The organism is Mycobacterium gordonae (assembly GCF_002101675.1).
Lineage (GTDB): Bacteria > Actinomycetota > Actinomycetes > Mycobacteriales > Mycobacteriaceae > Mycobacterium > Mycobacterium gordonae.
Map to the genome: position 1 here is coordinate 1 of NZ_LQOY01000146.1, position 55,443 is coordinate 55,443.

General features: G+C 66.3%; 46 protein-coding genes, 1 tRNA gene and 4 pseudogenes. 31 read left to right on the forward strand and 20 right to left on the reverse strand.

All coding sequences use genetic code 11. The features are described from left to right. Positions 1 to 273: pseudogene (locus AWC08_RS37630) on the forward strand (hypothetical protein); the annotation flags it as partial. Next, positions 242 to 799 carry a hypothetical protein gene (locus tag AWC08_RS36660; RefSeq protein ID WP_156803065.1) on the forward strand — a complete coding sequence of 186 codons (558 nt, stop codon included), beginning with the start codon at positions 242 to 244 and terminating at the stop codon, positions 797 to 799. The pseudogene AWC08_RS37630 and the gene AWC08_RS36660, both read left to right, overlap by 32 nt. 134 nt (positions 800 to 933) lie before the next feature. Here AWC08_RS36660 and AWC08_RS20220 read toward each other — a convergent pair. The 8 genes and pseudogenes from AWC08_RS20220 to mfd form a co-directional block, all read right to left on the reverse strand. Beyond that, a pseudogene (locus AWC08_RS20220) lies at positions 934 to 1,246 on the reverse strand (hypothetical protein); the annotation flags it as partial. A 216-nt stretch (positions 1,247 to 1,462) separates the two neighbouring features. Next, positions 1,463 to 2,413: a Ppx/GppA phosphatase family protein gene (locus AWC08_RS20225; protein ID WP_069433216.1), complete on the reverse strand. Its 951-nt coding sequence runs from the start codon at positions 2,411 to 2,413 to the stop codon at positions 1,463 to 1,465. Beyond that, on the reverse strand, positions 2,404 to 2,895 hold the full coding sequence (locus tag AWC08_RS20230; protein WP_065137640.1) for a DUF501 domain-containing protein: 492 nt from the start codon (positions 2,893 to 2,895) through the stop codon (positions 2,404 to 2,406). The genes AWC08_RS20225 and AWC08_RS20230 overlap by 10 nt, the downstream gene beginning before the upstream one ends. Then, positions 2,888 to 3,562 (reverse strand): FtsB family cell division protein, encoded by a 675-nt coding sequence (locus tag AWC08_RS20235; RefSeq protein WP_244906518.1) that lies wholly within the window; start codon positions 3,560 to 3,562, stop codon positions 2,888 to 2,890. The genes AWC08_RS20230 and AWC08_RS20235 overlap by 8 nt, the downstream gene beginning before the upstream one ends. A gap of 1 nt (position 3,563) precedes the next feature. Next, positions 3,564 to 4,853 carry a phosphopyruvate hydratase gene (gene eno, locus AWC08_RS20240; protein WP_069433238.1) on the reverse strand — a complete coding sequence of 430 codons (1,290 nt, stop codon included), beginning with the start codon at positions 4,851 to 4,853 and terminating at the stop codon, positions 3,564 to 3,566. 52 nt (positions 4,854 to 4,905) lie between these two features. Further along, the gene (locus AWC08_RS20245) at positions 4,906 to 5,637 is read right to left on the reverse strand and encodes a lytic transglycosylase domain-containing protein (protein ID WP_065137643.1); all 732 of its coding nucleotides are present in this window, start codon (positions 5,635 to 5,637) and stop codon (positions 4,906 to 4,908) included. A 186-nt stretch (positions 5,638 to 5,823) separates the two neighbouring features. Further along, on the reverse strand, positions 5,824 to 6,873 hold the full coding sequence (locus AWC08_RS20250) for a nucleoside triphosphate pyrophosphohydrolase (RefSeq protein ID WP_069433217.1): 1,050 nt from the start codon (positions 6,871 to 6,873) through the stop codon (positions 5,824 to 5,826). After that, positions 6,873 to 10,517: a transcription-repair coupling factor gene (mfd, locus tag AWC08_RS20255; protein WP_069433239.1), complete on the reverse strand. Its 3,645-nt coding sequence runs from the start codon at positions 10,515 to 10,517 to the stop codon at positions 6,873 to 6,875. Before mfd ends, AWC08_RS20250 begins: the two co-directional genes overlap by 1 nt. Positions 10,518 to 10,618: 101 nt before the next feature. On the opposite strand from mfd, the pseudogene AWC08_RS20260 reads away from it, so the two are divergent. Continuing rightward, positions 10,619 to 11,380 (forward strand): annotated as a pseudogene (locus tag AWC08_RS20260) (type III PLP-dependent enzyme domain-containing protein); the annotation flags it as partial. A 14-nt stretch (positions 11,381 to 11,394) separates the two neighbouring features. Here AWC08_RS20260 and AWC08_RS20265 read toward each other — a convergent pair. Next, the gene (locus AWC08_RS20265) at positions 11,395 to 11,673 is read right to left on the reverse strand and encodes a hypothetical protein (RefSeq protein WP_069433219.1); all 279 of its coding nucleotides are present in this window, start codon (positions 11,671 to 11,673) and stop codon (positions 11,395 to 11,397) included. Positions 11,674 to 11,763: 90 nt separating this feature from the next. Next, positions 11,764 to 12,357 (reverse strand): TetR/AcrR family transcriptional regulator, encoded by a 594-nt coding sequence (locus AWC08_RS20270; RefSeq protein WP_065135958.1) that lies wholly within the window; start codon positions 12,355 to 12,357, stop codon positions 11,764 to 11,766. 342 nt (positions 12,358 to 12,699) lie between these two features. Between AWC08_RS20270 and AWC08_RS20275 the strand changes: the two genes are divergently transcribed. From AWC08_RS20275 to AWC08_RS20295, 5 genes are all read left to right on the forward strand, one after another. Further along, a tRNA-Gln gene (locus tag AWC08_RS20275) sits at positions 12,700 to 12,771 on the forward strand. 116 nt (positions 12,772 to 12,887) lie between these two features. Next, the gene (glmU, locus tag AWC08_RS20280; protein WP_069433220.1) at positions 12,888 to 14,351 is read left to right on the forward strand and encodes a bifunctional UDP-N-acetylglucosamine diphosphorylase/glucosamine-1-phosphate N-acetyltransferase GlmU; all 1,464 of its coding nucleotides are present in this window, start codon (positions 12,888 to 12,890) and stop codon (positions 14,349 to 14,351) included. A 73-nt stretch (positions 14,352 to 14,424) separates the two neighbouring features. Continuing rightward, positions 14,425 to 15,405 (forward strand): ribose-phosphate diphosphokinase, encoded by a 981-nt coding sequence (locus AWC08_RS20285; protein ID WP_065132161.1) that lies wholly within the window; start codon positions 14,425 to 14,427, stop codon positions 15,403 to 15,405. Continuing rightward, positions 15,406 to 15,750 (forward strand): arsenate reductase (glutaredoxin), encoded by a 345-nt coding sequence (gene arsC, locus AWC08_RS20290; RefSeq protein WP_065132162.1) that lies wholly within the window; start codon positions 15,406 to 15,408, stop codon positions 15,748 to 15,750. It begins immediately after the preceding gene. Next, on the forward strand, positions 15,747 to 16,403 hold the full coding sequence (locus AWC08_RS20295) for an LpqN/LpqT family lipoprotein (RefSeq protein ID WP_065132163.1): 657 nt from the start codon (positions 15,747 to 15,749) through the stop codon (positions 16,401 to 16,403). The genes arsC and AWC08_RS20295 overlap by 4 nt, the downstream gene beginning before the upstream one ends. A gap of 108 nt (positions 16,404 to 16,511) precedes the next feature. On the opposite strand, the pseudogene AWC08_RS20300 reads toward AWC08_RS20295, so the two are convergent. Beyond that, a pseudogene (locus AWC08_RS20300) lies at positions 16,512 to 19,784 on the reverse strand (helix-turn-helix transcriptional regulator). Positions 19,785 to 19,897: 113 nt separating this feature from the next. After that, entirely contained in the window at positions 19,898 to 23,212 is a 3,315-nt protein-coding gene (locus AWC08_RS20305; RefSeq protein ID WP_069433221.1) for a LuxR family transcriptional regulator, read from the reverse strand. Between the two features lie 138 nt (positions 23,213 to 23,350). Between AWC08_RS20305 and AWC08_RS20310 the strand changes: the two genes are divergently transcribed. The 5 genes from AWC08_RS20310 (at position 23,351) to AWC08_RS20330 (ending at position 27,876) form a co-directional block, all read left to right on the forward strand. Next, positions 23,351 to 24,562, forward strand: coding sequence for a cytochrome P450 (locus AWC08_RS20310; protein ID WP_069433240.1), 1,212 nt, complete (start codon positions 23,351 to 23,353; stop codon positions 24,560 to 24,562). A 5-nt stretch (positions 24,563 to 24,567) separates the two neighbouring features. Beyond that, positions 24,568 to 25,437, forward strand: coding sequence for an oxidoreductase (locus tag AWC08_RS20315; protein ID WP_069433222.1), 870 nt, complete (start codon positions 24,568 to 24,570; stop codon positions 25,435 to 25,437). A gap of 191 nt (positions 25,438 to 25,628) precedes the next feature. Further along, positions 25,629 to 26,285 carry a 50S ribosomal protein L25/general stress protein Ctc gene (locus AWC08_RS20320; protein WP_065133392.1) on the forward strand — a complete coding sequence of 219 codons (657 nt, stop codon included), beginning with the start codon at positions 25,629 to 25,631 and terminating at the stop codon, positions 26,283 to 26,285. A 6-nt stretch (positions 26,286 to 26,291) separates the two neighbouring features. After that, on the forward strand, positions 26,292 to 26,867 hold the full coding sequence (gene pth, locus AWC08_RS20325; RefSeq protein ID WP_069433223.1) for an aminoacyl-tRNA hydrolase: 576 nt from the start codon (positions 26,292 to 26,294) through the stop codon (positions 26,865 to 26,867). 34 nt (positions 26,868 to 26,901) lie between these two features. Beyond that, a complete protein-coding gene (locus AWC08_RS20330) occupies positions 26,902 to 27,876 on the forward strand; it encodes a hypothetical protein (protein ID WP_069433224.1) in 975 nt (324 codons plus the stop codon). Between the two features lie 5 nt (positions 27,877 to 27,881). Here AWC08_RS20330 and AWC08_RS20335 read toward each other — a convergent pair whose 3' ends face one another. Continuing rightward, the gene (locus tag AWC08_RS20335; protein ID WP_232007801.1) at positions 27,882 to 28,787 is read right to left on the reverse strand and encodes a DUF302 domain-containing protein; all 906 of its coding nucleotides are present in this window, start codon (positions 28,785 to 28,787) and stop codon (positions 27,882 to 27,884) included. A 105-nt stretch (positions 28,788 to 28,892) separates the two neighbouring features. On the opposite strand from AWC08_RS20335, the gene AWC08_RS39865 reads away from it, so the two are divergent. The 4 genes from AWC08_RS39865 to AWC08_RS20350 all read left to right on the forward strand — a co-directional run bounded on the left by AWC08_RS39865 (position 28,893) and on the right by AWC08_RS20350 (position 31,818). Beyond that, a complete protein-coding gene (locus AWC08_RS39865; protein WP_232007802.1) occupies positions 28,893 to 29,177 on the forward strand; it encodes a hypothetical protein in 285 nt (94 codons plus the stop codon). A gap of 96 nt (positions 29,178 to 29,273) precedes the next feature. Beyond that, the gene (locus AWC08_RS20340) at positions 29,274 to 29,603 is read left to right on the forward strand and encodes a hypothetical protein (RefSeq protein ID WP_065133388.1); all 330 of its coding nucleotides are present in this window, start codon (positions 29,274 to 29,276) and stop codon (positions 29,601 to 29,603) included. 15 nt (positions 29,604 to 29,618) lie between these two features. Continuing rightward, the gene (locus tag AWC08_RS20345; protein WP_069433226.1) at positions 29,619 to 31,427 is read left to right on the forward strand and encodes a TNT domain-containing protein; all 1,809 of its coding nucleotides are present in this window, start codon (positions 29,619 to 29,621) and stop codon (positions 31,425 to 31,427) included. A gap of 58 nt (positions 31,428 to 31,485) precedes the next feature. Then, a complete protein-coding gene (locus AWC08_RS20350; RefSeq protein WP_065133397.1) occupies positions 31,486 to 31,818 on the forward strand; it encodes a hypothetical protein in 333 nt (110 codons plus the stop codon). A gap of 145 nt (positions 31,819 to 31,963) precedes the next feature. Here AWC08_RS20350 and AWC08_RS20355 read toward each other — a convergent pair whose 3' ends face one another. The 5 genes from AWC08_RS20355 to AWC08_RS20380 all read right to left on the reverse strand — a co-directional run bounded on the left by AWC08_RS20355 (position 31,964) and on the right by AWC08_RS20380 (position 37,985). Beyond that, entirely contained in the window at positions 31,964 to 33,598 is a 1,635-nt protein-coding gene (locus AWC08_RS20355) for a fatty acyl-AMP ligase (protein ID WP_065133386.1), read from the reverse strand. 248 nt (positions 33,599 to 33,846) lie between these two features. After that, the gene (locus AWC08_RS20365) at positions 33,847 to 34,809 is read right to left on the reverse strand and encodes a 4-(cytidine 5'-diphospho)-2-C-methyl-D-erythritol kinase (RefSeq protein WP_069433227.1); all 963 of its coding nucleotides are present in this window, start codon (positions 34,807 to 34,809) and stop codon (positions 33,847 to 33,849) included. 67 nt (positions 34,810 to 34,876) lie between these two features. Continuing rightward, positions 34,877 to 35,821 carry a 16S rRNA (adenine(1518)-N(6)/adenine(1519)-N(6))-dimethyltransferase RsmA gene (rsmA, locus tag AWC08_RS20370; protein ID WP_069433228.1) on the reverse strand — a complete coding sequence of 315 codons (945 nt, stop codon included), beginning with the start codon at positions 35,819 to 35,821 and terminating at the stop codon, positions 34,877 to 34,879. Then, the gene (locus AWC08_RS20375; protein ID WP_069433229.1) at positions 35,785 to 36,912 is read right to left on the reverse strand and encodes a resuscitation-promoting factor; all 1,128 of its coding nucleotides are present in this window, start codon (positions 36,910 to 36,912) and stop codon (positions 35,785 to 35,787) included. The genes rsmA and AWC08_RS20375 overlap by 37 nt, the downstream gene beginning before the upstream one ends. Before the next feature lie 218 nt (positions 36,913 to 37,130). After that, on the reverse strand, positions 37,131 to 37,985 hold the full coding sequence (locus AWC08_RS20380) for a TatD family hydrolase (RefSeq protein ID WP_174900784.1): 855 nt from the start codon (positions 37,983 to 37,985) through the stop codon (positions 37,131 to 37,133). Between the two features lie 50 nt (positions 37,986 to 38,035). Here AWC08_RS20380 and metG point away from each other — a divergent pair, with 50 nt between their 5' ends. The 3 genes from metG (at position 38,036) to AWC08_RS20395 (ending at position 40,935) form a co-directional block, all read left to right on the forward strand. Continuing rightward, entirely contained in the window at positions 38,036 to 39,598 is a 1,563-nt protein-coding gene (gene metG / locus AWC08_RS20385; protein ID WP_069433230.1) for a methionine--tRNA ligase, read from the forward strand. A gap of 313 nt (positions 39,599 to 39,911) precedes the next feature. Then, the gene (locus AWC08_RS20390; RefSeq protein WP_065133381.1) at positions 39,912 to 40,277 is read left to right on the forward strand and encodes a PAS domain S-box protein; all 366 of its coding nucleotides are present in this window, start codon (positions 39,912 to 39,914) and stop codon (positions 40,275 to 40,277) included. A 94-nt stretch (positions 40,278 to 40,371) separates the two neighbouring features. After that, positions 40,372 to 40,935 (forward strand): serine acetyltransferase, encoded by a 564-nt coding sequence (locus AWC08_RS20395; protein ID WP_232007804.1) that lies wholly within the window; start codon positions 40,372 to 40,374, stop codon positions 40,933 to 40,935. Positions 40,936 to 40,940: 5 nt separating this feature from the next. Here the strand turns inward: AWC08_RS20395 and AWC08_RS20400 are convergent, their stop codons facing one another. Further along, complete coding sequence (locus tag AWC08_RS20400) at positions 40,941 to 41,642, reverse strand: TetR/AcrR family transcriptional regulator (RefSeq protein ID WP_065133380.1); 702 nt, start codon at positions 41,640 to 41,642, stop codon at positions 40,941 to 40,943. A gap of 140 nt (positions 41,643 to 41,782) precedes the next feature. Further along, positions 41,783 to 42,460 (reverse strand): TetR/AcrR family transcriptional regulator, encoded by a 678-nt coding sequence (locus tag AWC08_RS20405; RefSeq protein ID WP_069433231.1) that lies wholly within the window; start codon positions 42,458 to 42,460, stop codon positions 41,783 to 41,785. Between the two features lie 409 nt (positions 42,461 to 42,869). Between AWC08_RS20405 and AWC08_RS20410 the strand changes: the two genes are divergently transcribed. From AWC08_RS20410 to AWC08_RS20460, 11 genes are all read left to right on the forward strand, one after another. Beyond that, complete coding sequence (locus AWC08_RS20410) at positions 42,870 to 43,169, forward strand: PE family protein (RefSeq protein WP_069433232.1); 300 nt, start codon at positions 42,870 to 42,872, stop codon at positions 43,167 to 43,169. A gap of 17 nt (positions 43,170 to 43,186) precedes the next feature. Further along, the gene (locus AWC08_RS20415; RefSeq protein ID WP_065132394.1) at positions 43,187 to 44,335 is read left to right on the forward strand and encodes a PPE family protein; all 1,149 of its coding nucleotides are present in this window, start codon (positions 43,187 to 43,189) and stop codon (positions 44,333 to 44,335) included. Between the two features lie 230 nt (positions 44,336 to 44,565). Continuing rightward, positions 44,566 to 45,366 carry a glycosyltransferase family protein gene (locus AWC08_RS20420; protein WP_065132395.1) on the forward strand — a complete coding sequence of 267 codons (801 nt, stop codon included), beginning with the start codon at positions 44,566 to 44,568 and terminating at the stop codon, positions 45,364 to 45,366. Further along, entirely contained in the window at positions 45,363 to 46,019 is a 657-nt protein-coding gene (locus AWC08_RS20425) for a PIG-L deacetylase family protein (RefSeq protein ID WP_069433233.1), read from the forward strand. The genes AWC08_RS20420 and AWC08_RS20425 overlap by 4 nt, the downstream gene beginning before the upstream one ends. 7 nt (positions 46,020 to 46,026) lie before the next feature. Then, positions 46,027 to 46,872, forward strand: coding sequence for a WecB/TagA/CpsF family glycosyltransferase (locus AWC08_RS20430; RefSeq protein ID WP_232007805.1), 846 nt, complete (start codon positions 46,027 to 46,029; stop codon positions 46,870 to 46,872). Next, positions 46,869 to 48,389 (forward strand): sugar transferase, encoded by a 1,521-nt coding sequence (locus tag AWC08_RS20435; protein WP_082986109.1) that lies wholly within the window; start codon positions 46,869 to 46,871, stop codon positions 48,387 to 48,389. The genes AWC08_RS20430 and AWC08_RS20435 overlap by 4 nt, the downstream gene beginning before the upstream one ends. A 17-nt stretch (positions 48,390 to 48,406) precedes the next feature. Continuing rightward, positions 48,407 to 49,873, forward strand: coding sequence for a flippase (locus AWC08_RS20440; RefSeq protein ID WP_372513531.1), 1,467 nt, complete (start codon positions 48,407 to 48,409; stop codon positions 49,871 to 49,873). Further along, entirely contained in the window at positions 49,870 to 51,831 is a 1,962-nt protein-coding gene (locus AWC08_RS20445; RefSeq protein ID WP_069433234.1) for a glycosyltransferase, read from the forward strand. The genes AWC08_RS20440 and AWC08_RS20445 overlap by 4 nt, the downstream gene beginning before the upstream one ends. Positions 51,832 to 51,889: 58 nt before the next feature. Beyond that, entirely contained in the window at positions 51,890 to 53,143 is a 1,254-nt protein-coding gene (locus AWC08_RS20450; protein WP_069433235.1) for a class I SAM-dependent methyltransferase, read from the forward strand. Then, complete coding sequence (locus tag AWC08_RS20455) at positions 53,140 to 54,243, forward strand: transferase (protein WP_069433236.1); 1,104 nt, start codon at positions 53,140 to 53,142, stop codon at positions 54,241 to 54,243. The genes AWC08_RS20450 and AWC08_RS20455 overlap by 4 nt, the downstream gene beginning before the upstream one ends. 11 nt (positions 54,244 to 54,254) lie before the next feature. Next, positions 54,255 to 55,325, forward strand: coding sequence for a glycosyltransferase family 4 protein (locus AWC08_RS20460; RefSeq protein ID WP_069433242.1), 1,071 nt, complete (start codon positions 54,255 to 54,257; stop codon positions 55,323 to 55,325). The last annotated feature ends 118 nt before the right edge of the window (positions 55,326 to 55,443 follow it).

Sequence of the window (55,443 nt, forward strand, 5' to 3'; positions counted from 1 at the left end):
GCCGGTGGGCAGTTCTTATTGGCCGCTACTGGGCACTTTCATGTCCGCCAGTGGGCAGTTTTTCATGTCCGCCGACATACGGCGTGCGTGCGGGGTTGCGGGGTGGGTCTGGGTTATCGCCTGAGGATGGAGTTGACGTTGAACCAGCGCATGGCTGTGACGAGGGTGATCGCGGTCCGCTACAGGTGTGCGGGCAAGACCGAGAAGGGCAAGATCCTTGATGAGTTGAATCAACGCGGCGATGCCATTTCCGATCCGTGGCATCGACTCTGATAACGGCTCTGAGTTCATCAACTTCCACCTGCTCAGCTGGTGTGACAAACACCAGATCACCTTCACCCGCTCCCGAGTGCGCAACAAGAACTACGGCTGCCACGTCGAGCAGAAGAACTGGTCCAGCGTGCGCACCCTGGTCGGCTACCACCGCTACGACACACCGGCAGAAGTCGCACTGCTCAACAAGATCTGGGCGTTGCACTCACAGCTGAGCAACTACTTCTACCCCCCAACAAAAACTCGTTCACAAAGTCCGCGCCGGCACAAAAATCACCAAGAACACGACACCGCAACCACCCTGCACCGTCGTGCACACGCCCACCCCAACCTGCCCACCACGGCCAAAGCCGACCTATCCCGCACCGACCTCGCCATCAACCCCGCCGCCTTGCAACGCCAAACCCAAGCCCTACTCAGCGAACTACTCACCCTGACCATCACCAAGGCCGGACCCCAACCCAGCAACTCTCGTGGGCATCTGGCATATGAGGCAACGACTACCTTCGCGGGCATAACGACATGAGGCAACAGGCGGCTATCTGTTTGCCCGCCTCATAGCGACAAATCCCCGCACACTCGTCCTTTAAGCTCGCCACACTCACCTGGCTCTCGCGCGTCATATCTCCCACTCCAGCCCCTGGCGAAGTCGGTTTTCTGTTTGCCCGCCTTTGCGCGACAACCAAGCCTTATCGCGCAAAGCCAAAACTCTTTGGTGGATGCGGTATTCGGTTGCGCGCGGCATGCCCCCCGGCCCGTACTTGCCCCGACCGAGCCGGCGCACCCTGCCTCGCGCGATTTCCCACCGCAGCGCATCCGAGATGGCTTTTGATGCTCTGCCCTTCACGCAGAAACCGTGCCACTCCAATGCATCGATCATGTCGGCGATCGTCGCGGGTCCGTGCAGCGCCAGCTGCCAGGTGAGCACGTACCGCAGTTCGATTCCACTCAGACACACGGCGGGGGCCACGATTGCACCGTCGCATGCCGAACTGCCATGCGCACTTCACCGTGGTCGGCACTGGCACGTTTGTCGCTACGAGGCGGGCAAACAGATAGCCGACATTTCCGGAGACCAATGGGGGCTCGTGTGACGCGAGCCCCAAACGGCGGCACTGTGCACGTTTGTCGCTACGAGGCGGGCAAACAGATAGCCGACTTTTCCAGAGACTGCTGGGGCACCTGTGACTCAGGCAATCGACAGCACGATGCCGTCCAGGATGTCGTGCTCACTGACGACCAACTCCGAAATGCCGGCGCGCGAACACAATTCCCGCGCCAACTCCTGGACCACGATCGCTCCGCCTCCGATGACGTCGACGCGGCCCTCATGCATGGGCCCCAGCGCGGCCCGCTCCCCCCTGGTCATGCCGATCAGCCGGTCACACACCTCCACCAGCTCGTCAAGCGGCACCCGCGAAAGATGAATCAAAGCAGCGTCATAGCGGGTCAAACCATGCGCCAGCGCCGACAGCGTCGTCATCGTCCCCGCCAGCCCGACCCAGGTGCGCGCCCCGGCCACCGGCACCGTGCGCAACGCGACGTCCAACCGCTCACGCACGACGGCGCGCGCTGCCGCCACCTCCTCGGGCGAAGGCGGGTCCGAGTGCAGACACCGCTCGGTCAAGCGCACACACCCGATATCGGCCGAGTAACCCGCCACGATCTCATCGGCGGCCTTGCCAAGCACGATCTCCGTCGACCCCCCGCCCAGGTCGACCACGACGAAAGGCGCACCCGCACCATCCAACTCGCCGACCGCACCACGGAAAGACAGCGCAGCCTCCTCGTCGCCGGTGATCACCTCGGCAACCGAGCCAGGGATCACCGCCCCCAGCACGTCGGCCGTCATCGCAAAGAACAGATCACGATTGGCCGCATCCCGCGTCGCCGAGGTGGCAACCATCCGCACCCGCTGGACATCGTGCAGGCGAAGCAGGTCGGCGTAATCAACCAGCGCCGCCCGCGTCCGGGCTATCGCCTCGGGCGCGAACTCCCCTATCGCGTCGACACCCTGACCCAACCGAACGATTCGCATCTCCCGATGCACGTCGCACAACCGCTCCCCCTCGACGTCGGCAATCAGCAACCGAATCGAATTGGTACCGCAATCGATACCCGCGAGTCGCGTCAAAGCCATTGCCTCCCAATCAAACTAGCCGCCGCACCGGGCTCGGCGGCCAACAGCGCAAGCGCCTCGTCGCCGAAGGGATTGACTCCGGGCCCCTTGGCCAGCGAATGCGCGATCAGCACATGCAAGCATTTGACTCGGTCCGGCATGCCACCGCCGGAGAACGTGGTGCCCAGCGGTTCGATAGCGTCTCGCTCGGCGAGATAAGACTGGTGCGCCCGGCGATACCAGGCGGCTAAATCCGGCTCGCGGCCCAACCTTTCGGTCATGTCGCGCATCAGCCCCGTCGTCTCCAACCGGCTTGCCGCCGCGGTCAGCACCGGGTGCGTCAGATAGTACAACGTCGGAAATGGCGTTCCATCAGGCAATTTCGGCGCTGTCTTCACCACACCCGGTTCACCGTCCAGGCACCGGTAGGCGATTTCGAGCACACCACGGGGCTCGCGACCCAGCTGCCGCGCCACGGCCTCCAGGTCAGCGGGATCAACCACCGGGGCCCGGCGGGCTGGGCGGTGCCTGCTCGGGCGCCTGCCCGGCCGAGGGTGGCAGATGCGGCGCGTCGGCGATGGTGTGCCACAGCGACGTGTACCAAGGCTCGTTCCTGGCCGCGCCACCCACCTCCGCGCCCGGCTGCGGAGCCGCCGCCGCACCCGGCGGAAGCTGAACCTGGAATGGAATATCTCCGGGCTTGACGAATCCGAGACGTTCACGCGCCTGCGCCGCGACGTACGCCGGGTCAGCCAGCTGTCCCTTACGTTGCTCCAGCTCAGCGATCTGGCGGCGCAACGCGGCCTCGGTCGCACTCAATTGCGCCATCTCGGTGCGCTGCGCGAAATACGTGCGCACCGGCCCAGCGATCGTCAGCGTCAGAACGCACACCACCGCCGCGAGGATCGCGGCGCGCCGCGCGGTAAACCCCAGCCGCTGATCCGACCGCTGCTCGACGGATTCGGTGAAAGACCGCTTGATGGGCTCCACCACATGCTCATGCAACGAGCCGGTGGACCGGCTCCCGTCGGGCGCCGTCTGCGCGGGTTTGGAAACCGGCTTGGCGAACGGCTTCGACGAACCCGTGGAGCGACGCGCCGGAGCCGAATCACCCGGCTTCCCCGGCCGGGAGGCCGGGGATCGCCGCTTCGGATCGGGCTTTGGGGACAAGCTACTTCGGGTCCACCGCGTACCGTGGGAACGCCAGGTCACCGGCGTAGCGGGCCGCATCACCCAGCGCCTCTTCGATCCGCAGCAACTGGTTGTACTTGGCGACACGCTCACTGCGTGCCGGGGCGCCCGTCTTGATCTGGCCGCTGCCGACCGCCACCGCGAGGTCGGCGATGGTGGTGTCCTCCGTCTCCCCGCTGCGGTGACTCATCATCGTCCGATATCCGCTGTGGTGCGCCAGGGCGACCGCATCCAGCGTCTCGGTCAGCGTGCCGATCTGATTTACCTTGACCAGCAACGCATTTGCCACACCACGCTCGATACCCTCTTCCAGGCGCTCGGGATTGGTGACGAACAGATCGTCGCCCACAATCTGCACCCGGTCACCGATACCGGCCGTGAGAGCGGCCCAGCCGTCCCAATCGTCTTCGGACAGCGGGTCTTCGATGGACACCAGCGGATACGCGTTGAGCAACCCGGCGTAGAACTCCGTCATCTCTTCGGCGGTGCGGGTCGAGCCCTCGAAGCTGTATCCGGTGCCTTCGGTGTAGAACTCGGTGGCAGCGACATCGAGCGCCAGCGCGACGTCGACACCAGGCTTGAAGCCAGCCGACTCGATGGCCCGGCTGATCAGATCGAGTGCCGCGGTGGTGCCGGCCACGTCCGGAGCGAAGCCGCCCTCGTCGCCCAGCCCGGTGGACAGCCCCTCCTTCTTCAGCACGGACTTCAGCGCGTGGTACACCTCGGCACCCCAGCGCAGCGACTCGCTGAAACTGGGGGCCCCGATAGGCGCCACCATGAACTCCTGTACGTCGACGCCGGTGTCGGCGTGTGCGCCGCCGTTGACGATGTTCATCATCGGCACCGGCAGGATGTGAGCGTTCGGACCGCCGATGTAGCGGAACAGCGGCAACGCCGCCGAGTCGGCCGCCGCCTTGGCGACGGCCAGTGAGATGCCCAGAATGGCGTTGGCCCCCAGGCGGGACTTGTCGGGTGTGCCGTCAAGGTCCACCAGCGCCTGGTCGACCAAGCGCTGGTCGTCGGCGTTAAGCCCGATCACCGCCGGTCCGATCTCGTCCAGCACCGCTTGGACGGCCTTCTTGACGCCTTTGCCGCCATACCGGTCACCGCCGTCGCGCAGCTCGACCGCCTCATGCTCGCCGGTCGATGCGCCCGACGGCACCGCGGCGCGGGCGAATGTTCCGTCGATCAGCGCGACCTCGACCTCGACGGTCGGGTTGCCGCGGGAGTCAAGGATCTCGCGGGCTCCGACCTGCTCGATAATCGGCACTGGGTTCTCCTTTGCGCTCTGGCTCTGTTGCGGCCCCCGGCGGTACATCTTTCTACAGCGGATGACCCGCCGCATAGGCGGTCGCCCAGTCCCGCACCGCCCGCGCGTACACCCCGGAGTTGTTGTAGGCCCGCAACGCGTTGATCCAGCCGCGCGGGGTCGAGAGATCCTTTCCGCGCCAACACAAATAACCAGCCGCCGAGAGGGCGGCGTCGTCGATGTTGTCCGGGCTGGCCGTGCCGTCGTTGTTGGCGTCCACCCCGTACAGCCGCCAAGTCTCGGAGATGAACTGCATCGGCCCCATTGCGCGCTCCACACCGTTGTCGCCGTCGAGCAGGTCACCGCCGTTGTCCACGATGCGCAGGTTGCCGCCGCTGCCGTCGAGGCGGACACCCCGGATCGGGGGTCTGACGTCGCCATTGGGCGCTACCGTCGCGCCGCGGTAGGTGCCGTTGTGGCTCTCCACCTGCCCGATGCCCGCCAGCGTCGTCCAGGCGATGTGGCACTTCGGGTTTTCCACCTCGGCAACCCGCGCGGCGTAGGCGTAGGCCTCCAGCGCGACGACCGGCATCTCCAACGCCGGAGCACGGGCCTCGGCCCATTCCCGCAACTGGTCGGCGGGACGACCGATCGCGTGCGTATCCACCGGCGGCACCGGATCCCCCGCCGGCGGCGGCACTCCCTCCGGGATAAACAGACTGAGCTGCCACGTACAACTTGACGCCAACAGCATCGCGGTCGCCCCTATCACGGCGACCGCGCGCAACCAGCGTCTCGGCGACACAACTCTCCCTGTCGATCTCCCTATCGGGGCCCCTAACCCGTTTCGGCCCCCAACATCGTCCCACGGGTTGCCTGAGTGCCTGGCTTGCCGAGCCGCACAGCACACAAACTTACGCAGCGCATCGGTGTGCGAACTCGTTGTTTGTGGAGCTTCTCTGAGTTCTCGCAAACCTGGCCGAAAACGGTGTCAGCGCCGTCCCTTGCGCTTTTTAGGTCGCGATTCCTTGGGCGCTTCGGCCGGGTCGCTGGCGAGCTCCGCTTCCTGCTCGAGCTCGGGCTCGGGCTCTTTCACGTCCGACTCGGACGGCCAGTGTGCCCGCCACTCCTCCTCGGTCACGAAGCCCAACGGCGTCATGTCGAGTTCTTCGGCGATACTGTCGCCGCGGCGTGCGGCGGCAATCGCCTTCTCGACCGCGCGCACCGATTCGACGAAATCCAATACGGCTGCGCGCAGCGTGTTTTCCGCGTCGACATCCGCCGACAGCGTGATGGTGGTGAGCTCGGCGGGAATGAACTCGGCGGGCAGGCCGGCCTGCCGCACGCGCTGAATCACTTTCTGCGCCAGCGCCAGTGCGGGTTGCCCGGTGTGGACGTCGTCCAACACCGAATTCCTGGACTTCTGCGACCGCTCGGAGGCCTTGGCCTCTTCCCACTGAGACAGCTGATCCTGCAGCGAAATCGACTCGCCGGCAAGCACTCCCGGTACGCGATTGCCGAGTTTGCGCATCAGCGTGTCGGCGACGTCGTCGATGGTGAACGGCAGCAGCGCCGCATCCTCGGCGATGCGGGAGTGAAAGAGCACCTGCAGCAACAGGTCACCGAGTTCTTCGCGCACCGAGTCGACGTTGCCGCTGTGCACCGCATCCAACAGCTCGTAGGTCTCCTCCAGCAGGTATCTGCGCAGCGAGTCGTGGGTTTGCTCGCTTTCCCACGGCCCTGCGGTACGGAGTTTGTCCATCATGGCGACCGCGTCGATCAAACGCTCGCCGCGTTGACGTTCCGGCGCCGCGATCAGCCGGGCGCCGGCCGCCAACCGCGCGGTGACGGCCGGATGGTTCGGATCCGACGACAACAGCACCGGCGCGTCCTCACCGGTGTACGCCGGGTGCGCGTCAGGCAGTGACCACGGCACCGCGATCGGCATCTCCTCGGTGTACTGGACGGGGCCGGAAAGCAACTCGATGGCCTCCACCGGAACCAGCGCCGGCCGGCGGGGGTCGACCAGGACGACAATCATCAGGCTTGCCGCTCCTTCGCCGAGTTCGTCATATCAACATCTTGCTGCGGTTTCCCGGCCAGCGCAGTCACCAAATCCGCAACCATCTGGACCAGTTCGACATCGCGGATGAGCCCGGCGCCGATACCGCCCGCACGCGGGATGGGAACCTGCACCGTAGACGTCGTAGCACGGTAACGGCCACCCGGGTACATCCGCGCCAGGCGGACCTGTGCGGAATCCGGCAATGTCAAGGGTGACAGCCGCACCACCGCCGTTGAAGTCGCCGACACGGCACTGACCTCGGTGATGCCGGAGGCCTTGCACAGCAACCGCAGCCGCGCGACCGCCACCAGCCGTTCGGCGGGCTCGGGCAACGGGCCGTATCGGTCGATCAGCTCGTCAATCACGGCCGCGATGTCGCTGTCGGAAGTGGCCGAGGCCAGACGGCGGTAGCCCTCCAGTCGGAGCCGGTCGCTGGCGATGTACTCCGGCGGCAGGTGCGCATCGACCGGCAGGTCGATGCGCACATCCTTGGACTCCTCGGGCGTCGTCACGGTCTGCCCGTCGGCGGCGGCCCGGTACGCCTCGACGGCCTCACCCACCAGCCGGACGTACAGGTCGAACCCGACCCCGGCGACGTGCCCGGACTGCTCGACGCCGAGCACGTTGCCCGCGCCCCGGATCTCGAGGTCCTTGAGCGCCACCGCCATGCCGGCGCCCAACTCGTTGTTCTGCGCGATCGTGGCCAGCCGGTCGTAGGCGGTCTCGGTCAATGGCGTGTGCTGCGGGTAGAGGAAGTAGGCATAGCCGCGCTCGCGGCTGCGGCCTACCCGGCCGCGCAGCTGGTGCAGCTGGGAGAGGCCGAAGGTGTCGGCGCGTTCGACGATCAGGGTGTTGGCGTTGGAGATGTCCAGCCCGGTCTCCACGATCGTGGTGCACACCAGGATGTCGTACTCGCGGTTCCAGAAGCCCTGCACCGTGCGCTCCAGCCGCTCCTCGGGCATCTGACCATGGGCGACCACGACGCGGGCCTCGGGCACCAGCTCGCGGACGTGGGCCGCGGCCCGGTCGATCGAGCTGACCCGGTTGTGCACGTAGAACGCCTGCCCGTCGCGCAGCAGCTCCCGTCGCAGGGCGGCGGCGATCTGCTTGTCGTCATGCGGGCCGACATAAGTCAGCACCGGGTAGCGCTCCTCGGGAGGGGTCAGGATCGTCGACATCTCGCGGATGCCGGCCAGGCTCATCTCCAAGGTGCGCGGGATCGGGGTGGCGCTCATGGTCAGCACGTCGACGTGGCTGCGCAGCGCCTTGATGTGTTCCTTGTGCTCGACCCCGAAGCGCTGTTCCTCGTCGACGATCACCAGACCGAGGTCCTTCCAGCGCACCCCGGTCTGCAGCAGCCGGTGGGTGCCGATCACCACGTCGACCGATCCGTCGGCCATGCCCTCGATCACCTTGCGCGATTCGGCAGGATCGGTGAAGCGGGACAGACCTTTGACCGTCACCGGGAAGCCGGCCATCCGGTCGGTGAAGGTCTGCAGATGCTGGTCGGCCAGCAGCGTGGTCGGTACCAGCACCGCGACCTGCTTGCCGTCCTGGACCGCCTTGAACGCGGCCCGCACCGCGATCTCCGTCTTGCCGTAGCCGACGTCACCGCAGATCACCCGGTCCATCGGGATCGGTTTCTCCATGTCGGATTTGACCTCGGTGATCGCGGTGAGCTGGTCGATCGTCTCGGTGAAGCCGAACGCGTCCTCCATCTCGGCCTGCCAGGGCGTGTCCGGCGCGAACGCGTGTCCGGGGCTGGCCTGGCGCTTGGCGTACAGCGCCACCAGCTCGCCGGCGATCTCACGCACGGCGCGACGGGCCTTGGTCTTGGTGTTGGTCCAGTCGCTGCCGCCGAGTTTGCTCAGCGCGGGCGCCTGTCCACCGACGTAGCGGGACAGCTGGTCCAGGGAGTCCATCGGGACATAGAGCTTGTCGGACCCACCGCCCCTCTTGGACGAGGCGTATTCCAGCACCAGGTATTCGCGACGGGCGCCGCCGACCGTGCGTTCCACCATTTCGACGAACCGGCCGATGCCGTGCTGGTCGTGGACCACCAGGTCGCCGGCGGTCAGCGCCAGCGGGTCGACGGTGTTGCGCCGCTTGGCCGCCAGCCGCTTGCCCTCGGTGGCGGTGGCGCGGCTGCCGGTCAGGTCGGCTTCGGTGATGACGACCAGGTTGGCGCCCTGGACCACGACGCCGTCGTGCAGCGGACCGCGCAGTACGCCGACGACCCCGGGCTTGGGCGTCTGGCCCGGCTCGAGCATGCCCGCGGGTATGTCGGCCTCGGCCAGCCGCTCCACCATGCGGTGCGCGGTCCCGGTGCCCGGTGCCACCATCGCCGCGTATCCACTGGTCGCGACGTGCGCGCGCAGCATCGCGAAGATGCCGTCGATGTCGTGCTGATGTCCGCGGGCGGACGGCGCGGACCGGATGTCGAGCTCGATCGCCGACTCGTCGGAAAGCTGGCTCAGCGTCCACCACGGGTGACCGCGGCGGCGGGCCGCGTCCTGCACCTCGTCGAGTTCGGCGAAACCCGACCCGCCGAGCTGCTCGACGTCCACCGGCGCATCGGTGCCCAGTGCCGCAACCGACCACGACGCTTCCAGGAACTCCCGGCCCGTCTTGATCAGGTCGGCGGCGCGGGTGCGGACCTTTTCCGGGTCGCAGACCAGCACCGGCGTTCCCTCGGCCAGCTGATCGGTCAGCAGCGCATGATCGTCAGGGCGCAGCACCGGCAGCAGCGCTTCCATGCCGTCGACCGGAATGCCCTCGGCGAGTTTGGCCAGCATGTCGATGATGCTGCCGGTGACCGTGTTCTCGGACGCGGGATGCTGGCCGGCGAGATCGGCCGCACGGGCCCGCACGTCGTCGGTGAGCAGCAGTTCGCGACATGCGACGGCGACCAGCCTGTCGACGTCGAGCTCGGGAATCGAGCGCTGGTCGGCGACCGAGAACATCCGCATCTCGGTGATCTCGTCGCCCCAGAACTCGATGCGGACCGGGTGTTCGGCGGTCGGGGCGAAAACGTCCAGGATGCCGCCGCGCACGGCGAACTCCCCACGCCGTCCGACCATGTCAACCCGGGTATAGGCGAGATCGACGAGCCGTTGGGCGACGTCCTCGAAGGGCGTCTCATCACCGACACTCAGCGTCAGCGGTTCCTGGCGGCCCAGTTGCGGCGCCATGGGCTGCAGCAGGGAACGAACCGCGGTCACCACCACCCGCAATGGTGGGCCCAGCCGGGCGTCATCGGGATGGGCAAGGCGGCGCAGCACCATCATCCGGGTGCCGACGGTGTCGATCCCCGGTGAGAGCCGCTCATGCGGCAGCGTCTCCCAGGACGGGAAGACAGCGACCGCATCGCCCAACACGCCGCGCAGTTCGGCGGCCAGGTCGTCGGCTTCCCGACCGGTAGCGGTGACCACCAGCAGCGCGCCCTGCCGGGCCAGCGCGCTGGCCACGAAAAGACGCGCGCCGGCCGGTCCGACCAGCGGCAATTGTTCGGGTCGATCGGAGGCGCGCTCGATGAGCTGTTGGAACGTCGGCGCGGTCAGCGCCAATTCGACGAGCCCCGCGATCGGGGTATCTGGGCTCGCAGTCCCCGGTGCGGTCATGGTGAGCACCATTCTAGGGCGCAGCAATTCGTCAATATTGGGCCCGGCTCCGTCAAAGAAACGTAAGGAAAACGCCATTCCGGCCGGTAAAGGCGCAGTTTGGAGGCATGACACTGCTGCACATGCTGCCATCGGCCGGCCGGGCAGCCCCCATTTGTGACGAAGCTGACTTCCGCCATCGTGCCCGCCGCGACCACAAAGCATTGCGGCACGTCGAGATGGTCTACGCGGGAAAGTCGCTAGCAGCCCGGGCGGTGGCCCGCTGGGTGCGTGAGCACGGGCTCGGCGTCGACGTCTGCTCGTCGGACGAGCTGGCGGTCGCCTTGTCCGGCGGCATCGACCCGGCCCGCGTCATCATGCATGCCAGCGCGATGTCGCTTGACGAGCTAGGCGGCGCGGTAGCCGCCGGGGTGGGCCGCATCGTTGTCGACGACCCGCTGGAAGTCGGCTACCTGGCCAATCTGGTCCGCCGACAACGCGTACTCATCCAGGTGATCCCGGATGTCGACATCCACGGGCATTGCGGCGCCGGAATCAGTGACCAGAAGTTCGGGTTCACCGTGGGTGGCGATCACGCCGCCCACGCTGTGCGGTGGGTTCTCGCGCATCGCACTCTCGAGCTGGTCGGGCTGCACTGCCGGATCAGCTCGGAGGTCATCGACCCGGCCGAGTACGGCGAGGCGATTCGGCGGGTGATCGCCGTGATGGCCGACGTCCGCAACCACCACGGCGTCATCCTCACCGAACTCAGCCTCGGCGGCGTCAGCTGCCGTGACGCCCGGAAACTGGCCGCGGTGATCGAGGACGCCCTCGACGACGGGTGCGCGGCCGAGCATTTCCCCCGGCCCGCCGTCGTCGTCGAGGTACCGGCAGGTGACTACCAGGGCATCGTGGCCCAGGAGTAGAAGGCTCCCGTGCCCACGTCGTGGACCCCATAGGAGTCCCAGTAGTAGTCGTGGCAGACGTTGCCGTCCCAGGGCACCGGCCGTCCCGCCGGGTTGGGGTCACCGGGACACCAGGTGGTGCAGGCCTGCAAACGCGGGCAATCGCCTTGCTCGGCGTGAGCGGGCGGCGAGAGGGTCAAGCCCACGGAAACCAGCAGGGTTATCGCGAGGCCGGTCAGAGCGTTGGACAGCGTGGGAAACAGAGAACGCATTATCAGCCTTTCCTTCGGGTTCACTGGTGCACAAGTGCACACGGCTCCGGCTGCTACCGATCACAACAGCAGACGCTTGCGAAGTTCTTGCTACTCGTCCTGCAGTTGCGGGTCGGCCTCCAGATGGGTGAGGCCATTCCACATCAAATTGACCAGGTGCGCCGCCACAACTTCCTTTTTGGGTTCCCGCGTATCCAGCCACCACTGGGCCGTCATGGACACCGAGCCGACCAGCGCCTGGGCGTACAGCGGCGCCAAATCAGGATCCAGTCCGCGGCGGGCGAAGTCACCGGCGAGGATGGAGCTGACCTGGCTGACGGCGTCGTTGAGCAGGCTGGAATAGGTGCCGGAGCTGATCGCGGCGGGCGAGTCGCGGATCATGATGCGGAAGCCGTCGGTGCGTTCCTCGACGTAGGTGAGCAACGCCAGCGCGACCCGCTCGACCCGCACCCGGGAGCGGTTGTTGGTCAGCGACGACGTGATGCCGTCCAGCAGCGCCGACATCTCCCGGTCGACCACGACGGCGTAAAGGCCTTCCTTGCCGCCGAAATGCTCGTAGACGACGGGCTTGGACACGTTGGCGCGCTGGGCTATCTCCTCGATGGAGGTGCCCTCGTATCCGCGTTCGGCGAACAGCGACCTGGCGATGCCGATGAGCTGGCGCCGGCGCTCGCTGCCTGTCATCCGGGCGCGCGGCGCCCGTACTTCCTTGTACGGGCCTTTTTCCGGTTCAGCCACGTGCTCAGGGTATCGGGGTATCGCGCGTTGACCGCTCGAGTGTGCGCTGACGGTTTCGGGTGTGCGTACACGGCGGTGAAACCGCGATTCCGCCGCCGTGGCTGCACTGTCAGAGCAGTGGACGCACACTCGCGCGGCCGGCATCGTCGGCAGACTGAAGCTGAATCGTCCGCCTCCTCCTCCGGCCGCAAGCGGCCGGCATCGTCGGCAGACTAAAGCTGAATCGTCCGCCTCCTCCTCCGGCCGCAAGCGGCCGGCATCGTCGGCAGACTAAAGTCTCAGGAGCGATCCGTCGTGGTGTAATCGGCAGCACCTCTGATTTTGGTTCAGATAGTTCAGGTTCGAGTCCTGGCGACGGAGCTTTGCTTCTGCCCCTTCTCACCGCTTTTTGCCGTGAGCGTGCCCCAAATGCCACTCTTGACGGCGTGTCGGCGTGCAAACGCGCACGCTCGCCGGGCGAGACTTGAGGAGAGTTGATGAGTTTTCGTGGTGACACCGCGGTTCTGGTCCTGGCGGCCGGGCCCGGCACCCGGATGCGGTCTGACACCCCCAAAGTGCTGCACGCCCTCGGCGGGCGCAGCATGCTGTCGCACTCCCTGCACGCGATGACCAAGCTCGCACCTCAGCATCTGGTCGTCGTGCTGGGCCACGATCACCAGCGCATTTCGCCGCTGGTCGCCGAACTGGCCGACAGTCTGGGCCGCACCATCGACGTCGCGTTGCAGGACAAACCGCAGGGCACCGGCCACGCGGTGCTGTGCGGCCTGTCCGCCCTGCCCGAGGACTACGCCGGCATCGTCGTCGTAGCCGCAGGCGACACCCCCTTGCTGGACGCCGACACCCTGGCCGACCTGATCGATACACACCGATCAGCCGGGGCTGCCGTCACCGTGCTCACCACCACACTGGACGATCCACACGGCTATGGCCGCATCCTGCGCACCCAGGACAACGAGGTTATGGCGATCGTCGAGCAGACCGACGCGACGCCCTCACAGCGCAGCATCCGCGAGGTCAACACCGGGGTCTACGCCTTCGACATCGCAGCCTTGCGGTCCGCACTGGGCCGGCTGAGTTCCAACAACGCCCAGCAGGAGCTCTACCTCACCGACGTCATCGCGATCCTGCGCCGCGACGGCCACACCGTCAGCGCCCGGCACATCGACGACAGCGCGGTGGTCGCCGGCGTCAACAACCGCGTCCAGCTCGCCGAGCTGGGCGCCGAGCTCAACCGGCGGATCGTGGCCGCCCACCAATTGGCCGGCATCACCGTGATCGACCCGGCGACCACCTGGATAGACGTGGACGTGACGATCGGCCGCGACACCGTCATCCACCCGGGCACCCAATTGCTCGGACGCACCCAGATCGGCGCTCACTGCAGCGTCGGGCCCGACTCCACGCTGACCGACGTCACCATCGGCAACAACGCCACCGTGTGCCGCACCCACGGCAGCTCGGCGACCATCGGAGCCGACGCCACGGTCGGGCCCTTCACCTTCCTGCGCCCGGGGACCGTGCTGGGCGCCGAGGGGAAGCTGGGCGCGTTCGTCGAGACCAAGAACGCCACTATCGGCACCGGCACCAAGGTGCCCCACCTGACCTACGTGGGCGACGCCGACATCGGCGAACACAGCAACATCGGCGCGTCCAGCGTGTTCGTCAACTACGACGGCACCACCAAGAGCCGCACCACCATCGGGTCGCACGTCCGCACCGGCTCGGACACCATGTTCGTCGCCCCGGTGACCGTCGGCGACGGCGCCTACACCGGAGCCGGGACCGTGGTGCGTGAGGACGTCCCCCCCGGTGCGCTGGCGGTGTCGGCCGGTCCCCAGCGCAACATCGAGAACTGGGTCCAGCGCAAGCGGCCCGGGACGGCGGCGGCCGAGGCCGCCGAGCGGGCCGCCCGCAGCACCGAAGCCGGTGAGACACCGTGATTTCGTTTCCCGGCAACCCGGCTACGATGGGGCGTTCCTTTTCTTTCGATCCCGACACGGCGAGGGCAGCCCGGTGAGCCACGACTGGACCGATAACCGCAAAAATCTGATGCTCTTCAGCGGCCGGGCCCACCCGGAGCTTGCCGAGCAGGTCGCCAAAGAGCTCGACGTGCACGTCACCGCGCAGACGGCCCGGGATTTCGCCAACGGTGAGATCTTCGTGCGCTTCCAGGAGTCCGTCCGCGGCTGCGACGCGTTCGTGCTGCAGTCCTGCCCGATGCCGGTCAATCAGTGGCTCATGGAGCAGCTGATCATGATCGACGCGCTCAAGCGGGGCAGCGCCAAGCGGATCACCGCGGTCATGCCGTTCTACCCGTACGCCCGCCAGGACAAAAAGCACCGAGGCCGCGAACCGATCTCCGCACGGCTGGTCGCCGATCTGCTCAAGACGGCCGGAGCCGACCGGATCGTTACGGTCGACCTGCACACCGATCAGATCCAGGGGTTCTTCGACGGGCCGGTGGACCACATGCGGGGGCAGAACCTGCTGACCGGCTACATTCGGGACAACTATCCCGACGGCAACATGGTCGTGGTGTCCCCCGACTCCGGCCGGGTGCGCATCGCCGAGAAGTGGGCCGACGCGCTCGGCGGCGTACCGCTGGCCTTCATCCACAAGACACGAGACCCCCGGGTGCCCAACCAGGTGGTGTCCAACCGGGTGGTCGGCGAGGTGGCCGGGCGCACCTGCGTGCTGATCGACGACATGATCGACACCGGTGGAACGATCGCCGGTGCGGTGAAGCTGTTGCACAACGACGGCGCCAAGGATGTGATCATCGCGGCCACCCACGGTGTGCTGTCCGACCCGGCGGCCGAGCGCCTGGCCGGTTGCGGTGCGCGCGAGGTGATCGTGACCAACACCTTGCCCATCGGTGAGGAGAAGCGTTTCCCGCAACTGACCGTGCTGTCCATTGCACCGCTGCTGGCCAGCACCATCCGTGCGGTCTTCGAAAACGGTTCGGTCACAGGACTGTTCGACGGGGACGCCTAGATGGGTGAGGCCGTCATCTATCACAACCCCAAATGCAGCACATCGCGTAAGACGCTGGAGCTGTTGCGGGACAATGGCTTTGAGCCCGAAGTGGTGCAGTACCTGAAGACGCCGCCCTCCCGGGACGAGTTGGTGCGGATGATCCGCGACGCGGGCATCGAGGTTCGCGCCGCGGTACGCAAACGCGAATCGCTGTATACCGAACTCAATCTCGCCGACGCCGGCGATGACGAGCTGCTGGATGCCATGGCCGAACATCCGATTCTGATCGAGCGGCCGTTTGTGGTCACCGCGAAAGGCACCCGGCTGGCCCGCCCGATCGATGCCGTGCGCGAGATTCTGTGACTGTCAAGCAGATCCAGGCAAGTTTGGCGGCGGTCGGGGTGGCCCTGCTGACCGTCGCCTGTGGCCCGAAAACAGCTGACTACCAGTCGATCTGGACCACTCCGTCGTCGGCGACCAGCGCTTCACCGAAACCCACCGAACCTCCGGTGCCGCTGTCGAAATATCTGGAAGGCGAAGGCGTTCAAGGTGATCCGGTGTTGCCGAGCGACCTGACCGACCTGGTGGTCTCGATCCCGACACCGCCGGGGTGGAAACCGCGCGCCGTCGACTCGAAAACCAGCCCGAAAGCGGTGATGATCTCCAAGGGCGACAGCTATCCCGCGGCGATGCTGGTGGTCTTCAAGCTGCGCGGGGAATTCAATCCCACCGAGGCGATCAAGCACGCCAACGCTGACCTCCCGGACAGTTTCCACCAACTCGACGCCTCGACCGCCGACTACAACGGCTTCCCCTCGTCGATGGTCCAGGGCACCTATGAGCTCAAGGGCGCACGGATGCGCAGCTGGAACCGGGTGGTAATGCCCACCGGACCGGCGCCGGCCAACCAGCGATACCTCGTGCAGCTGATCATCACCAGCCTCGCCGAACAGGCCGTCGCGGAGAGCAACGACGTCGAGGCGATCATTCGCGGGTTCGTCGTCGCCAAGAAGTAGCCCCCCTTGCGGCGGTTGGCTGCGCCAGCCGCCCGGCGAGATTGCCGCCATGGTCGTGATCAGGGCCTTGGATTCACAGCCCTCACGGCAATTTCGACATCCCGAAGTCTAGGAGCTGTGCCGGCGGCCGGACTCTTGGACAAGCTGCACGCGGGAGGATATCCCGAGTTTGGCGTAGACGTGCGTGAGGTGAGTCTGCACAGTACGAGGCGAAATGAACAGGCGTGCGCCAATTTCTTTGTTGCCCAACCCTTCGCCTACCAGACGGACCACGTCAAGTTCCATCGGCGTCAGCGAACGCCAGCCAACCGCGGGTCGTTTGCGCTCACCGCGGCCGCGTTGGGCATAGGCGATCGCTTCTTCGATGGGCAAAGCGGACCCTTCCGCCCACATGGCGTCGAAATCGTTATTTCCCAATGCTTCTCGCAGTCTTTCGACTGCGGCGTCGTAGCCGGCTTGATATACCGGATACCGGACGTGTCCCAGATGCTGACGGAATGCGTCCGCCGCGCCCAACAGGCGCGCCGCATAAGGATGATTGCCACTGTCCACGGCGAGTCGGGCCAGGCATTCCAGGGTGTCGGCCACCCGAACGTAACCCTGATTACCCGCGGCGATCGTCAGCGCTTCCTGAGCATCGCGTTCTGCCTGCTCCGGTTCGTCTTGAGCGATCGCCACCAGCGCGCGTGCCGTCAGCGCGACCGTTCGGTGGCAGCCCGGGACCATACCGACGGCTTCATCCGCCCAGCGGCGAGCCGCGGTCAAGTCACCGCAGGCCAGCGCGGCCTCCGCCATCGGAGCGATCGCCCTGGTGATGGCTTCGGTTGGGGGCGTGACGGATTGCCAACCCGTCTCACACGCCCGCCGTGCGGCCGGCGCATCGCCGGCTGCCAGGGCTGCGTGCGCAAACGTCGCATGAATCGTCCACCCGTAGTATCCGCCGATCGTCTCCACGGTCATGCGTGCCGATTCCGCCATCGCGTGGGCTTCGGCCGCCTGTCCCCGGTGGGCGAGCACCATGCCATACGCGATCTGACCGAGCAGCCCGGTGGACGGGTTGACGACGGTCAGCTCGTCAGCGAATGGGCTGAGAACGTCGCATGCCTCGGCCAGCCTGCCGAGCGTCCACAAACCCAGGCCCAGCCACGTTCGGCCCATTTGTGAGATCACCCGATCGCCGAGCTCGTCGGCGAGGCGCAGACCTTCCGCGGCAGCGTCGCATGTCCCAATCGGATCGCCAGTGAAATGGCCATACGCAGCCATATAGGTGAACACCTGACACAAGCTCTGCCGATCATCGGCGGCACGGGCCAGTTCGACCGCTTCGGTGAAGTAGGGTTCGGCCGCTGCGCCTTCATAGATGGCGACGATCCCGCACGCGATTGCGGTTCGGCAAATCAATGCTTGATCCCCAAGTTCACGAGCAATCGTGAGAGCCTCGGCGGTCCAGTTCAGGCCCGGCGGTAGAGCTACCCAGCTAGAGAGGATGGCGTGGTCGGCGACCGCGCGTGCCCACATTGCCGGATCGATCTCGGCCTGGTCCGCGCAGGTCAAGATGGCGTCGAATCCGGCGAGTCCTTCCCGGACCCGGCCGCGCCTTATCCAGAACCGGATCAACGAGGACACCAGGGAGAGGGCAGCCTCGAAGTCGGAGTTCTCCCGGCTCCACTGAAATGCTGCCCGTAAGTTGTCGATCTCCGCCTCGGCCTCCGCTGACAGTTGCTCATCCCAGGGTCGGGCCGTTGAGTCCAGACGGGCCGCCGTCGCGGTGAAATAGTCGCGATGGCGGGTACGCACCTGGTCCGCCTCGCCGGATTAGCCCAGCTTTTCCAGCGCGTATTGACGTACCGTCTCCAACAACCGGTACCGCATTCCGCCGCCAATGCCGGAGCTCGTTTCCCTGCTGTCGTCGAATGCAACGACGAGAGACTTGTCCACCAGCAGACTCAACAGATCCAACAGCTGATAGCGCTCGACCTCATTCTCGGCGCCCACAGCCTGGGCAGCGTCCAGATCGAATCCTCCTATGAATGCGGCGAGCCGCCGAAACAAGACCCGCTCCGGCTCGGTGAGCAATGCGTGCGACCAATCCACCGACGCATGCAGCGTCTGCTGGCGACGTACCGCGGTGCGCGCACCACCGGTCAGCAGGCGGAAGCGGTCGTGCAAGCTGTCTAAAATCTGGCGCAGCGACAACGCCCTGACCCGTGCCGCGGCAAGCTCAATCGCCAAGGGCATGCCATCCAGCCGCTCGCAGATTTCGGCGATCAGCTCGGTGTTGCCTTGTCCCACAGCGAAATCGGGCCGCGCGCGGCGAGCACGATCAATAAACAGTTCGATAGCCTCGTCAGCAAGATTCAACGAGGGCACGCGCCAGCTCAGTTCACCGGGCACCGCGAGGGGCTCACGACTGGTCGCCAGAATCGTCAACCGGAGGCAGGCCCCGAGCAGTTCGATAATCATGGTCCCGCAGGCATCGAGCAGGTGCTCGCAATTGTCCACCAGCAGCAGAATTTTTCTGTCTCCGAAGAACCGCAGCAGCGTGTCCATGACCGACAGTCCCGGCTGGTCGGACAATCCCAGAGTTCGTGCGACCGTGACTGGCGCCACGGCGGGATTGGTGATTGGCGCCAGGTCCACGTACCAGACCCCATCGCTGAACTCGGTAGCCAGCTGTGCCCCAAGCTCCACGGCAAGGCGCGTCTTGCCCGCTCCCCCTGCTCCGGTCAACGTCACCAGCCGATTAGCGCTGACGAGTTCGCTAAGTTCCGCCACCTGTGCGTGCCGTCCAACGAAACTCGTCAACTGAACCGGAAGGTGCGGCGCGACAACGGTGCGCACCCGCAGCGGCGGAAACTGCTTGCGCAAGTCCGGGTGACACAACTGCACCAGCCGCTCCGGCCGCGGCACACCGCGCAAGGGATAGCTGCCCAGATCCGAAACCCAGACCCCATCCGGCAGCCGGTCTATCACCAGCGACTCGGTCACCCCCGACAGCACCGTCTGACCACCGTGCGCCAAATCCCGGATACGGGCGGTCCGGTTGATCGTCGGGCCCGCATAGTTACCCTCGTCGCGCAGCTGGATCTCTCCGGTATGCAACCCAATTCGAATTCGGATCGGCGCCAACGGCGCCCGCTGCAACGCCAGCGCACAGCACACCGCATCCGACGCGCGGGCGAAGGCGGCCACGAAACTGTCACCCTCACCCTGCTCGACCGGACGCACCCCACCGTGAGCAGTTACGGCGTCGCCGACCGTCCGGTTCAACAACGCCAGCGCGGCGGTCATCTGCTCAGGCTGGGTCTCCCACAGGCGTGTCGAATCCTCGACGTCTGCCAGTAGCAACGTCACCGTCCCAGTCGGTAGCAGCTCGCTCAAACCCAAGTCGCTCCAGTTCAGCGCAGGCATCTCCACGTGTTGGCTCATGGTAGCCAGCCTCGCAGCACGTACCGGGCATAACATCCGCCAGAGCGCGCAATTCCCGGCGGGGTTCAGGCGCGTCGGCTGGCTTCTTGGACCAATTGCACCCGCGACGCCAGACCCAACTTGGCGTAGACGTGGGTCAGGTGCGTCTGCACGGTCCGCGGCGAGATGAACAATCGTGCGCCGATGTCCTTGTTGCCCAGGCCTTCCGCAACCAGTTGCACCACGTCGAGCTCCATCGGAGTCAGCGCGCCCCAGCCCGTCGCGGGGCGCTTGCGTTCGCCGCGCCCCCGCTGGGCGTACGCGATCGCCTCTTCGATGGACAGTGCCTCCCCTTCGGCCCACGCACCCTCGAATGCGCTGTCGCCCAGCGCGTCACGGACTTCGGCGACGACGGCGTCGTAGCCGGCTTGATACATCGGAAAGCGGGTGTACCCGTTGCGCTGTCGAATTCCTTGCGCCGCGCCCAACAGACGAGTCGCATACGCGACGTTGCCCTCGCCGGACGCGAGGCGGGCCAGGCATTCCAGGGTGTCGGGCACCCTCATGTACCCCTGCGTCCGGACGGCTACCGTCAACGCGTCGTGGACGTCGCGCTCGGCCTGTTCGGGCTCGCTCTGGGCAAGTGCGATGAAAGCGCGCACGGTCAACGCGGTGATTTTGAAAGTACCCGGAACCAGAGGCACCGTCTCGTCGGCCCAGCGCCGTGCCGCGACCAGGTCACCGCATCCCAGCAGCGCCTCGGACAACGGGGCGACGCTGCGGGTGAATGCTTCCCGGTCTGGAACGCTGTGCCGCAAGGCTTCCTGGGCCGCCCGCTTGGCCGCCTCCGCGTCACCCTCGACAAGGGCAACGTGAGCGAATGCCCCGTTCACCGTGTCTTCGGTCATTCCACCCACACTGTCCGACGCGGCCAGTGCGGCGTGCGCGGCGGCGCGTGCGGCGGCCACTTGCCCCCGGAACGCAAGTGTCCCGCTGAGGCACACTTGCCCGAAGACTGTGGCGGACGGGTCGCCAGCCGCTTCGGCCTCTTCGACCAGCGAGCGAAGAATCTCGTTGGCCTGAAACAGCTTTCCGTGGAACCACAGGCCGCAACCCAGCCAAGCTCGATTGTTCCGGGAGAAGAATCCATCCCCCAGGGCGTCGGCGAGATCACGTCCCGCTTCTGCTGCCGCGATTGCCGCCAATGGTTCTCCGGCGACAACGGCAGCGGTGGCCTGGTAGCTGAAAAGCGGCAAGAGGCTCCATTCTTCGCCTGCGGCGCGAGCCAAGTCGATCGATTCGGTGAAGTAGGCCTGTGCGACCTCGGCGTTGTAGAAAGTCGCAATCCCGCACGCACCGAGCGCCCGGGCGATCAGCGCACGATCATCGAGTTGGCGCGCCACCTCAAGTGCCTCGTGCGCCAGGTCGGTGTGGCCGTAGGCACCAGCCCAACCGGCGATCGTGCACTGGTCGGCGACGGCGCGCACCCAGACACCCGGTGCGATCTCCTCGGGCCGCCGCTCGGTCAGGACTGCGTCGAACGCCGCCAGCGCTTCGCGGAAGATTCCGGTGCGCAGCCAGAACTCCTGCAATGAGGAAGCCAGGCGCAATGCCGATTCTCGGTCAGAGCTGTCCAGGCTCCATGCGAATGCCGCTCGCAGATTGTCACTTTCGGCTTGCGCCCAGACGAGCAGTCGGTCCACACCGGCCAGACCCTGCGATGCCAACTGTGCTGCCGTCGCGGTGTAGTAGTCCCGGTGCCGGGTGCGCGCCTTTTCGGCCTCGCCTGACTCACCGAGCTTTTCCTGCGCGTACTGGCGCACCGTCTCCAGCATCGAGTAGCGCATTCCGTGGTCGGTGTCGGCATCGACAGCCACCACCAGGGACTTGTCCACCAGCAGGGTGAGCTGGTCCAGGAGTTGGTAGCCCTCCATCTCGCTGCTGGCACCGATCGCCTGGGCGGCCTCGAGATCGAATCCCCCTGCGAACACGGCGAGCCGGCGAAACAACACCCGTTCCGGCTCCGTCAGCAGCGCATGGGACCAGTCCACCGATGCCCGCAGCGTCTGCTGTCGTCGCACCGCGGTGCGCGCACCGCCGGTCAGCAACCGGAACCGGTCATGCAGGCTGTTGCCGATCTGCTGGAGCGACAGCGCCCGGATGCGTGCCGCGGCAAGCTCAATCGCCAGGGGCACGCCGTCGAGCCGTTCGCAGATATCTCGCACCAGCGCCGTATTGTTCTCATGGACAACGAAATCCGCACGAGCCTGACGAGCGCGGTCGGCAAACAGCTCGATGGCCTCGTCGGCAAGCGATAGCGACGGTACGCGCCAGGTCAGCTCGCCCGGCACCCCGAGCGGCTCACGGCTGGTGGTAAGAATCGTCAATTGCGGGCAGAGCCCGAGCAATTCGACCACCAAGGCTCCGCACGCATCGAGAAGGTGCTCGCAGTTGTCCAGCACCAGCAAGATGGATTTCTCTCCGAGGAACCGCACCAGCAGCTCCGTCGTGGAGCGCCCCGGTTGATCGGGCAGCCCGAGGGTGCGCGCGACAGTCAGCGACGCGACGGCGGGGTTGGTGATCGGGGCCAGGTCCACATACCAGATGCCGTCCGGAAATTCGGCACTCAGCAGCGAGGAGACCTCGACGGCCAGGCGAGTCTTGCCGACACCCCCGGCACCGGTCAGGGTCATCAGCCTGTTGCTGATCACCGACTGCCGCATTTCCGACACCTGCGTCTGGCGCCCGACAAAACTGGTCAGCTGCGCCGGAAGGTTGTGTGATGTCGCGACATTGCGCACCCGCAGCGGCGGGAACTCGTTGCGCAAGTCCGGATGGCACATCTGCATCACCCGCTCGGGGCGAGGCACACCGCGCAACGGAAAGCTGCCCAAATCGGTCAGCCACACGCCCTCGGGCAACCGATCGGCCACCAATGCTTCGGTCACCCCCGACATCACCGTCTGACCACCGTGCGCCAGGTCGCGGATACGGGCCGTGCGGTTGATCGTCGGGCCCGCGTAATTGCTTTCGTCGCGCAGCTGTATCTCACCGGTATGCAACCCGACCCGAATCCGGATCGGCGCCAGCGGCGCCCGCTGCAATGCCAGAGCACAGGCCACGGCATCGGAGGCGCGGGCGAACGCGGCCACGAAGCTGTCACCCTCGCCCTGCTCGACCGGACGCGCCCCGTTACAGGCGGCGACAGCGTCGTCCACTGTCCGATTCAACAGCCCCAGCGCCGCGGACATCTCCTCGGGCCGGGTCTCCCACAAGGCAGTCGAACCCTCGACGTCGGCCAGCAGCAACGTCACCGTCCCTGTCGGCAGCAATTCGCTCACACTCGACTCATCCCAGGTCAGTGGCGGCATTTCCGTGTGTTGGCTCATGGTAGCCAGCATCGCGCCCGCGATTCCCGCAATACATCCGCCAGAGCGCGCAGATGTCAGCGCGGATGATGCGGAATTGCGCTATGAACCGGTCAGAACTACGCGCTGCGGCGGATGGAATGCGCCGTCAATCGCCGGATAGTCGACGCCATGACGATCACGACCGCACCCGAGTGCCCCACCATCGCATACGCCCACCTCACCGATCCGGGCGAAGCGCACCGTGTCATCGCCAACGCCCGCGCCCAAGCACCGATTGCGCTCGGCCCCTACGGACCGGAGGTGCTGAGTAATGAACTGGTGCGAACTGTGTTGCGCGACAATCGGTTCACCACCGCCGAAGGCTTGGGGCTCGGCGCATTCGGTGTCACCTCCGGTCCGCTGTGGGACCGGGCGGTCAACAACATCCTTGGCATGGACGGGGTTGAGCACCACCGACTGCGCCGACTTGTGTCGAAAGCATTCTCACCGCGGGCTGCCGACCGCTTTCGTTGCCTGACCGTCGACGTGATCACCCAACTGGTTGAGCGCGTCACCGGCGTCGGGCACTGCGATGTCGTCACCGATATCGCCAAGGGATATCCGACGGCAATCATCTGCGCGCTGCTGGGCGCACCCGTCGAGGACTGGCATCTGTTCTCCGACTGGACCGAAGACATCAAGAAACTGTTCGAGCCCACCGCTGCTGCTGACGCCCCGGTGATCCTCGCGGCGTGGAACGAGCTGGACGCCTACCTCGAGGATCTGATCATCCGCCGGCGCGCGTCGCTCAGCGACGACCTGATCTCCGATCTCATCCGGGCCGAAGACGACGGAGACCGGCTGACCCACGACGAGCTGCTCATGCTGTGTGCCACCCTGCTCGGCGCCGGCACGGACACCACCCGCAACCAGTTGGCCGCGGCAGTGCAATCACTGGCCGGGCACCCGGACCAATGGGCGCTGCTGGCCCGACGACCAGAACGTGCGCCGGATGCCGTTCACGAGCTGATGCGTTATCTGCCAATCATTTTCGGCGTCGTCCGCCAAGCCGGCGAAGACGTCGAGCTGGCCGGAGTCCGCCTTCCGGCCGGCACGATCGTCTTCGCCAACGTCGCCTCCGCCAACCGCGACCCCGCGGTGTACGACGACCCCGAGCGGCTCGACATCACCAGGGCAGCAGCGGCGCCGATCCTCAACTTCGGCGGCGGCGTGCACTACTGCCTCGGCGCACACCTCGCCCGGCTGGAGCTGACGGAAGCGCTGAAAGTGATCACCGCCCGGATGCCGAACCCACGCCTGGCCGGCCCTGCACCGTGGCGGCCGATGACGGGAATCACCGGACCCCTCAGCGTCCCCTTGGAGTTCGACATCGCAGACTAGGAATCATGACCAACTGGACAGCGGCTGACCTTCCCTCGTTCGCCGGACGCACCGTCGTCATCACCGGCGCCAACAGCGGACTCGGCGAGGTGACTGCGCGCGAGCTGGCCGGCCACGGCGCCAAGATCATCATGGCCGTGCGCGATACGGCCAAGGGCGAGAAAGCCGCAGCCAACATTCGCGGGCTGGTAGAGGTCAGGGCGCTCGACCTGCAGGACCTGTCGTCGGTGCGGTTGTTCGCCGAAGGCGTCGACGGCGCCGACGTCCTGATCAACAACGCCGGCATCATGGCCGCCCCCTATGCGCTGACCAAAGACGGCTTCGAGAGCCAGATCGGCACCAACCACCTGGGGCACTTCGCGCTGACCAACCTATTGCTGCCCAAACTCAGCGACCGGGTGGTGACGGTGTCTTCGATGGCGCACTGGCCGGGGCGGATCGATCTGGCCGACCTGAATTACCAGAACCGGCGCTACTCGCCGTGGCTGGCCTACAGCCAGTCCAAGCTGGCCAACCTGCTGTTCACGACCGAACTCCAGCGGCGTCTCGACAAGGCCGGGTCACCGCTGCGCGCCCTGGCCGCTCACCCCGGCTACTCGCACACCAACCTCCAGGGCGCCTCCGGGCGCAAGCTCAGTGACGCGATCATGTCGACGGCCACCCGCATCATGGCCACCGACGCCGACTTCGGCGCACGCCAGACGCTGTACGCCGCATCCCAGGACGTACCCGGCAACTCGTTCATCGGCCCGCGATTCGGCTACGCCGGCCGAACCCAGCCCGTCGGGCGCAGCCGCGCCGCCCAGGACGGGGAAACCGCCGCCGCGCTCTGGGACCTGTCCGAGCAGCTCACCGGCACCAAATTTCCGCTCTGACCCTGGGCCGAGCAGACGCAAAATCCCCCTGGAACGCGCGTTCCAGGGGGATTTTGCGTCTGCTCGCGCGGGTGGGATAACCTGACCAAGCGTCACGGCGAGGGTGGCTGGCCAGCAGACCAGCACCGTTATCGACGGAGACCGGCATTCTGTCGCGATCCCTGGCCGTGCCTTACACACAGGAGCGACACATGGCTAAAGCTACCGTCAATCAACTCGCCGTCACGGTGCGTAGCGAGACCGGAAAGGGCGCGTCCCGCCGGGCCCGCCGCGCAGGCAAGATTCCGGCCGTGCTCTACGGCCACGGCAGTGACCCCCAGCACCTCGAGTTGCCCGGGCATGACTTCGCGGCCGTGCTGCGGCACTCGGGCACCAACGCGGTGCTGACCCTGGACATCGCCGGCAAGGAGCAGCTCGCGCTGACCAAGGCGATCGAAATCCACCCGATCAAGCGCACCATCCAGCACGCCGACCTGATCATCGTGCGTCGCGGCGAGAAGGTGACCGTCGAGGTCAACGTCGTCGTCGAGGGCGAGGCGGGTCCCGACACCCTGGTCACCCAGGACGCCAACACCATCGAGATCGAGGCCGAGGCGCTGTCGATTCCCGAGCAGCTCACCATCTCGATCGAGGGCGCGGAAGCCGGCACCCAGTTCACCGCCGGACAGATCGAGCTGCCCCGCGGCGTCAACCTGATTTCCGACCCCGAACTGCTCGTGGTCAACGTGGTGCAGGCGCCGACGGCCGAGGACCTCGCCGAGGAGGGCGCGGGCGAGGAAGGCGAAGCCGCGGCCGAAGAGGGCGAAGCCGGCGAGGAGGCCGCCGAGGCCTCCGACGAGTCGGAGTAAGGCAACGTGGCCGAGCCCCTTCTGGTGGTCGGCCTGGGCAATCCGGGCGAGAACTACGCCCGGACCCGGCACAACGTCGGGTTCATGGTTGCCGACGTCCTCGGCGCCCGGCTGGGTGGGAAATTCAAGGCGCACAAGCGTTCCGGCGCCGAGATCACCACCGGCCGGTTGGCGGGACGCCCGGTGGTGCTGGCCAAACCACGCTGCTACATGAACGAGTCCGGGCGCCAGGTGGGGCCGCTGGCCAAGTTCTATTCGGTGCTACCGGCCGACATCATCGTGCTCCACGACGAGCTCGACCTCGAATTCGGCCGTATCCGGCTCAAACTCGGCGGCGGCGAAGGCGGTCACAACGGGTTGCGCTCGGTGGCTGCCGCTCTGGGCACCAAGGATTTCCAGCGCGTCCGTATCGGAATCGGCCGCCCTCCGGGACGCAAGGACCCGGCGGCGTTCGTGCTGGAGCCCTTCAACGCCGCCGAGCGCGCCGAGGTCCCGACCATCTGCGAGCAGGCGGCCGACGCCGCCGAAATGCTGATCGAACTTGGGCTCGAGCCCGCCCAGAACCGTGTTCACGCGTGGTAGGCGGGCCAGCGCACGCTCGGTAATGTCGGTTTGGATGCGCAGAGCGAGAAACAAGCTGTGGATCGCGTATCCATTGCTGGCAACCGCGGTGCTGTCGTCGACGACGGGGTGCGAGCCGGCGCCGAACCCGCCGCAACCCCGGCTCGCCGATCTGTGCTCGGCGCTGCCGGTCGCCGATGTGCAGACCACTTACCGTCGTCTCACACCCACGCTGCAGGTGACGAAGCGCCTAGACGTCTCGAAGCTGCACCCGGCAGGTATGGCGGCGTGTCATTACGCCCCGAAGGACGACCTCGGTGGTGTGGTGCTGAGCGTTCCGATCGGCGGACCGGTTCCCGAAGTCGCCAATCTCATCGGCGGCCGCCGGGCGCGGAACAGCCAGGACGTCGCCGTCGACTCGGACAAGGCCTTCTTCGTACGTGCGGAGACCGAGTCGGCGATCGCCGTGGATCACGGTTCGATGCAGTTCGTGCTCACCTGGACTCCGCTGCTGGGCGCGCCCAATGAGATGGTCACGCAGCAACAACTCGTCCTGCTGGCCAGGACCGTCGCCACCAAGTTGCCAACCGATTTCGTTCCCCCGCAACAGGATATCGCTCGTGAGTGTGCCGGCGTACGGGTCGCCGAACACATCGTCGGCGGCAAGGTGGTGATGGCGCGCGGCAGCGCCAGCAGCGAGACACTGAATTGCCACTATCTGGGACCAACCGGGATTCTCCAAGCCAGTGCCCTCAGAGAGGCGGACCGATTCGTCGACGACCAGATTCGCATCATGCGGACGAGTTCGCGCAACCTGGTCGACCCGCCAGTCGCCGAGGACGTCACCCTGATGGCGCTCAGCACCAGCAGCATGTACATCGAGGGCGGCCTGGTCGACTGCTGCACACTGCAATTCCAGCACCGAGCGGTCAACGACACCATCGACTACAGCAGCGAATTCGATTCGGCCCAAAGGGAATTCGTCGCCAGTTTCATCGCCGCGGCGCGCGACTGGTCACGCCGGCGGTAGGACCGTCAGGGCTTGCCCGCCGCGGTGTCGACGATCGCGCGGATCGCATCGGAAATCTGGCTTCCGGCATCAGTGAGAGCCGGATCGACCGCGGTGAACTCCGGTGCCGGGTCGAAGTAGCTGATCAGCGCCGGACCACCGCGGTCGTTGGACCACACGGTGACCCGCACCGGCACCACCGCGCCGATCGCCTGACTCGTGCCGAACAGCGTCTTGCCGATCCGCGGGTCGCCGATGAAGAAGCTGTGCGCGCGCTGCGATTGCACCCCCACGGCCTGCAATCTCGTTTCCTCGTTCAAGTCACCGAGGATGACCATGCCGTGTTTGTCGGCGGCATCGTGCAGAGCGCCGATCGTCGCTTCAAACTCGCCGCCGGCGCTGACGGTGATGAACCGGGTGTCGACGGCGGTTGCCGTCATCGGACCGCCGGCGGCAGCTTCGGCGATGGTGCGGATCTGCTGCGAAATCTGTTGCCCGCCCTCACCGAGGGCGGGATCTACGGCGGTGAACTGCGCTGCTGGGTCGAAGTAACCGATGTGGGCCGGACCGTCCCCGTCCACCCAGACATGCATGCGTACCGGAACCACCGCGCCGATCGCCTTGGTGGCATCGAAGAACTTCTTGCCAAGCCCCGGGTTACCGACGAAGAAGCTGCTGGCGCCGGGCAGTCGCAGGCCGTTCGCCGCCAACTCCGCGTCCTCGTTGACCTCCCCGACGATCATCATCGCGTGGTCGGCGGCCGCCTTGTTCAACGCGTCGACCGTGGCCTCGAACCCTTTGGCGGCGGTGTAGTTGACGAACTTGGTCGAAACGTTGCGTGACCCGTCTGCGGGTGCGGCGGACGTCGGTGCGCCAGCGGGTCCCATGCTGCGACCGTCGTGGCAACCGACCAGCGTCAGGGCGACAGACACGGTGACCAAGACTTGCGCCACAACCGCTCGCGATGCCAACAACATCGGCGCCACTCCCTCGGGTTCCGACGGGCCCAGCCTGCCCCTCGAGACTAAAAACGTACCTTGACGGTCGAGGAAGGCGACGAGGTGTGGGTCTATTTCCAAGGCCCTCATCGCTTTGACAACGGCGTATGCGCAAAGGGCATCGTCGAGGACATTGATCTCGGCATGTCGGAAGTCACACGCCGGTCGCTCCACACGCCACCGCGGCTCCGGGATGGTCTTGTCGATCAGTCGGTTCCGGCTGAACAAGTCCCCTGGGGTGGTGGGTCCCTGGTCTTGACCGGGACGGCGACGGCATCACCTGCGAGTAGAGGGGAAACCCACCACTTCATCCGCACGGGCTGAGCCGCTGGCTGGGAGGACAATCGGCGCGCATTTGCTTGCTTTGTGCTGGATAGACTTGAGCGCCTAGATAGGTGATTTCGCTGGTGAGGTGTAGGTATGACGGAGCAGATCCTGCAGGCCGACTTGGAGGCGTTGGGGCGGTTGAAGCCACAGTTGCAGACCCTGGTGTGGGAGGTGACCCAGGGGTTGCCGCATGAGATCCCCAGCGGGGGGACAGTGGATGCCGGGGCGGTGCCGTCGTTAGCGGCTGCCCAAGAGATGTCGACCCGAACCTTGCCAGTCGTCAAGGCAACAGTGGCGGCTCGGTTCACCAAGCTCGCCGACATGATCGACCTGGCCCGCCAAGGGTTCATCGCCACCGACGATCAACTTTTTACGGCGGTCAACACAGTTCCGACCCTGCAGCGACCATCGCCCAGCGCGTAAAAAGCTCTCCCGTCGATGCCGACCAAGTCGCAGGTCCTGCACGCTGATCCGCACAAGGTGCTCGACCTGATCGGCGGCTGGAAGACCACAGTCGCGACCTTGGAACAGCAGGCCGAAACCTACCTCGCTTACGTGAAGCGCCCCGGCGGTTCGTATTGGGAAGGCCGGACCGCCGAAGCGGCCCAGCAGCGTTCACGTCAGGATCTTGAAGCGATCACTCATGTGCGCGATGCCGTGGATGCCGCCGCCCAGACGATTGCCAACACCGTCAGCTCGAAGCTGATGCCGCCACTGGCGAACGCCAAGCAGATCATCGAAAACGCCGAGTCCCACGCGGGCGTGACGGTTAACGAAGACCTCTCGATCACCTACACCGCGCCCGAGGGCACCAGCAAGGAAACCGCCGACCAGAATGCCAAGACCGTCGCGGCTGCTGAGGCCGAACTCAAAGCCGAGGCGGCGACGTGGTGGGCCGCCGAGAACGAGGTGGCTAGCCAGATCCGGGACGCACAAGCCACCATCGGCAAGGACCTTAACTTCGCGGCTGCGCTGTACGACCCCCGCAGAGCGATGCCGACTTCCGGTCCTGCCGGACAACTACCCGGGCCCGCGCAAGCCGTGCTTCCGCCGCTGCCGAGCCAGCCCCAAACGGCGGTCGCACCGTCTGGGCTCGGCGAGTTACTGGGCGCCGAACCAGGCAGCGGACCACCGACGTGGCAGGACATGCTGCTCCCCACCGGAGCACCTGGGGCGGGCGGCAAGCCGGACGCACCTCGTCAGCCCGGCAGCCTGCCAGACCTGCTCACTCAACTGTCAAGGCCCGGAGCGCCTGCCACCCGCGTACCAATCCCGCCGCAGGACGTTGAGGCCTTCAAGACGATGGCCCGCGAGACACTGCGGGCACAGGGTGTGCCGCCAGCGCAAATCGAGCAGCAACTTGACGCAGCAGTTGCCCGGGCGCAGGCACTAGGGTTCGGTCACGACAACCTGGCTCCCCAACCGCATTCACGCGGGCCAGTACCGCCGGCCCCTGGCTTCGCCGAAGGATTCGGCGACCGCTGGCGAGCTACGGAGAAAATGATCCACAACCTGCTCGGCGTTGGCGAGCGCGGCGACCCGGGAATCCTTGAGTCTTGGGCGGGACTGGCAAAAGGCCTCGCCGAACAGTTTAGTGATCCCCTCGGGATGCCCGCTGCCGCAATCCGAGATGAAGTCACCGGACTCCTGAACTCACCGAGTCCAGCCTATTACGCAGGAGGCCACGCGGCTGACGCAGCAATGACTGCACCGAGTCTTCTCTTTGGTGGCGAAGGGGCTGCCGTGCGGGCCGGACTCCCCGCAGAAATTCTCACCGAGGGCGGTGCACCTCTTGCTGTGTTGCGAGGCTGGGATCCGGCAGGGGGGTTGTCGTGGCACGACTTTGAGGCCCGATTTGGGACGCCCGAGTCGCGGATCTGGCCTGGGAATGACGGATTTCCACCGGGCTATGTGCCACAGCCTGCTCATCTGCCTGGAGGGACGATCATCGACCGATTCGGCTCTGAATACGGGCGCTACCTCGCGCCCGATGGCACCCCTTTCGGGGATCGTGCCTTGATGCCAGAGTCGGTCGGAGGCGACTACAACCGATACATGGTGACCGGCAAGCCGCTGCCTCCTGGCTGGCAAATCGTAGAAGGCCCGGTGGCACCTTGGTTTGGCCAGACGCCGACGCCAGGCACCACCCAATACATGATTGTGGGGCCGGACGGCGTTCGGGTAAACGTAAAGGAACTGCTAGACAGGGGAATCCTTGATGACTACGGACCACCTCTTGGGCGATAAATCTAACGAGCTGCAACTCGAAATAAACCGGCTGTCAGACGAACTGGGAGTCCGTCCGCTGCAGGTGGGACTCAGAACCAATGATGGACTCAACATCTACGTCGCCCACGACGGTTCATATCATTTCACTTTCTACGAGCGAGGAAAACTCGGCTTCGACCAGGCGGGGAGCCTGGATGACCTGCTCTATTGGTACTGCGAAAGCGTTGTCACCCGTCAAGCTGCTAAACGTGTGGGCGATCGCGCCGAACGCTTCAAATACGAGTATCAAGTCTTGAGTCAGTTCGATACTGGCTGGGCGAAACGGCGAGTGCGTGAACTCGCCGCTCTCTTCCGCAATGGGCAGCCAGAGGACATCTCGTTACTGCCCGACATTGGCGAGGCGCTGTAACTCCCCTGATGCTCCGGTGAACGTTGATTCCCGAGTCCGCGGGACCTAGCCTGCCAAGGCTGAATCCCCAAGTACCCCGCGAATAGGAGGAAGCCCTGCGCGGCCCAGCAGACGCAGAAGCGCCCTATATGGCACGAAGCGCCGGTTAGGTGACCAGGGTGACGGAAGTTGACCGGCGCAGCTTGCCCGACGGCGTCTTCGGAATGGTTCCCGGGCCCAGCACGACGACGTTGCGCGGCCGCACGTCGACCTCCTTGACGACCTCATGGGCGACCTGGTGCTCGATGCGGCGCACCTCGGCGGGGTCCTCGAACGCGTTCGACTCGACCGCGACGGCGAACGACTCGCGGGAATGGCCGGCGTCCAGGCGCACGGCCACCGCACAGCCCGGACGGACGCCGTCGACGCGTCCGGCGGCCCGCTCGATGTCGGTCGGGTAGATGTTGCGGCCGGCCATGATGATGACGTCCTTGACCCGGCCGCACACCACGACATGACCCTCGTCGGTGAGGTAACCGAGGTCGCCGGTGTCATACCAGCCGTGCTCGTCTTGGGCGGGGATGAAGCCGCCCATGGTGATGTAGCCAGGGGTGAGCGACTCACCGCGCAGTTCGATGACCCCGACACCGCGGGCGGCCATCACGTTGCCGTTCTCGTCGACCACGCGCGCCTCGAGGTCCTTCAGCAGCGGTCCCAAGGTGGCCAGCCGACGGGTATTGCCCTTGGTGGCGGGGACGGCCCGGCGCAAGGCGGCCATCAGATCGGCGTCGACCTCGTCGACGACCAGACCGGAGTTGCACTTGGAGAAGGACACGGCCAGCGTGGTCTCGGCCATCCCGTAGGCGGGCAGGATCGCCGACGACCGCAGGCCGAACGGCTTGCCCGCGTCCAATAGGTCCTCCACGTCGGCGGGTTCGACCGGCTCCGCGCCGGACAGCGCGAAGCGCAGCGTCGACAGGTCGAAGTCGCCCGGCTTGGCGTTGCGGCGCAACCGCTTCGCCAGCAGCGCGTAGGCGAAGTTGGGCGCCGCGGTCATCGTGCCCTTGTACTTGTCGATCAGCTTGGCCCACAGCAGCGTGTCGCGCAGGAAGTCCATCGGCGTGACCTTGACCAGCTCGGCGCCGAAGTACATCGGGATGGTGAGGAATCCGACCATGCCCATGTCGTGGAAGCAGGGCAGCCAGCTGACCATGACGTCCTTGTCGACGTCGTATTCGGCGCCGATGAACATCGCCTCGGCGTTGGAGTAGATGTTGCGGTGGGTGATCTGGACAGCCTTCGGCGACCCGGTGGATCCGGACGTCAGCTGCATCAGAGCCAGCGCGTCCTCGCCGACCTCGACCGGGTCGACGGGCTCGGAGGCCAGCAGGTCGGCGACGGTGAGAACCTTGATGCCCTTCTCCTGCAGTACCGGGATGGCCACCGTGAACGGCTCCGAGACGATGACGGCCTTGGCCTCGATCATGCCGATGACGGTCATCGTGTCTTCGGCCCACACGGCCAGGTCGGTGCGCGGGGTGGGCTGGTGCAGCATCGTCAGGCTGGCCCCGCGCATCCACAGGCCCTGGGCTGTCGGGGCGATCTCCACCGGGAAGCCGGCCAGCACGCCGACGGCGTCGCCGAGGCCGACGCCCGCGGCGGCGAGGCCGCCCGCGATGCGCCGGGCGCGTTCGTGGACCTCGCCCCAGGTGTGACGGACGGGTTCGTGGGGTTCACCGGTGACCATGCCCGTCGTCGCCGTGCGGGCATTGCGGAACATCTTCTCGGTAAACCTGCTCACGCATACCTCCTCGGTACTGGCGCTGTCCCCAAGGTCCGAGCTTCATGGTGCACTCGCCAGATCACGCTCAGAGGCAGGCGCGCGCACACGTTGGACAGCGTTTAGGTCTCGATTTGGTAGAGAGCTGCGGCCCAGCGTTGGGCTGCCGGTACTCGCCACCGCGGCTTATCTTAAGCAACTCTTAAGTAACTGCCAAACGGTAACGGCATATGAGTGCGATGTCACAACGCAGTTAACTCACCGACTAATCAGTCGCCGGGCGTCGCGGGAGCCGGCACCACGCGGGCGCCCGGCACCGGCCCGCTGGCGACGCGGACCGTGCGGCACACCCCCGCCCCGGACAGCTGGGTGCCGACGTCGACGGCGGAGTCCGCCGAGTCACACAGGAATGCGCACGTCGGGCCGGAGCCGGACACGATACCGGCCAGCGCGCCGGCCTCCACGCCCGCGCGCAGGGCCCGCCGGAGCGCCGGGTCCAGGCTGACGGCAGCAGCCTGCATCTCGTTACCCAGGAGCGGCGCAAGCTGCTGGGGGTCGCCAGCCGCCAGGGCGGCCAACACCGGACCGGGCTCGCCGAGGCGGGGCGGGTCCCCCACCTCGCGCAGCCGGTCCAGTTCCCCATACACCGCCGGGGTCAGCAGTCCGCTCTCAGCAAAGGCCAGGACCCAATGGAAGGTGTTGCGGGACAACACCGTGGCCAGTTCCTCGCCCCGCCCGGTGCCCAGCGCGGTGCCGCCGTGCAGGGCAAACGGCACATCGCTGCCCAGCTGGGCGGCCAACATCCGCAGGTCACGGCGCGGCAGGTTGAGTTCCCACAGCTCATTCATCGCCACCAGGACGGCGGCCGCATCGGCGCTACCGCCCGCCATGCCGCCGGCCAGGGGGATCGACTTGTCGATCAGAATCGACACGTCGGGGGCCCGTCCCACATGGTCGGCCATCAACTCGGCCGCCCGCCAGGCCAGGTTGCGCTCGTCGGTGGGCAACACGTCAGCGCCCTCACCGACGTGCTCGAGCGAGAGCACATCGGCGTTGCGGACCGTCACCTCGTCGAACAGCGAAACGGCATGGAACACCGTCGTCAGCTCGTGGTAGCCGTCCTCGCGGCGGTCGCCCACGGCCAGGTAGAGGTTGACCTTCCCCGGCACCCGAACGGTGGTCGACCCGGTGGGCACCCACAGCTCGGCGGTATTGCCGTCAGATGCGGACACCGCAGCAGACTATCGCTGCCATCGGCGAACCACACGCAGCGGCACCAGGAGTGCAGTCATCCGTGGTTCAGCCGGTGGACGCCGGAGCGGGATCCGGCGGCGCACCGGCATCGAGGTCCCCGTCGCCGGACCGCTGCAACAACCGCACAAAGTCCTCGACGGACAACGTCTCGCCGCGGCGGGCCGGGTCGATGCTGGCCGCCAGCAGCCGCCGGGCCGACTCGTTGCCCGATCCGGCCCATTCCACGAACGCGTTGCGTGACGTCTTACGCCGCTGCGCGAAGGCGATGTCGACCAGCTCGAAGACTCTCTTGCGGAAGGCTTCGTCGGTGGGCCAAGGCGATGTCTCGTAGCGGTCGATGCGCACCAGCCCGGAGTAGACACGCGGAATGGGCCAGAACACCGTGGGCGGCACCGTGCCGCACCGTCGTACCCGGCCGTAGAAGTTGACCTTGACACTCGGCACGCCGTATTCCTTACCGCCCGGCTCCGCGGCGAGCCGTTCGGCGACCTCGGCCTGCACCATCACCGTCACGGTGCGGATGGACGGAAATTCGGCGAGCAGGTGCAGCAGCGCGGGGACGGCGACGTTGTAGGGCAGATTGGCCACCACGGCGGTCGGTTCGGCCGCCAGGTCCTCGCGGCTCAGCGTCAGCACGTCGCGATGCAGCACGGTGAGCCGCTGGCCTTCGCTGCTGGAATGCTCGGCGACCGTTTGCGGCAAGCGGGCGGCCAGCACCGGATCGATCTCGACGGCGGCCACCGTCGCACCGCGGTCGAGCAGTGCGAGCGTCAGCGAACCCAGTCCCGGACCGACTTCGAGAACCACGTCGGACTTGCCGATGCCGGACGCCGTGACGATCCGCCGCACCGTATTGGCATCGTGGACGAAGTTCTGTCCGAATGCCTTGCGCGGCCGAAAATCAAGCTCCTTGGCCAACCGCCGGATCTCGGTGCGCCCGAGCAGCCGGATCGTCAGCGGGCACCCACTCGTCCACTGCACACTGGCCAGGCACCCCAGCCCTGGCGCTGCCGGGTCACGTCGGCGATCGCGATCTGCTCTTCGCGGGTGGCCAAGTCGGCGCGGGGGGCATAGCGCAGCCCGCCGTTGGCTTCCCAGGTGCCCTGGTCGAACTGCACGCCGCCGAAGAACCCGTTACCGGTGTTGATGGCCCAGTTCCCGCCGGCCTCGCAGCCCGCCAGCGAATCCCAGATGGTGCCGTCACTGACGGGCGGCACCTCGGTGCCAGGCTTGGCGCCGACTCGCACCACCGCTTCGCGAGCCGGCGTCACCACCACGTTGGCGATGGGCAGGCGACCGGTCTCGACGCCGTTGATCTCGGCTACCGAGAACGTCACGTCTTGGGTGCCGGGGGCTCCCGGATCTTCGACGACCTCGCGACTCATGTTCATCTCGGGGTCCTCGATGCGCCGCGCCGGCGGGGGAAGCGGCATCCGCTCGGTGACCCGTTCGATCCGGTTACGGGTGACGTGGATCTGCATGCCGTCGGCGATCGGTGTCGTCGGGGCGGGGATCACCTGGTCGCTGTCCTGCAGCGGGGCACCCGCGGCGTCCAGCAATCCGGCCACGTTCGGCGCCGGCAGGTGCACCGTGCGCACCACGCCGCCGTCGTCGATCTGGACCGTCTTGGCGCTGACGACGGGCAGGGCCATCCCCGACAGCGGAACGCGGCTCGCGCGCGACGCGGCGGCGGGCGCGGTGTCGGTCATGGCCAGCTGGGCCAGCGCCTCATCCACGGTGGCCGCCGTGGTCCACACCTGCCGCGAATTCTGGCCGTCGAGCGTGATCTCCAACGGCCGGCTGCGGCGCAGCACGATCGTGGCCGCGTCGTCGACCGAGACGTCACGGGCCGGGTACAGGTCGTCGCGCTCTTCGACGGAGAACCCGTTCTCTCTGACGATATCGATCACCTTGGACCTCATGGTCTGCACTCGTATCGAGGTGCCATCGACAGTCAGCGTGACGGTCTTGGATGCGGACACGGCGTATCCGCCGGCGAATGTCAGTACCAGCAGCAAGGCGCCAACCAGCAGGCGCAATGTGGGCGATTCAGTTCGATGAAGTTTAGTGAGCAGTTTCAATGTCAAATCCCAGTCAATCTCTACGTATCCCGAGTTCGTTCCGACCTACCACGACACTTACGCAGCAACACCGCAGCAAAAGTTCCAAGACGAGCAACCGACCATATTCAGCTGAAATAACAAATGGGCCCATAGGCCCACCCGTTCGATCACAAGACGGTAATGAACCGACCAGTGCAGAGCAACTCCTGCGCGGGGATGTTGTTGCGGTTCGGACGCTAACGGGCGCCCGACCGGTCCAGCCGGTACGCCCGGCGAGCGTTGCTCGTCGTAATCTCCGCCAACTCCTCCGGCCGGCGATTCACCAGTTCAGCGAGGGCTCGCACGGTGTAGGGCAGACAGTACGATTCGTTCGCTGCGCCCCGATACGGATGGGGAGTGAGGAATGGCGCGTCGGTTTCCACCAATATCTGATCCACTGGTATCAGCGGAACGGCTTCGCGCAGGTCGCGGGCGTTACGAAAGCTGACCGTCCCCGACAGGCTCAGCAACCATCCCTTAGCCGAACAAATGCGAGCCATCTCACTGCCGGATGAGAAGCAGTGAAAGATCACAGTCTCGGGCGCGCCCTCGGCACGCAGCACGTCGAGCACCTCGCTGTCGGCGTCGCGGTTGTGGATCATCAACGGCTTGCCGGTCCGCTTGGCCAGGTCGATGTGCCAGGCGAACGCCTCGCGTTGAACGTCCGGCCGGGCGCAGCCGTCGAGCCGGCCCGGCCAGTACATGTCCATGCCCGTCTCGCCGACGGCCACGACACGAGGGTGAGCGGTCAACCGCTCGATCTCGGCGCGGGCGTCCTCGCTCAGCGCGTCGGTGCGCGTCGGATGCAACGCCACCGCCCCGTACACCCGCGGGTCCCAATCGACCGCCCGCGCCACCCAGCGCGCCGACTCCAGGTCGTCGGCGATGGTTACCACGGCCGTGACGCCGACGGCTGACGCGCGGTCCAGGAGTGCGCGCACTCCGGTCGCGTCGGAGACACCGCAGGCGTCGAGGTGGGTGTGCGCGTCGATCAACGGCGACAGCGGCTCCGGGGCGGGCGGTGCTTCTCGTCTGGCGCTCACGCGCCCCACGATATGTGCACACACCAGCAAGCGGCCGACCCGATTAGGGTGGAGCCCCGATGAACCAACAGCAGCCGTATTACGTCACCACCGCGATCGCCTACCCCAACGGCGCGCCGCACATGGGTCACGCGTACGAATACATCGCAACCGACGCCATCGCCCGATTCAAGCGCCTCGACGGTTTCGACGTGCGTTTCCTGACCGGGACCGACGAGCACGGACTCAAGGTCGCCCAGGCCGCGGCGGCCGCCGGGGTGCCGACCGCGCAACTCGCGCGCAGCAACTCCGACGTGTTCCAGCGCATGCAGGAGAAGCTCAACATCTCCTTCGACCGGTTCATCCGCACCACCGACCCCGACCATCACGTGTCCTCGAAGGAAATCTGGCGTCGCATGGAGGCGGCCGGCGATATCTATTTGGACAACTACGCGGGCTGGTACTCGGTGCGCGACGAGCGGTTCTTCGTCGAATCCGAGACCCAACTGTTGCAGGACGGCACCCGGATCGCGGTCGAGACCGGCACCCCGGTGACGTGGACCGAGGAGCAGACCTATTTCTTCCGGCTGTCGGCCTACGCCGAGAAGCTGCTCGCCCACTACCGCGACAACCCCGGTTTCATCGCCCCTGAGACCCGGCGCAACGAAGTCGTCAGCTTCGTCTCGGGCGGCCTGGACGATCTGTCGATCTCCCGCACCTCGTTCGACTGGGGCGTGCAGGTCCCCGATCATCCCGACCACATCATGTACGTCTGGGTCGACGCGCTGACCAACTATCTGACCGGGGCCGGTTTTCCCGACACCGACTCGGAGTTGTTCCGCCGCTTCTGGCCCGCGGACCTGCACATGATCGGCAAGGACATCATCAGATTCCATGCCGTGTACTGGCCCGCGTTTCTGATGTCGGCCGGAATCGACTTGCCGCGAAGGGTTTTCGCGCACGGCTTCCTGCACAACCGGGGCGAGAAGATGAGCAAGTCGATCGGCAACATCGTCGATCCGGTGGCGCTGGTCGACACCTTCGGGGTGGACCAGGTCCGCTATTTCCTGTTGCGCGAGATCCCTTTTGGCCAAGACGGCAGTTACAGCGACGAATCGATCATCACGCGGATCAACACCGACCTGGCCAACGAGCTCGGTAATCTGGCCCAACGGTCCCTGTCGATGGTGGCCAAGAACCTCGGCGCGGCGGTGCCGGACCCAGGTGAGTTCATCGACGCGGACACCGAGTTACTGAGCACGGCCGACGGGCTGCTCGATCGGGTGCGCGCCCATTTCGATTCGCAGGCAATGCATCTGGCGCTCGAGGCGATCTGGCTGATGCTCGGTGACGCGAACAGGTACTTCTCCGCGCAGCAGCCCTGGGTGCTGCGCAAGAGCGAAGCGGTGACAGACCAGGAGCGCTTCCGCACCACGCTGTATGTCACCTGCGAGGTGGTGCGCATCGCCGCGCTGTTGATCAGCCCGGTGATGCCGGATTCGGCCGACAAGTTGCTCGACCTGCTGGGCCAGCCGCGCGACCAACGGACCTTCGCCGCAGTGGGAACGAGGCTGGCCCCCGGGACAGCGCTGCCCTCGCCGTCCGGAGTGTTCCCGCGCTATCAGGCGCCCGAAGCCGAGTGAGCGGAACGCAGTGACGCGAACGAGGCGAGCATCCGACCCCGAAGCCGAGTGAGCGGAACGCAGTGACGCGAACGAGGCGAGCATCCGACCCCGAAGGTGAGTGAGCGGAACGCAGTGACGCGAACGAGGCGAGCATCCGACCCGCCTGAAGCGGACTAGTTGAAGATTCGTCAAGTAACGGAAACGAACCCGGATGGCCACATTACGAACCGCGGTTCGGGTATTCGCGGCAAGCGGTGTGAGGTGTCTTTGACCGATAGGCCATAATCGCCAGGTGGAGCGAAGACGGAATCGGCAGCCCAGCCAATCCCCGATGACCACCCTGAAGCAGTTGCCTGCACTGGTGGTTCTCGAGCGGATCCCGGTCCCCGTCCTCGCTATCGCCGACGACGGCAGCATCCTGTTCACCAACACCGCGTTCGCCCAGATGGTGGGCTGCGACCCCGAAGAGGTGCTGGCGCTGCGATTTCACGAGATCTTCCACCAGGCACCGGAGTCCGAGTCCTCGCTGCTCTCATTCGTCCACGCCCTGGCGAACATGGTGGTCGAGCTGGCACACAAAGACGGCTCGGTGGTCCGGGCTTTGATGAGCCGGTCGGCGGTGATGCGCGCCGACGACAAATTTGCTCTGGCCGCCTTCCAGGACCTGACCGAACAGCTGTGGGAAGAAGAACGCTGAGCCGCATTCGGGCGGATGCCCGCCCGCCGCGTCGCGACATATGAGTTCAGCTAGACCGCAAGTATTGAGATGAGGCCGGGTCAATACTTGTAGTATGGTTTCCGCTGTGATCAAGACTCGCAACGACTTGGAGTCCTACCTCGAGGCGGACTTGCATGCCCAAGGACTTGAGCGCTGGCGACATCGCTACCGGGTCATGCATCGAGCTCCTTACTTTCAGCGCATGCTGCGCAAGACCGAATATTGGACGAACACGGCCCGGACGCCCTTCGGGCACCTCGTCGCTGCATACCTGCGCCTACGACTGAAGTTTCTGGGCGAGAAGCTCGGATTCGGCATTCCGCTCAACGCCTTCGGACCCGGCCTGTCCGTCGCTCACGTCGGCTGGGTGCACGTGCATCATCGGGCAAAGATCGGCGCCAACTGTCGTATCCACCAAGGGGTGACGATCGGCGAAGGCCGCCCCGGCGAGTATCCCAGCATCGGCGACGACGTGTTCATCTATCCGGGCGCCATGGTGCTCGGCGCGGACGTCGGCAGCCGGGTCGGCATTTACGCAGGTGCGGTGGTGACCAAGTCGGTGCCCGACGATGTGGACGTCGCCGGCGTTCCCGCCCGGATCGTCAAGGACCGCCGCCCGCGCGCCGTCAGCGCCTAGAGCCTTTACGGAGCCCCATCGGAGAGACCGGCCGGCGCGCCGGTCCGGGTGTGGCGCAGGGCTTCGCGGGCCAGAAATTGCCGGAAATACGGAAGCGATGCCTCTGCCGCCACTCCCGGAAGCAGCACAACCCAGATCTGAGTCAGCTGCGCATTCAGCTGGTCGAGCATGCTCTCGCTCTGCCGATTTCGCGCGATGGCGATGGAGAACAACCGGGTTCCGTACATCGCACCGACAATCGTCTGGGCGAGCGATTCGGGATCCACGTCTTCGCGCAGGTCACCTTGCGCTACCCCTTCGCTCGCCTGCTCTGCCATTGCAGCCACCCAGCCGGCACAGCAGCGTGCAACCGCGTCGTTGAATCCACTCAGGGCCGCGACCAGCTGCTCGGCCGCACGTGCGGTCTTGTCGGTGCTGAGCACGTTGGCAACCGCGAAGGTGCCGTGGATCATGTTTTCCAGGGCGGGCGAAGCCGACCCGCAGACATTGCGAAAAGCACGGAGGACGACCTCGCCGCCCTCGTCAATGATGTCCGACGCGAGAGCCTCTTTGGAATCGAAGTGGTGGTAGAGGGCGCCCTTGGTCATTCCGGTTCGCTCGATGATGGTGCCCCACCCGGCTGCGGCGTAGCCGACTTCACTGAAGACGTCGATCGCGGCATCCAGAATCTTCCGCCGGGTTAGCTCGGATCGAACCTGGCGCGCCATTGGCCATGCCTCCCCAGTGATGTCAATCCGGTTCAGCTCCGGACCTCGGCGTCTTGTTCCTGCTGGTCAGCCGGATAAGCCTAGCAGCAGTCGGCATGATGTTTTTCGATCATGCGTGCCAGATCGCCTCCGGCGCCGGATCAAGTGGTGCTCACCGGGGTCGGGACGGCCTTGATAGCCAGCGCCGTCCGCCGCCGGAGGAATTGGGCGAAGTAGTCGGCCCGGTCCGGCGGTAGTACCGCCGCCAGGATCAGAACCCAGTTTCTTTCCAGGTCGAGCAGGAAGGCCCGGGGGTCGTCGAGGTCGCTGGTTTGGCGCAGTCCCAGATACATCGACACGATCAACCGTCCGATGTCGCGCGGCTCCCAGCGTTCGGCGACGTCGCCCTCGCTGATCGCACGCTCGGCAACGCTGGCCAGCGCATCGACCCAGCCGCCCAGCAGAGCGGCCTGCAGCCCTTCTGTGCGCCCCACCGACTCGATGAGGTGCAGAGCGGCCCTGGCGACGTCCCTGGAGATGTCCTGCACCGCGATCAGGTAGCAGAAGTCGATCAGCGTTTCCAGGCCGGAGAGCTGCCGGGACAGCAGGTCCTCGACGGCCGCCCGTCCCCCTGAGGTGTGCTGTTCGATGATGGCCACCGCAAGGGCGTGCTTGGAGCGGAAGTGAAAGTACATCGCGCCTTTGGTCAACTCGGCCTCGGCCAGGATGTCGTCCAGTCCCACGTCGTGGTAGGCGCGGCGGGCGAACTGATGTGCGGCCGCCCGCAGAATCTGTTGCCGAGTGCTGTCTGCCCGTCCGTCGGCCGATTCAGTCGACATCTACCCGCGTAACACTTCCGGGCGTGCCCAGCAGCGACCAGCAGCGTTGAGCGGTGCGATCACCTTCACCATCGGGATGCCTTCCTCACCGGGTGGCCAGACCATCGGATGGTGAGCCGTCCACCGGCGTGTGTCTCAGGCGGCACATTGGACGCCACATGTGAGGCTATCAAGTTCGCGCCGACCTGCAGCGTTACACGCCGACATGACTGCATCCAAGCCCAGGAAATACCCCAAGTCGGTTTCTTCAGCTTGCTACGTTCAAAAAGTATGTAGAATGGGTATAAGCCTGGTCTGTCGGTCTGCAGAGGGCGGGAAAACGGGTCCGAACTGCCAGCTCGGGCGTTGTCGTGATGACTGTCATCCTCCCGGCCGACTACATCGTCAACGCTCGCGTTAGGAGAGGTGCATGTCGTTCGTCACCACGCAGCCAGAAGCCCTGGCCGCTTCGGCCAGCACGCTGCAAGGCATCGGCTGCGCCGTCGACACGGTGAGCACGGCCGCGGCGGGTCCCACCACCGCGATAGTGCCGGCCGCCGCGGACGAGGTCTCCGCGCTCACCGCTACGCAGTTCGCCGCGCACGGACACCTCTACCAGGCGGTGAGCGCCCAGGCCGCGGCGATTCACCAGATGTTCGTGGAGGTCATGACGGCCAGTGCGGGTTCGTATGCCGCCACCGAGGCGGCCAACGCCGCGGCGGCCGGCTGACGATCGGGGGGTGGGCAATGGATTTTGGCGCATTGCCGCCGGAGATCAACTCCGCGCGGATGTACGCAGGCGCAGGGGCTGAGTCGCTGCTGGCGGCCTCCGTCGCCTGGGATGAACTGGCCACCGAACTGGCGACGGCGGCTTCCTCCTACCAGTCGGTGATCGCCGGTCTGACCAGCGGCCCGTGGCTCGGTCCGGCGGCGATCGCCGCGGCAGCGGCGGCCATGCCCTATGCGGTGTGGATGGGTACGACGTCCGGCCAGGCCGAACAGGCGGCCGGCCAGGCACGGGCGGCCGTGGGCGCCTACGAAGCGGCATATGCGATGACGGTTCCACCAGCGGTGATCGCCGCCAACCGGGCCCTGCTGGCCGCGCTGGTCGCGACCAATTTCTTCGGTCAGAACTCGCCCGCGATCGCGTCCACCGAGGCGCTCTACAGCGAGATGTGGGCGCAGGACGCGGCGGCCATGTACGGCTATGCGGCCAGTTCGGCGGCGGCCTCGGCACTGTCGCCGTTCGAAACGCCGCCCCAGATCACCGACCCGGCCGGCGCCGCGGCGCAGGCGACCGCGGTATCGGCCGCCACTGGCGAAGCCGCGGCGACCCAGGCGACACTGGCCTCGCTGGTCAGCGCGGTTCCGGCGGCACTGCAAGGCATGGCGGCACCGGCCTCGCTCGGAACGGCCGCCGCCGGCATACCGATCAGCACCTCCAGCGGCGACATCGCCAACCTCCTGAACATCATGGTGATGCCGCTGTTCGCGATCAGCAGCGTGCTGGGCATCGCCCAGACCATGCAGGGCATGGCCGCCGCGGCCACCCAGGTGGGCGAGGCGGCAGCCGAAGCGGCCGAGGTCGCCGCCGGCGCGGCCGCCGCGGGCGCGGATGCGGTCGGCGGCGCTGCGCTGGGGGCCATGGGGCAGGCGGCCAGCCTCGGGTCGCTGTCGGTGCCCCCGGCATGGACGAGCGTGATCCCGACGGCCCACCTCACCGGCGTCAGCTCGGCCCTGCCGGGTGCCACCCCCGGTGCCGTCGGCAACGTGCCTCCGAGTCTGCTGGGCGGGATGCCGCGGGCGGCCGCGAGTCCGGGACCCGCAGCGGGTCCAAGGTACGGACTGGTCCCCACGGTGATGGCGCAGCCGCCGTCCGCCGGATACGGCGCATGATCTGACGCCGGTACGCGGGCCGGGGCCGATCCGACCAAGACACCAGCATCCATCGCACCCCGCAGGTTACAACCTCGATAATAAAGGCAATTCAAGACTTCTAGTCATAATTTCCGAGCGATATCATCCAAATAGTATGTAATAATGGTCCTTAGCAAGTGACGGGTATGGGAGCCCGTGCACCGGTGGGAGGAGAACGAAGTGAGCGGTTTGCACAGGGGGGCAGGCAAATGAAGGTCGTACTATTCTGCGGCGGTTACGGCATGCGGATGCGCAGCGCAGCCGGTGACCTCATCCCGAAGCCACTTCAGATGGTCGGTCCCCGACCGCTGCTGTGGCACGTCATGCGCTACTACGCGCACTACGGCCACACCGACTTCATCTTGTGCCTGGGCTACGGCCAGTCCCTGGTGAAGGACTTCTTCGTCAACTACCGCGAGACCGAGTCCAACGACTTCGTAATGCGCGGCGGCAAAGTCGAGCTGCTCGACACCGACATGTCCAACTGGACGATCACCTTCGTCGACACCGGCCTGGAGTCACCGATCGGCGAGCGGCTGCGCAGGGTCCGCAAGCACCTCGGAGACGACGAGTACTTCCTCGCGAACTACGCCGACGTCCTGACCGACGCGCCACTGGACACCATGATCGAGCGGTTCCATGCGGCCGGGGCCGCCGCGTCAATGCTCGTCGTGCCACCGCAGTCGTCGTTCCACTGTGTCGACGTCAGCACCCACGGCGACATTAAAGAGATCGCACCCATCGCCAAGTTTCCCATCTGGGTCAACGGTGGTTACTTCGTTCTCCGTCAGGACGTCATCGACCTGATCCCCGAGAACGGCGACCTGGTCGGCGACGCGTGCATGGAGCTGGCCGGCAGCGGGCGGTTGCTCGGATATCAGCATGAAGGGTTTTGGAAGCCGGCCGACACGTTCAAGGAACGTGCCGAACTCGACGCCGACTACAACCGCGGAGTCCGTCCGTGGGCGGTCTGGGAGACACCTGCCGCATTGGCGGAAGTCTCGGCATGATCACCCTGACTTTCTCCGGGACGGGCGTCGGCTCGGTCGCCGCGATCGGCGCACACTGCGACGACATCCTCATCGGCGCCGGCGCCACCCTGATGCAGCTTGAGCGGAGCAACCCCGGCCTGGTCATTCACGCGCTGGTGCTGACCGGCGCCGGCACGGAGCGTGAGATCGAGGAGAAGAGCGCCTTCGCCGCGTTCTTTCCGCAGGCCGACGTGCGCCTGACGGTGGTCGGCCTGCCCGACGGACGACTCCCCGAACACTGGGGCGCGGTCAAGGGACACCTCGCCGAGTTCCGTCGCGGCTGCGAGCCGGACCTGGTACTCGGTCCTCAGCGTGCCGACTACCACCAGGACCACCGGCTGCTGGCCAAGCTGATTCCGACCGAGTTCCGCGCGCACCTGGTGCTGGGCTACGAGATCCTCAAGTGGGAGTCCGATCTACCGAATCCCACTGTCTACGTTCCGGTGTCAGCGGACGTCGCTGCCCAGAAGACACGGCTGCTCGCCGAGTCCTACCCATCCCAGGCGGGCCGCGACTGGTTTGACGACGAGAGCTTCCTCGGCTTGATGCGGATGCGCGGCGTGCAAAGCCGCGCCCGTTACGCGGAGGGCTTCGTGGCGGAGAAGGTCGTGCTGAGTCCGGTCGCCGGGTAGCTCGATCATGGCCAAAGACACTCTCGACCAGGCCCCCGTGCGGATGGTCGTCAGCGGGAGCATCGTCGAGCGCTGCGAGATCGACGAGGTGTTGTCGATCGTCGACTCGCGCTTGCGATCTCGATCGGCCCGCGGCCTGGCGGTGGGATCGGTGAATCTCGATCACCTGCATCACTTCCGCGTCGCGAGCGCCGTGCCCAACGGCCTGGTCGAATGGTTGCTGTTGGCCGACGGCATGCCGATTGCCTGGCGGGGCAAGTTGCTGACGGCACGCCCGTGGCCCCGGGTCACCGGTGCCGACTTGCTGCCGTCCGTGCTGGCGCTGGCCGAAGCGAACGGCCACCGAGTCGGGTTCTTCGGTGGCAGCGCCCAGACTCACGTACTGCTGGCCGAGCACCTCCGAACGCGTTACCCGGGCCTGGCCGTGTCCGGCATGTGGGCACCCGGCTCCGACGACATCGAATCAGCCTCGGAGGCACTGTGTTCCGCGATCCGCTCGGCACGCACCGACCTCCTGGTCGTCAGCCTGGGCAAGCCGCGTCAGGAGCGGTGGGTCGACGAGCACGGTCATGCGACGGGCGCGCGGGTCTTCCTGCCCTGTGGCGGCGCGATCGACTTCCTGGCCGGCATGACCAGTCGCGCTCCGGCATGGATGCAGCGCTGGGGGCTGGAATGGCTGCACCGCTTGACCCGTGAGCCGCGCCGGCTCGCGCGCCGCTACCTATTGCAGGGTCCGATCGCGCTCCTGCGCGCCGCGCGCGCGCAGCTCATCTGCTACCCGGGCGTCCACTACGTCGGCGGTCACGACCACGCCGAAATCACTCGCCCCGCAACAGAAGCGATGTCCGCATGAGCGAGAGATCGGCCACTACGACGGCCATCCTGCAGTCGAAGGCCGGCCGGTCACGCCTGGTTGCGGTGCCGGCGCCGAACGTCAGCACCGTTGCCCGCTGGCAGCAACAATATTCGGCCCGGCTGCGTATCACCGACTCGGTAATCGTCTGTGCGGCAATCATGCTCGCGCAATTCGTCCGGTTCGGTGACTCACCGAACATGTCGGGCTACCCCGGCCCGGTGATGACGCTGTTCTCCTGCCTGTTCGCGCTGCTGTGGCTCAGCTCGATCTCGGTGTTCCATACCCGGTCTCCTAGGATCATCGGCGCCGGCATCGACGAATACCGGCGGCTGGCCAGCGCGTCCTTCTCGGTCTTCGGCATCATCGCGATGGTCACGCTGCTGGCCAAGATCGACTTGGCCCGCGGCTACCTGGCGGTCGCGCTTCCGGTCGGCACCCTGGGCCTGCTGACCAGCCGCAACCTGTGGCGTAAGTACGTGTGGCGCATGCGCGCTCGCGGCCAGTACCAGACCATGGTGCTGGCGATCGGCGACCGCTCGGGAGTCAGCCACCTCGCCCGCGAGCTGATCCGCAACCCCAAGGAGGGTTATGTCGTTGTCGGCGTGTGCATCCCGGGGTACGGCCCGCCGCGTGACGAGACCCTCAAGGTGCAGGGCCGCGACATCCCGATCCTGGGTGACGAAAGCAGCGCGGTGAGCGCCATCGGCCTGTGCGGCGCCGACACGGTGGCGGTGACCCGCACCGAGCATTTCGGAGTCCACGCCATCCGCGACCTGATGTGGCGGCTGGAGACGATGGACGTCGACCTGGTCGTTTCGGCCGGCGTGATGGACGTCGCCGGCGCCCGGCTGACCATGCGGCCCATCGCCGGATACCCGCTGCTGCATGTCGACAAGCCGCAGTACGAGGGCACCCAGCGCCTGCAGAAACGCGCCTTCGACTTCTGCTTTGCGCTGGCTGCGCTGCTGGTGACGGCGCCCCTGCTGATCGTGGCCGCCGTCTCTATCAAAATGACCAGCAGGGGACCGGTGTTCTATCGCGCCGAACGGATCGGCCTGGACGGCCGGCCCTTCACCATGTTGAAGTTCCGCACCATGGTGGACGGCGCGGACAAGCAGGTCGACCGACTCTTGCCGTTGAACCAGGGCGCCGGCGGGGTGCTCTTCAAGATCCGCCAGGACCCGCGCGTGACGTCAGTCGGAACGGTGCTGCGCCGCTACAGCATTGACGAGCTTCCGCAATTCATCAATGTGCTCAAGCAGGACATGAGCGTCGTCGGCCCGCGCCCGCCGCTGCGCCGCGAAGTGGAGAACTATGACGGTGAAGTCAAGCGGCGGCTGCTGGTCAAGCCCGGGGTCACCGGCCTATGGCAGGTGAGCGGCCGGTCCGATCTGTCCTGGGAGGACTCCGTCCGACTCGACCTGTCCTACGTCGACAACTGGTCGATGGCCGGGGACCTGGTGATCATCGCCCGAACCCTCAGGGCCGTGCTGGCCAGCGACGGAGCCTACTGAAGATGAAGGGCGACACAGTGATCGAGCCGACGGGGCAGGAGTTGACTCCCCCGCCGGAAGTACCGCAGTCGCGGATCGCGCACGCGTTCTCGATCCAACTCGTCTGCCGGGTGCTGGGGATGCTGGCCTCGGTGGTCTCGGTGTCGATGACTGCCCGCTATCTGGGTCCCGGCCGCTACGGCCAGCTGATGGTGGCCGTCGCCTTCATCGGGATGTGGACGGCGGCGACCGACCTGGGCATCAACACCGTGATCGTGCGCCGCGTCACCTCCGGGCGAGGCGCACTGGAGCGCCTGGTTCGCGTCAATAGTGGTCTGTCACTGGTGTATTGCACCCCGCTGGCGGTCATGGCCGCGGTCACCGGGTGGCTGATCTACCGCGACGCCGATGTGCGGGTGATGCTGGTGGTGTTGTCCGGCCAGCTGTTGCTGTTGACCGTGCGGACCCGGTTCGAGCCCGTCTTCCTGTCCACCGTGCGTTTCTCCGCGGTCGCCGTCTCTGACGTCGCGGGCCGGATCGGCACCCTGGCCATGGTCAGCTGGCTGGTGACGACGCACGCGAACATCATCTGGTTCGCGGTCGCGCAGCTCATACCGCCGTTGGTGCAGTTGACAATTCAGGGCGCAGCCGCGGCGCGGCACGTCTCGCTGCGCCCGGTGTTCTCCCCGCGAGAGTCCTGGGATCTGTTGCGCGAGAGCCTGCCGCTGATGGGCGTCGCTCTGGTCGGCATCCTGTACTGGCGTGCCGACGGGGTGATCCTGTCCCTGCTGAGCAGCCATGCCGAGGTGGGCGTGTACGGGCTCGCCTACACCATCGCCTTCAACACCGAGGCGTTGTCCATCTTCTTCCAGAAATCGACGCTGTCGACGGCCACCGGCCTGTATTCGCGCGACGTCGATGCTTACGTCGCGTTCCTGCGCCGCAGCGTGGAACTGATGAGCTTCCTTGCCTTTCCGGTCGCGGTGGTCGGCACCCTGCTGGCCGGTCCCTTGATCAAGCTGTTCGGTGACGCGGAGTTCGTCAGCCGCGGTGCACCGACGCTGGCGTTGCTGCTGATCGCCGCCTCGTTGCGGTTCGTCACCGGAACCCTCGGGCAGGGCCTGTTCGCCTGCCACGAGCAACGATTCTTCTTCCGGTTGTCCGTCGGCGCGCTTGCTGCCAACGTGGCACTGAACCTGTGCCTGGATGGTCGATTCGGCGCGGTCGGCGCGGGCATCTCGCTGGTGTGCACGGAGCTGATCGGGCTGGCGTTTGCAAGCTGGCGGCTGGGCAACCACTGCGGATACCGCACACCGTTGAGCTTCCTGCTTCGCCTGCTGGTGCCGACATCGGCCAGCGCCGTTGCGGCGCTGCTGCTTTCCGGCCAGAACGTGGTGTTCGCACTGGCCGCCGCCGCGGCGACCTATCTGGTCGTCAACGTGGTAGCCGGGCCCGCGAACTGGTCGACCCTTACCTCACTCTTCCGGAAAAAGGTGACCGCATGACAACCTCGCAGCGACCCCTCTCGGTGCTGATCGTGACCTACAAGAGTCACGATCTGCTCGAACAGTGCCTGGCCAGCGTCGCCGAACACGTACCGGGATTGCCGGTCTACGTCTACGAGAACAGCGGTGACGACTACCCCGGACGCGAGGAACTGGCCGCGCGCCATCCCGACGTGCACTGGGTCCTCGGCCCGGTGAATCTCGGCTTCGGCGCCGCCTTCAACGCCCTGGCCAAGCACACGCCCGACGACACGGATTTCCTGCTGCTCAACGCCGACACCCGACTGACGGGGCCGTTGACCCGCACCCGCGAATTGATCGGCCAACCCGGCGTCGCGGCCGTGTCGCCGCTGATTCAAGACCCGGGTGCACCCGGTCCGCTGCTCTGGGACATCGCCACCAAGCACCGCACCCTGATCCGGTCGGTGGTGGCAGCCGCAGGCTACTCCGCACGGCTGCGGGGCACCCGCTTCTCTCATCTCTATCGTGAGCAACCCGGCGAATCCGAAAGCATCGACGGCTACATGGCCGGCATCTGCCTGGCGATGAACCGGCAGGCCTGGAACGAAATCGGCGGCTTCGACGAGGAGTTCTTCCTCTACGGCGAGGAGACCGACTGGCAGGAACGCGCCACCGCCGCCGGATGGCGGATCCTGCTCGCCGATGAACTCAACGCCGAGCACGGCAACCCGGCGGCCGGCAAGGCGGCCCGGGAATCGGTCTACAACCACGGTGCGGAGGTTTCCACCGTGGAGCGCTTCCGCAATCGGGACTTGTTGCGCTCCAACATCGCGTTACTGCTGGAACGCCAGGACAGTGTTCACCACGCCGACGCCTTCCTGGCCGCCACCTCGGTGTTGGACAGGGTCCAGCGGTCCAAACGCGGTGCCCGCAAACGCGCAATTGATGCCCGGCGCACCGATAAACCCTCGATCGTCATCACCACCAATCGCCTGGCGTACGGCGGGGCGGAACGTCAAAAGTCCTTGCTGGCAAAGGAACTGGACCGCCGCGGTTATCCGGTCACGGTGGCCTGCATGCAACGGTTCGGTCCGCTGCTCAAGGAGATTCCACACAGCGTCCGCGTGGTCCGCCAGCCCTGGTGGGCGCCGATGGTCGATTTACCCGCGGGCCCGGCGGTGCTCATCACCGGCGACACCAACACCGAGACGGGCTTCGCGACACTATGGAAGGCTGCCTCGGGTAACCGGCGCTGGCTGGTGGCCCCGCACGTGCCGCCGGAATCCGACCGGCCGATCTACTCTCGGCCGTTGACCGCCGCGATGAATCGCGCCGATGGTTTCATCGTGCTCGCCCAACGTCATTGGGACATGCTCACCCCGCACCACAACATCAAGGGACGCCACTTCGTCGCGCCCAACGGCGTTCCCGTTTCCGGCGAGCCCGCCGAGCGGGTCCGCACCCTGGGCCAACCGCCGCACCTGGTGATGCTGTCCCGCATCGTCGAGCACAAGAACCCCCAGCTGCTGATCGAGGCGCTCGGCGGCCTGACCGACCTGCCCTGGCGGCTCTCGATTTTCGGCGACGGCCCGGACCGGAAGGCACTCGAAGCCCGTACGCCGGACTCCTTGCGCGACCGGGTCCAGTGGCGCGGGTGGTCACCCGGGCCCGGCCCGGCACTGGCCGACGCCGACCTGCTCTGCGTGCCGAGCCGCTCCGAGGCGTTCCCGATGGCGATTCTGGAGGCCATGGCGCGCGGGGTGCCGGTGGCCGCGTCGGGCATCTGCGCGGTCCCGGAAATGCTGGACTTCGGCAAGGCCGGCTTCGTCGTCGAACCCGTGTCCGCGTCGGCGTGGCGGAGCCAACTGGCCGAAATCCTCACCGAAGTCGACGGATTGCCGGAGGTGGGGTGGCGCGGTTTCGAGCGCATGCAGACGCATTACACCGTGGAGGCGATGACCGACGCCTACCTCGAGGCGATCGGCGCTGTGATGTGAATCCCCTGCCACGCCACCACTCGTCCCACATCCACCGAACCAACGAATCGAGAATTCCATGAAGTGCCGCTTGTGCGACTCGAACCGCATGCTCAGCGTGCTGGACCTGGGTGCGACTCCGCCGTGCGAAAAGATTCTCTCCCCAGAGGAACTCGACCTGCCCGAGCCCACCTATCCGCTGCACCTGCGGTTGTGCCAGGACTGCCTGCTACTGCAGATACCCGCGCTGATCACCCCCGAGGAGACCTTCACCGAATACGCCTACTACTCCTCGTATTCCGACAGCTGGGTGCAGCATGCCGCAACCTTCGTCGAGCAGGCCGTCGAGCGCCTCGGGCTGGGCCCCGATTCGTTCATGGTAGAAGTCGCCAGCAACGACGGATATCTGTTGCAGCACGCGGTCGCCCGGGGCATTCCCTGCCTTGGCATCGAACCGTCGTTGAACGTCGGCGCGGTCGCCACCAAACGCGGCGTGCCCACCGTGTCGGAGTTCCTGAATCCGGCGCTGGCGCGACGGGTCCGTGCCCAGCACGGCTCGGCAAACTTGGTGGTGGCCAACAACGTCTACGCTCACATACCTGACCTGCGCGGCTTCACCCAGTCGTTGCGCGGGCTGCTCTCCGACGACGGGTGGCTGAGCATCGAGGTACACCACGCACTGAACCTGGTGTGCCTGGGTCAGTTCGACACGATCTATCACGAGCACTTCCAGTACTACACCGTGTTCTCGGCGCAGAACGCACTCGCCAGTGCTGGGCTGGCCGTGGTCGACGTCGAGCTGCTGCCCACCCATGGGGGGTCCATCCGAGTGTGGGCCCGACCGATCGAGGTCGCCGGACCACCGACCGAACGGGTCAACAAGATTCTGCGTATCGAGGAGGCGGCGGGTCTGCACCGTCCGGAGGGCTACCTGCAACTGCGGCACCGTACCGAAGAGATTCGACACGACCTGCTGCGGTTCCTGCTGCAGTGCCGGGCCGAGGGCAAACGTGTCGTCGGCTACGGTGCGCCGGGCAAGGGCAACACGTTGCTCAACTACTGCGGAATCCGCACGGACTTGCTCGAATACACTGTCGACCGCAACCCCTACAAGCACGGCAACTTCACGCCGGGCACCCGGATTCCGATTCACGACCCGGAACTCATCGCCAAGGACCGCCCGGACGTCGTCCTCGTGTTGCCCTGGAACCTGGAAACCGAAATCACCGAACAACTCAGCTACGTCACCGAGTGGGGCGGCCAGATCGTCTACCCACTCCCAACCCTGCACCTGGCGAACGACCTGACCTCGCACGGTGCCGCAGTCGGATGAGTCACTGCCGGGGCTGTGGCGACACTGATCTCAGCAGGGTCCTCGATCTGGGCAAGGCTCCTGCGGCCGAACAGTTTCCGTTGATCACCGAGCCCCTCAGCCCGCAGGAGACGATGCACGAACTGGCGATGGACCTGTGCGGCTGCTGCGGCCTTGCCCAACTCGCCGGCGGCGAGGCCCTCGGCGTGGCCGAAGAACAGCAGAGTGTCGAGCCGCAGGCGATGCGCGATCAGGCCGCGGAGGCGGTGCAACGGGTTGCTGACGCCGGCTGGCTTCGCGGGGACACGGTCCGCGAGTTCGGCAGTCCGCATGGCGGAACCTGGTTGCCGTTGTTGGCCGAACGCGGCTACCGCGAGGCCGAGATCGCCGACGTGGTGCTCGACTCGTTCGGCCTGATGCACGACGCCGATCAGCGAGCCGCGTTCGAATCTCGGGCGAAGGCCACCGCGCCCGACGGTGTGCTGCTGGTGCAGATCCCGTCGCTGACAGCGATGATCAGTCAGGGACAGTGGAATCTACTGCGCCACAGCCACTTCGGCTACCACTCGCTTACCGCGTTGACGAATCTGCTGGGCGCGGTGGGAATGAGCATAGCTACCGCATGGGAGTTCGATCTACTCGGTGGGACGTATCTGGTGGCGGCGGTGCACGGCCACGTCGAGCGCGACCAGCGTGCCCACGACATCCTGAAATATGAGTGCCAGTTCGGCGTGACGAAGGCCTACGTGCTACGGAAAATGCAGCAGGCGGCCGACACTCACGTCAGCCAGCTGCGACAGTGGCTGGAAGAGCAGGCCGCGCAACACCTCTCGGTGTACGCCTACTGCGCAGGGTCAAGGGTGCCCGGGCTATTCCACATGGCGGGGATAGACCGGCGGCTCATCAAAGGCATCGCCGACGCCTCAGCCGACAAGCATGGACGCCGGGTGCCTGGCACCGACGTCGAGATCATCTCGCCCGAACAGCTCATCGCGGCCGATCCCGATCGGGTCTTGCTGACGCTCCCCTATCTGTACAGCGAAGTGCAACGCACCTACCCGCAGTTGGACGGGCGCTGGTGGGTGGATCACGGCACGTCGGTGCTACCGGGTTCGGCGTGAAGCACCCACGGATTCTCTGGCTTTCGCCATGGCTGCGTCCGCTGGCGCGCGTTCAGGCCGAGGCGCTGCGTCGCCACGGTGCCGACGTGCTGCTGGTGACCTCCGATCAGCACCCGGAATCCGGACCCGCCCGCGACTACGAACTCGTCCTGGATCCGCGCTTTCGCACCGCGGCAACGTGGGGGCCCAGTTTCGCCGCATGGCGCCGCGTTCGTCAGTACCGGCCAGACATCGTCATCACGGAGTTGGTTCGCGATCCACGCTGGATCGCGCTGGCCGGCCGGGCGCCGCGGATTCAACTGGTGCACGACGACCGTCCGCATGACGTCGCTGAACGGCGGCCCTCCTATGAACTCGAGGTGTTCGACCGGTGGGGCGCACGCTCGGCGGCCACGGTCACCTACAGCGGTTACGTTGCGGCCCGGGTCACCACGCGGCGCGACGTGACCGGGATGCCCGTCCACGTGTTGCCGCTCAGCAGCGACCTGGATCCGGCGCTGGTCACCCTTCCGGTGAGCGCGCAACGCCGACGTGACTTCGTCATGATCGGTCGGCTGAATCCCTACAAGAATCTGGACGTGGTGCTGCGGGCATGGCAGCGGCATGTCGACGGAAACGGTTGGCGTGGGGACAAACTGGTACTGATCGGCGACGGGCCGATCGATGCTGCCCGGCTGCCCGCCCACACCGAATGGCGGTCGGGTCGCTACCGATACGCCGATGTGCTCGGCACGCTGGCCGCGGCAAAGGGCTCGGTGGCGCACTACCGGAGGGCATCCCAGAGCGGCGTGCAGGTGTTGTCGATGCAACTCGGTGTGATGCCCATCGTTTCCGACCGCGGCGGCTTGCCGGAATACCAGCCCCCGGAATGCCGCCCGGTAAGGGTCGACGACATCAGCGGATTGACAGGGGCTTTCGACGAACTGGCCGATCCCGCGTGCGCGGCGCGACTCGGCGCTTCGGCGGCGCGCCACTACACGCAGCGGTTCACCGTCGACCGGGCGGCCGAGCGGCTATTGGACGTGATCGGCAGCGTTTACCCGTCCTCGTCGTCGTCGGTTGCGACGGATCTTCCCGGGTGATGCATGCAGTTGGTGCGGGGCCGCCCGATGTTTAGGTGTTCGGGTGGGCGCCATTCGGTGATGCCGTAGTTGTTGTGGCGGGTGCGGTATTTGTGGAGTTCGACCAGTCTGTTGTCGG

Bases quoted from the DNA above. Each gene is read 5' to 3' on its own strand.
- AWC08_RS20420 (WP_065132395.1), top strand. From the start codon at position 44,566: ATGAAGGTCGTACTATTCTGCGGCGGTTACGGCATGCGGATGCGCAGC.
- AWC08_RS20225 (WP_069433216.1), bottom strand. From the start codon at position 2,413: ATGGCTTTGACGCGACTCGCGGGTATCGATTGCGGTACCAATTCGATT.
- glmU (WP_069433220.1), top strand. From the start codon at position 12,888: ATGAGTTTTCGTGGTGACACCGCGGTTCTGGTCCTGGCGGCCGGGCCC.
- AWC08_RS20250 (WP_069433217.1), bottom strand. From the start codon at position 6,873: ATGATTGTCGTCCTGGTCGACCCCCGCCGGCCGGCGCTGGTTCCGGTG.
- AWC08_RS20305 (WP_069433221.1), bottom strand. From the start codon at position 23,212: ATGCTGGCTACCATGAGCCAACACACGGAAATGCCGCCACTGACCTGG.
- AWC08_RS20390 (WP_065133381.1), top strand. From the start codon at position 39,912: ATGACCACCCTGAAGCAGTTGCCTGCACTGGTGGTTCTCGAGCGGATC.
- AWC08_RS20415 (WP_065132394.1), top strand. From the start codon at position 43,187: ATGGATTTTGGCGCATTGCCGCCGGAGATCAACTCCGCGCGGATGTAC.
- AWC08_RS20320 (WP_065133392.1), top strand. From the start codon at position 25,629: ATGGCTAAAGCTACCGTCAATCAACTCGCCGTCACGGTGCGTAGCGAG.
- AWC08_RS20345 (WP_069433226.1), top strand. From the start codon at position 29,619: ATGCCGACCAAGTCGCAGGTCCTGCACGCTGATCCGCACAAGGTGCTC.
- AWC08_RS20400 (WP_065133380.1), bottom strand. From the start codon at position 41,642: ATGGCGCGCCAGGTTCGATCCGAGCTAACCCGGCGGAAGATTCTGGAT.
- arsC (WP_065132162.1), top strand. From the start codon at position 15,406: ATGGGTGAGGCCGTCATCTATCACAACCCCAAATGCAGCACATCGCGT.
- AWC08_RS20270 (WP_065135958.1), bottom strand. From the start codon at position 12,357: ATGACAGGCAGCGAGCGCCGGCGCCAGCTCATCGGCATCGCCAGGTCG.
- metG (WP_069433230.1), top strand. From the start codon at position 38,036: ATGAACCAACAGCAGCCGTATTACGTCACCACCGCGATCGCCTACCCC.
- AWC08_RS20315 (WP_069433222.1), top strand. From the start codon at position 24,568: ATGACCAACTGGACAGCGGCTGACCTTCCCTCGTTCGCCGGACGCACC.
- AWC08_RS20450 (WP_069433235.1), top strand. From the start codon at position 51,890: ATGAAGTGCCGCTTGTGCGACTCGAACCGCATGCTCAGCGTGCTGGAC.
- AWC08_RS20445 (WP_069433234.1), top strand. From the start codon at position 49,870: ATGACAACCTCGCAGCGACCCCTCTCGGTGCTGATCGTGACCTACAAG.
- AWC08_RS20430 (WP_232007805.1), top strand. From the start codon at position 46,027: ATGGCCAAAGACACTCTCGACCAGGCCCCCGTGCGGATGGTCGTCAGC.
- AWC08_RS20330 (WP_069433224.1), top strand. From the start codon at position 26,902: ATGCGCAGAGCGAGAAACAAGCTGTGGATCGCGTATCCATTGCTGGCA.
- AWC08_RS20265 (WP_069433219.1), bottom strand. From the start codon at position 11,673: ATGCGTTCTCTGTTTCCCACGCTGTCCAACGCTCTGACCGGCCTCGCG.
- AWC08_RS36660 (WP_156803065.1), top strand. From the start codon at position 242: ATGCCATTTCCGATCCGTGGCATCGACTCTGATAACGGCTCTGAGTTC.
- AWC08_RS20395 (WP_232007804.1), top strand. From the start codon at position 40,372: ATGGTTTCCGCTGTGATCAAGACTCGCAACGACTTGGAGTCCTACCTC.
- AWC08_RS20405 (WP_069433231.1), bottom strand. From the start codon at position 42,460: ATGTCGACTGAATCGGCCGACGGACGGGCAGACAGCACTCGGCAACAG.
- mfd (WP_069433239.1), bottom strand. From the start codon at position 10,517: ATGACCGCACCGGGGACTGCGAGCCCAGATACCCCGATCGCGGGGCTC.
- AWC08_RS20455 (WP_069433236.1), top strand. From the start codon at position 53,140: ATGAGTCACTGCCGGGGCTGTGGCGACACTGATCTCAGCAGGGTCCTC.
- AWC08_RS20310 (WP_069433240.1), top strand. From the start codon at position 23,351: ATGACGATCACGACCGCACCCGAGTGCCCCACCATCGCATACGCCCAC.
- AWC08_RS20410 (WP_069433232.1), top strand. From the start codon at position 42,870: ATGTCGTTCGTCACCACGCAGCCAGAAGCCCTGGCCGCTTCGGCCAGC.
- AWC08_RS20425 (WP_069433233.1), top strand. From the start codon at position 45,363: ATGATCACCCTGACTTTCTCCGGGACGGGCGTCGGCTCGGTCGCCGCG.
- AWC08_RS20340 (WP_065133388.1), top strand. From the start codon at position 29,274: ATGACGGAGCAGATCCTGCAGGCCGACTTGGAGGCGTTGGGGCGGTTG.
- AWC08_RS20435 (WP_082986109.1), top strand. From the start codon at position 46,869: ATGAGCGAGAGATCGGCCACTACGACGGCCATCCTGCAGTCGAAGGCC.